Genomic DNA, 57,671 nt, shown 5'->3' with positions numbered 1-57,671 from the left:
CTGCAGGGGCTGCGGCAGTGGCATTCTCTGTTGATTTCTCGAAGCTGTCGCGGCAAGAGTTCGTGGACGAGGCGATTGCGCGGATGACGCATCCTTCGCCGGACTACATCGGCGCGGAGGGTCAGATTCACACAGTCGTGGAGTCGGCTCCGTTCGAGGAAACGAAGCGTTATTACTGGGCTCCCGACACGGCGCTGCTAGCACTGACGGATCAGATGGCTACGCTTGACAATCCGGAGCGTTATCCGTGGTGGGAACTTGCGAGTGGTTCTTTCTATGACAACATGGCGCTGCTTCCTGACCATTTCTGGAAGGCGCATCCGGAAATCGTTCTTGGCGAGGACGAGATAGCCGAGATTGATCCCGATCTGCTTCCGCGGTTCAAGGAGGCGACGGACATGACGCCGGATACTCCCGGGGCGACGCTGACGCACTGGTGGGTGATGTCTGAGGTGGAGAATGCTCAGGTGGGCACCGCGGCCGCGTCTTCGAAGCGGCCCGCACATTTCGCGATCTGGTGCGATGCGCCTGAGGACGGTGGATTGTGCGGTGTCGCGTACACGCTTGATACGGACTTCCCCGCGATATGGCCGCGCCGGTAGCAGGGGCGGTTGCCACAGCGCTCGTTAACCGTCGCCAAGTGCTGAAGTTTGTGGGTGCGGCGGGTGCGGGCGCTGTGCTCGCAGCAGCTGGCGCCGGCGCCGGGCTCGCGTCGATACTCGCTGCGGTGACAGGTGAAGAAGATGGACTCGTGCTCGGCCCTCCGTCGGGAGATGATGGGCCCGTTGGTCCAAACGGGTGGGCTTGGCCTTCGCACATGAGAGGAATCTCCCAAGGGTTTCATGACGGCTTCAGTATCGACCTCGTCTCAGCGACGGGCGGCGCACTGTATTCGCCATACGACGGCGTGGTGATGAAAGCCGGAAGCGACGGAGGCGGCATTCCCGGCGTGTGTATGGCGAACCCGGGCTGGTGGCGGGGCGACAACTCGACGGTCATCATTCGGCACGAGTACCAGGGGCTCACCATGTTCAGTTCTCACAACCACGTCGCGCCGGGTTCGCCGGCCTCAGTGGGGGTTGCTGAAGGGATGGCGGTTCGGGCGGGGCAGACAGTCGCGCTGTCCGGGATGAGCGGGTGTACCAACGGCCCCCATACGCACTTCACGCTCGCGTCGACGAACCGCAACTACAATCCGGATATCAACCCGTATCCGTACATCGGAAGTCCTTAGAACAGAGAATTCCGGGGGTAGCCGGCCAAAGCCGGCTACCCCCGGTTCTTTGTGTCCGGTGTGCGCGGTGTGTCGCTTCTGTCAGGTGACGCAACGTCCCTTACGGAAGGAAACAGCATGCCGGATATTCAGCCGGATTTCAGTGCGCCGGGTTCATCGGCGATCATCCAGATTGTCTCGTGGGCGCTCGGCCTCGGCCTGATCGTTACGTTCCTCGCTCTGATCGGGTGCGCGGTCGGACTCGCGTTTAAGGGGTTCGGTAATCAGGGCATTCAGCAGGCCGCATCCAAGGCAATCATGTGGCTGGCACTGGGCGTTGCCGCGTTGGGCAGCGCGTCGGGAATCTGGCAGTTCCTCGTCGGTTTCGACCTGGGGATCGCCTAGATGATTGCCTGGGCGGAGTCCCCGAAGGTCGATTTCGATTGCGGTTTCGCCGACATCCTTTGTGCGGCGACTGAATCGCAAGCGAACTGGATGGTGGACGTCATCAACTGGCTCGCCGAGGCCGTTCTGGAGGATGAAGGACTCCGTCCAGGCGATTCACTGTGGTCCGCTGTCACGAGTGAAGCCGGCCTCTGGCTGGGGATGAGCATCTTCGTCATGTTCATCACCTTTATCGTCGGCATAGCCGCGGGTGCAGTGATGCAGAGACCGGAACTGATCAAGCGAAGTCTGATCAGTACGGCGCTGTCGCTGCCAGCGTTCTACTTCGCATTCTTCATCGTCGGTGAAGGGCTCCGCGTGATCGATGAGTTCACCGGAGGTCTGTTGACTCGCCTGGTGGGAGAGGACGGGTTCGCTGCTCTCATCGAGGCGCTGTTCGAGGGAGACATGAAACTTGGGGTAGTCGGCGCGATGGTGTCACCGCCGATTGGGCGGATGATGGTGGTCATCGTTCTGATGGCGATAGGGATGGTCTTGATCGCGGTCGCGATGGCGTTTCGGGACTTTGCGCTGATGATCCTGATCACGTTCGCGCCACTCGCGTTTGTCCTGATGCCGGCGAAGGGCCTCGACGACGTGTGGTCGAAACGGTGGGTGAGCGCAGTAACGGCAATGGCTCTCGCGAAACCACTGATTTACGGTGTGCTGATTCTCACGATGGCCGGGTTTCGGGAAGTCGAAACGGTCTGGTCGTTCAAAGGGCTCACACTGGGGATCGGGTTCATCATGGCAGCCTTCATGCCCATCGCAGTGTATGGATTCTTCCAGTTCATGGATGGCGGCAGCGGGGGCGATCAGATCGGCCAGCGCGCAGGAAGCATGGCGACGCAGAAGGCTCAACAAACCACGAGTGTGCTCGGCCGCGCGGGGGCGAAGGCCGGCCACACGATCGGGCGCGGGGCGAGTAAGGCCCCCGGTGGACGGGCGGCAGGTAGCGGAGGCCAAAGAAACGGGAACGGTTCGACCCCTGCCGCGACTCAACCGAAGGCGGAGAGTCAGGCGCCGAAGCCGGCTCGTCCCGGGGCCGGGCCGGCCTCGTCCGGGAGGATGCCTGAAAGTGGAGCGAAGCCGCCGAGCTCTGCTCCTCGGCCGCTCGCTGCTCCACGTTCCCCGCAGGTGCCCAAGGAACCGAAACGATGAGCGAGAACCGGGTGAAGTTTGCCCGTTTGCCATCTCAAGGCGTGGTCGGAGGAATTGACGGACCTGGGTTCACGGCATTGTCGATCGCCGTCGGTGTCGGCGCAATCGCGGTGATGGGCGAGGGATTCCTGGGTCTCCTATCAGTGGTCCCGTTCTCCGGACCGCTTGCGGCGCTCGGGATGGTGCGCAGGCATGGGCAGTCGCTCGTGACGCATGTGCTTCGTGAAGCAGGAGGAATGATGCGCAAAGCAGTAGGCGCGAACAAGTACCGGGCGCGACCGGAGAAGAAGAAAGTCACGCCCGTGTCGGCATTGGATCTTCCGGGTCGGGAAGGCCGGCTGCATCTGTTCGAGACGGATTCGGGTGCAGTCGTGGTGTGGGATGCGCGCGCGGCGACCGCGACCGTGTGCTGCGTTGTGGCAACACTCGGCATGGGGATGCCTCAGAAAGATACCCCGTCGACGTTGTCGGAGAACGACCGAGACGGGCTCATCTTCGAATGGTCGAAAGTGCTGGGATCGTTCACTCAGAAGGAACACATCAAACGCATCACCCTCCTGGAGCAGGTGCGTCCGGGGACGGTCGCTGCCGAACAGCGATACTTTGCGGAACATCGGCAGGGTCGTGACGGTGGAGCCTCAGAGTCCTATGCGCAGTCGCTCGACCACGCAGCGGAAGCGGTGGTGCGTCATACGTCGATGATCGCGATCACGTTCAACCTGTCAGGAGAAGCTCGCGCTCTGGTCAAGGGCGAGCGCAGCGAGAAGGCAGGCATGCTGAAGCTCGCGGAGCTCGAGATGTCAACGACTGAAGAGGCGCTCCACAACGCGGGGTTCACGCGGACAATGTGGATGAATGCGCGCGAGTGGGGTGCCTGGGGACGGTCCTTGATCGACCCCGCATCGCAATCAGGGGTGGACGCACGTCTGGGGACGGAATGGGAAGGTGTGGACCCGCAGTCGGCGGCACCGATGGTGATGAACGACAACCGGACCAGTGTGGAGACCGATTCCGGGTGGCATCGCACGTACTGGATTCAGGAGTGGCCCCGGTATGAGACGTTCCCCGGGTTCATGTCTCGTCTGGTGTTCGCGAAGCAGCAGTCGGGGAAGCCGGTACGGCAAACGTTCATGCTCGTGGGCACTCCGGTGCAGATCGGCGAGGCGATGAAGAAGATCGAGGAGCAGAAGCGTACGTGGATCACGAACCAGGGCATCCGAGAAAAATCGGGGAAGCCGCAGACCGCGGCCGACGTCGCTGACTGGCATGCGCTCGAGCAGCAGGAGGCGGACCTTACTGCAGGCCAGGGCGAGGTGCGTTTCTCCGCATTCCTGACCGTTACGGCGACAGATCCCGAAGTGCTGGAGCAGGAATCTGCCTCGATTCGGAACGCGTGCTCGGCGACCGGTTTGGAGCCAAGGTCGATGCCGTGGCAGCAGGCGGAAGCGCTCATGAATGTCGCATTTCCGTGCGGCCTCGGGATGAAGTAGGAGGACGAAGGATGGCGAAGAAACTCCTTACGCTGGAGCAGTCGGGGCTTTCTCGGCAGGAACGCAAACGGCTCAAGAGGATCTACGCGGACGCGTTGCGAGACGACGACCAGGTAGTCAAGGAGGAAGTTGAGAAGCTTCCGATCCTTGCTCCGATGCAGTTCCAGCCCGGGTTCTGGACGTTTCCGATTCGGCGCCCGTGGCATCGTGCAACGGGGTACCAGTTGGCGGCGGCAAACACCTTCGCGGCTGCGGATGTGCACGATGCTGCCGGGCCGGTCATCGGGATAGACAAGAACAGTGGGCGCGCATTCACGCTTGACCCGTGGGAGCTGTATTTGCGTGGGCTTGTTTCGTCCCCGAACATGCTGATTCAGGGGTCGCTGCGGCAGGGTAAATCGTTCTTCATCAAGCGGTTGGTGACACTGCTTGTGGAGTTTGGAAGGCTCGCGATCAACACGTCGGACTCGAAGGGGGAACACGGCGTCGTCGCTGAGGAGATCGGTGGCGCAACGTTCAAGATGGGCGTTTTCGGGAGCCAGATCAGGTTGAATGCGCTGGATGCTCCGGAGCAGCGTGCTGATGAGAGCGACCATGACTACCGTGCCCGTTCGAAAGCGGGACGTACAGCGGTACTGCAGAAGATTGCGGGTCTTCTCACGCCAGGCGAGCGTCCGATCACTGCGCGTGAGTCGACGATTCTGGATTGGGCCGTCGACGAGGTCGTGTCGGAGACGAACGACCGACCGACGATCCGGGCGGTCTGGGAGAAGATCGGGTCCCCGGCACTGTTGGAGTACGGCAACGGATACTTCGAGCGCGGCGATGCACGCGACTTGATCGATGGTCTGCGCCGTCTGGTGCATGGAGACCTCGGGGGCATGTTCGACACTGACTCATCGGTGCGACTCGATCCTGACTCCCCGTATACGGTGATCGACACTTTCGCGATCGCGCAACGCGGTGACCAAGCCTTGGGCGTTACGCAGGCGGTCACGAATGCGTGGGTGCAGAACACGATCTCCAACAAGAGCGCCGGACGCCGGTACTTCCTCATTCGTGAGGAAGGGTGGGCGGACATGCGCACGAAAGCGGCGCTCGAAGAGCACCGCGCGCAGCTGAAACTCTCCGGTGAGTACGGAGTCGCGATGGTTCTTATCGTGCACGAGGGCGGCGACTTTGACGCGGTCGGTGCAGAGGGGTCGCAGGAGCGGGAGCTCGCGAAGTCCCTGCTTCGCGGATACGCGAACCGGGTGAGTTTCTACCAGAACGAAGAGACCTTGAAGGATGCGGTGGCGAGACAGATGTTCACCCGGGCTGAGGCGGACGCGATCGGTTCGCTTCGCCGTGGCGAGTTCCTGGTGAAGATGAAATCTGGCTCCTATGTCGTCGACGGGAACCCGTTGTCGACGCAGTGGGAACGAGACCTGTTCGACACGGACAGGCAGATGCGGGAGCGCAAGAAGGAGGCGGTAGCCGCATGAGCGGTGTAAGCGAGCTATATCGGGACTTTAAGCATGGACTTGGGACGGCCCCTGGACCAGAGGATCCGTTATTCGAAGACGCTTGGGGGCTCTACCTCGACGTGACGAACCTTGTGGCCGCCAGGCTCACCGAACCTCAGCTGGGTGGAGGTTTGGGCGCCGCTGATCGTGTCGGGGTGTTCCTGGCCTGGGCCGAACCGTCACGGCGACTCTGCGAGGGAATGCCGCTGCGTGTGCCCTCTCCTGCATATCGCAGCCTGAAAGCCACTGGCAGGTACTTAGAACGCACGCTGCACCTGGGGGAGTTGGGAGAGTTCCTGAGGCTCGCAGCTCCGTTCGTCAACGACTTCAGCGGGTATGCGACTGATCAGCTGGGCCGGCAGGCGCGCCCGGTACGAGATGAATTCTCGTTCACCGCACGCGCGGGCGCACTCATGGCCGAGTCCGTAAACCGTATGGTCCCCGGAATCGACGACTAGTAAGGAACGTTTCATGCACCCCAAGTGGTCCTGGAGTACTTTGCCGTGGCAAGCTGCTATTGCGTTGGTCATCGTGCTCTGCATGTCGATGCTGCTGCTTCCGCAGCTGGCTGTACTCGCGATGACGGCCCCGGGCCGGTTCGGCGGGGAGGATCGTCTCTCTCTCGGAGCCGTGCTCGGACTGTGGGGGAAACTTGACCCGACAACAGTGACTGGGGCTAATGTTCCAGGGATTGTCCATTGGGCGCTTCTGTGCGCGGTGTTCGGGGCGGCTACAGCACTCGCGACCGTGTGGGTAGTGACCTGGCGGCGCCATAAGAAGGATCCGCAACGCAAAGTGGGGCTTGCGTCGCTCAAGGATGTAGCTCGCGAGCTCGCCACGAAACAGCTCGTGGAGAAACGTGGACCAAATCTGCGCCCCATGATCGAAGCTACTCACTTGCGGCCGTCCGATTGTGGCTATCGAGTCGGGTCCTTCTGGGGCATCGACCTGTGGATCAGGATCGAGGATCCGACTATCGTGATTGGTCCGTCTCGGTCAGGGAAGGGGTTCTTCCTGATACTGAACTGGATTCTCTCGGCACCAGGCGCGCTCATCAATACGTCCTCGAAGCTCGACAATGCTCAATGGACGATGCGCGAGCGTGAGCGGATGGGCTCGAAGACCTGGATCCTCGCCCCGGGAGTTCCTGGCGGTGACGGGTTCGAGAACGTGCTTCGTTGGGACCCCATTCCGGGCTGTACCGACGAGGAGGTGCTGCTGCGTCGAGTGAAGGGGTATGTCCCGGGCGATGCGTTCTCGGGCTCCACCTCGAATGGTGGACACTGGGACACGATCGGTCAGCAGCTCGCCGGTGCTCTCTTCCACGGGGCGGCATGCGCCGGTGTGGGCGTGGACCGAGTATGGGACTGGGTGACCTCGCCGTCCCGGGCGACTGAGGCCGTGGCGGCAATCAGGGAGCACCCTGACGGCATGCCTGAGTACGCTCGTCTGTTGGAGACAGCGATCAACACGCCCCCGGAACAACGGGCCTCAACGTGGGGAACGCTCCCCACGTCCCTCGCGTTTCTGGAGTCCCGGGCCGGCCGAAAGTGGCTACTTCCACAGGATGGAAACCAGTTCGACCCCGTGGCATTCGTGCTCGAAAAGCAAACGGCGTACTTCGTCGGCGACAAGCAGGCATCGGGAGGATACACACGCATCATCGATGGCCTGTTCGCGGAACTCGACTATGTGAGCAAGGGCATCGCGGACGCTTCTCCGGGAGGCCGCGTAGATCCACCCGTCAGCTACATACTCGATGAGCTGGGGAACTTCGAGTACCCCGGCCTGTACGAACTCATCACCGCAGGTGGCGGCCGCGGCCGCATCGTGGTGGCTGTGTTCCAGTCCAAGGAACAGCTCTCCCAATGGGGCTCCGAGAACGCGAAAACCATGTGGGACGCGGCCGTTGCCAAGATCGTGCTCCCCGGCGGAAGTGACGAAGAAGAACTCGCCCGACTCTCCAGACTGATCGGCGAACTCTGGGTGAAACGTGAATCGCATTCGTGGGGAGGCGGTCCCGCCTCGATCCAGGTGAGTGAGGAGAAACGGCTGGTGCTGGAGCCCCAGGAAATTCGCGAGATGGAAGGCGGGTACGGGCTCCTGTTCTACCGAAACCTGAAGCCCCTTGTTCCCAAGCTGCAGCCGTTCACCAAGAACCCCGCATACGACCGCTGCAAAGCAGACGCGCAGGTGGTGGCAACACAGTTGCGGGAGCAGTCGCCGTTCGCGGACCAGTTGCAGCAGTGGACTCGTCATCGTGCGTGAGCTGAGCCCGTGGGCGAGGAAATCAGAGGGCCGCAATCGCGCCCGAGAGTTCTACGCCACCTATATCGCATCTCCAGCCTGGTATCGCCGCCGGGTGCGGTGGGCTGAAGAGGAGCTCGAGCGCATCAGGCCGGCCCGGATTATGTGTCTGGGGGGATGTGGACGGGACTGGCGAGTGTCCCGCGATGACATGCATCATTCTTCCTACGCGCGTCTCGGCGATGAGGACCACGAAGATCTATGGCCGCTGTGTAGGACGTGCCATGACCTGCTGCATCATCTGCTCGATTCTTCGCGGTCGTGGCGCCGACTCGACCGGTGGGTGGCCAATCAGCAGGCGATTCTGGTCGTGCAGGATCGGCACCGTAAAGGGCCGGAAGAGCATCGGTCGGCGGATCTTCGGCATTATCTGTAGCTTGCGCCTGTCGCGTGTGAGGTGCGCGTTCCCACTCATCTGGAGGTATCGCCTTCAGCTACGTCGGAAGTGGGGACCAGAATGGCTCGTAGGAGTACGAAACGATCGATTCCTGATACGCAGTTAGCGTTCGACCTATGGGGCGAATTCGAGACGACGAAGGCGGAACCACATGAGCGACCACGAAACCCTGACCCATCTCCAGAGCTCCTGGCCGGGCACGGAGGACTATTTGCGGCGGGTTGGTCAGGTGACGAACGATCTGATGGTGCTGCGCGAGCTTCGGGAACGGGAGAGCTACGAGGCGAGCCTGACCTGGTTGGACCGTCTCGGGTACGACCTGAGCGACGTGACGGCGGTCCCAACGGGGATGCAGGTGCTCCGGTTTCTGTACAGCCGGCGCATCGTGGTGAAAGCAGCCATGCAGCTGCCGGTGCTGCAGGAGCTTCAGCAGGAGCTCGACGCGGAGGAGACGGATCGGGACGTGCGGGAGGACCAGACGCTCGAACTTCCGTCGGCGGAGGACGCTCAACTCTGGGCGGTGCCCGAGCTGCAGCGCAAGCTGATCGCGTGGGCACTGGAAACGGCGCAGCGTCACGGGTTCGAGAAGCAGTTGACGGTGGCACAAGCGGTGATGCTGCTGAACGTCGTGTCGATGCTCGAAGCGGAGCCGGGCATGAGTCCCGAGTGGGCGGCGGAGTCGCTGCGGTCCGTACTCTCGAGCGGCTTGTTCGAGAAGGACGAGAACCCTCAGAGGTAGAGCGCGCCGAGCTGCAGAAGTTCCCCGGCTGGGGTGCATCTCCGGAGCTGTTCGACCCGAAGTCGAACAAGTACGCGGCCGACCGTGAAGCGCTGCAAGACCTCTGGACCGATCGCGAGTGGGCGGCCGCGCGCCGGACCGTCCTGAACGCGCACTACACCCATCCGGTGTACGTCGCCGCGATGTGGGCGATGCTCGACCGCCTCGGCATGCCGGCAGACGCACACCTGCTCGAGCCTGGCTGCGGCACCGGAAACTTCATTGGGCAGGCCCGGGCCGGCCAAACGGTGACCGGTGTCGAGCTCGACCCGACCACTGCCGGCATCGCCCAGATGCTGCATCCGGCCGCGACGATCAAGAATGAGTCGTTCGCGGAAACTATGCTCGATCACGACGGCTACGACGGGGCGATCGGTAACGTGCCGTTCTCACAGACCCGCCTGTACGATCCGGCCTACAACCCCGAAGGGTTGAGCCTTCACAACCATTTCATCGTGAAGGCGCTCCGGCAGACGAAACCCGGCGGCATCGTGGCGGTGATGACCTCGCGGTGGACTCTCGACGCGAAGGCGGAGCGGGCACGCCGCGAAATCGCGAAACACGGCGAGCTCCTGGGCGCGGTGCGCATGCCGAAGGGGGCGCATGGCGAGATCGCCGGCACTGACGCGCTGGTCGACGTGCTCGTGCTGCGCCGACGCACAGGGCCGGCTCCCGAGGAGCCGCCGACATGGCTCGGCACGGTACCCGTCGACGGCGCAGCCGGCACAGCGTCCTTGAACGCATACTTCGCTGACCACCCGGAAATGGTGCTCGGCGAGACCGGGACACGGCTCGGCCAATACGGCCCGGAGCTCACGGTGACGGCGGCGGACCCGTCTGCGGAAGTGGTGGGTCCGGAGCTTGCGGCCGCGCTGGACCGGATCGCCGATGAAGCGATCGCGGAAGGCCGGACGTGGAATGCTGCAGGGCAGATCGTCACCGACCGGCCGGTCGCGCGCGTCGTGCAGGACCCTGACTCGATTGTGGGCCACATCAGCGTCGACGAGTCAGGCTCGCTCGTGCAGGTGGGCATGGACGGGCCGGAACCGGTGCAAGTGCCGAAGAACGCGGTGCGGGAGCTGACGCACCTGGTGCGTTTGCGCGATGCTGCAGTGCAGCTGCTCGAAGCGGAGGCCGCGACGAGCGACGACACGACAGCGATCGGCGAACTGCGAACCGAACTCAACGACGTGTACGACCGGTACGTAGCCGCATTCGGGCCTCTCGGTCGCGTATCCGTGACCGTGAAAGAGCGTCCCGGGAAAGACGCGCTCATCACGCGCCGCTACCCGGCAGCGATCCGGGCGCTGCGCCAGGACCCGCACTATGCGACCGTTGTTGCGCTCGAACGCTACAACGAGGACACCGGTGAAGCGCGCAAAGCGACGATATTCCGGGAGCGCGTCGTCGGCGTTACATCCGTGGTCGATCGCGTGGAGAGTCCTGAGGATGCGATCCGGGTGTCGCTCGATCGTGTCGGCTTCGTCGATGTTCCACTCGTTGCGGAACTCCTGGACGTCGACGAAGCGTCGGTTCCGGCACGGCTCGGCGATCTCGTGTTCCTCAGCCCGGACGATGAACAGAGCTACATTCCGGCGGAAGAATTCTTGTCCGGCAACGTTCGGGCGAAGCGTCGCCAGGTGCGTGAGCTTGCGGCCGGCGACGCGACATTCCAGCGCCACTTGGACGCTCTCGAACAGGTGATTCCCGAGGAGGTCGGCCCGGCTGAGATTGACGTGAAGCTCGGCGCTTCATGGGTTCCCGTCGATGACGTGTCAGCTTTCCTCGAGCATGCTCTGAAGAAGGAAGTCAAAGCGATCGAACGTATCGACGGGGAGTACAAGTTCAGCATTGTGGGGAAGGCAGCACCGTCTTCGGAGGCACGCTGGTCGGTGCAGGGTGACCATGTGTCGTGGAGCGCACAGAAGGTCGTCTCTCGTGTGCTCAACGGCGACCGGCTGGAGATTCGCTATAAGCCCGATGCGGACGGCCCCTACCTGGTAGATCAGGCCGGCACGGAAGCACTACAGGAGCGCGCGACCGAGTTGCACGACGCTTTCCAGGACTGGTTGTGGAGCGACGCGGAACGGGTGGAGCGCCTGCAAGAGCGGTACAACGATCTCTACAACGGGATCGTGCTGCGGTCGTACGACAACGCGCAACTCACGTTCCCGGGGAAGGCTGCAACGTTCACGCCGCGGCCGCATCAACATGCAGCAGTCGCCCGCATGCTGGCGGAGCCGGCCGCGGGCCTGTTCCACGAAGTCGGCGCGGGCAAGACCGCTGAGATGGTGCTCGGGGTGATGGAACTGAAGCGGCTCGGGATGGCACAGAAGCCGGCGATCATCGTTCCCAACCAGATGTTGGAGCAGTTCACCCGCGAGTTCAAACAGATCTACCCGCGCGCGAAAGTGCTGTCTGCGGGCAGCGGCGACATCGCGACGTCGGGGAGCCGTGACGGACGAGCGCTGTTTGCGGCGCGGGCACGTACGGGCGACTGGGATGCCGTGATTCTGACCCATGCCGCGTTCGGGAAAATCGGCCTCGGCGAGTCTCGTGCGGCATATGCGACTCAGCGGCTCGAGGAGCTGCAGCTGGTGCATCAGCAGAAGCTCGCTTCATCGCTGTCTGAGCGGTCCGTGAAGAAGCTCGAGACGGAGCTCGCCCGGCAGGAAGAGAAGCTGCAGGAGATGCTCGACCTCAAGCACGACGAGGGCGTCTACTGGGAGGACACGGGCATCGACTACTTGTGCGTCGACGAAGCGCACCTGTTCAAGAACCTGGCAGTGCAGACGAAGGTCGCAGATCTCTCGAAGGACGGCGGTTCGCAGCGTGCGACCGACCTCGATATGAAGCTCTGGTACCACCGCGAGCATCGCGGCCAATCCCGAGTGGCGACGCTTGCGACTGCGACGCCGCTGCCGAACTCGATGATCGAGATGTATGTGATGATGCGCTATCTGCGACCGGACCTGCTCAAGGAAGCCGAAATTCTGACGGCTGATGATTGGGCGCGCCAGTTCACGGAGCAAGTGACGGCAGTGGAGGCCGTCGTGGAGGGCTCCGGTTTCCAGGTGAAGACCCGCACCGCGAAGTTCCGGAACGTGCCTGAACTCTTGCGGTTGTGGCATGTGCCGGGTGACGTGAAAACACAGGCCGACCTCGGGTTGCCGGTGCCGGAGCTCGTGGTGAACTCCGAGGGGGTCCGTGCGCCAGAGATGGTGGTCGTGCCGGCGACGGCTGCGCAGGAGGCCGGCATGGCCGACCTGATGGAGCGCGGTAAGGCAGTCCGAGACGGGAGCGTGCAGCCCGAGGACGACAATATGCTGAAGATCACGTCGAACGGGCGCGCGATCGCCCTCGACGCACGCCTGATGGGGCTGCCCGGGCCTGAAAGCCATGAGCTCACGAAGCTCGACGCTGTCGCTGCGAAAGTGTACGAGATTTGGGATGAAAACCGCGATCGCGAATACCTCGACGAATGGGGCGAAGTATCCGCTACCAAGGGCGCATTCCAGATCGTGTTTGCCGATCTGGGCACTCCGTCATCTGATGGTCGTTGGAACGCATACGACTATCTGCGAGAGGAACTCGTGCAGCGCGGCATGCCGGCCGCGCAGGTCCGATTCATCCACGAAGCGGGGAACGACCAAGCGAAGGCAGAGTTGTTCCAGCAGTGCCGTGACGGTCGAGTACAGGTGCTCGTGGGGTCTACGGAGAAGATGGGGGTCGGCACGAACGTGCAGGCGCGCGCGATCGCACTCCACCACGTCGACGCACCCTGGCGCCCTGCGGACGTGACGCAGCGCGAAGGACGAGAGATCCGGCAAGGAAACCAGAACGCCGAGGTGCATCTATTCCGGTACGCCACCGAGGGCTCGTTCGACTCGTACATGTGGGGCACCCTCGCACGCAAGGCGGCGTTCATCGAGCAGGTGCTGTCCGGGCGTCTCGATGTCCGGGAGGTCGACAACTCGACAGAAATGGCTCTGCAGTTCGCGGAAATGCAGGCCGTCACCGCAGGCGACATGCGCATCCTCGAGGTCGCGAACCTGCGAAACGAGACGCAGAAGCTTTCGCGGCAGTTACGCGGCCATCAGCGGAAGATCGGGTCGATCGAAGCGCGCAGAATGGCGCTCGAACAAGGGGCTGGCGTTACCGAGCACGACATGAGGGTGCTGGAGAAGCTGGCGCCGAAGGTAGTCGACAGTCGCGGCGACCTCTTCGTCGGGAGCGTGAAGTCGACGTCGTGGGCGGACTCGCCCACCTTCCGGGAACGGAAGGAATTCGGCGAAGCATTCCGGTCGACGCTGTCGCGCGCCCGAGAGAACATCGGCTACTTCGGCACGCACAACGCCAGCTACCCTGCACCACTGAAGATGACCGTCTCTGTGGCGGGGCTGGACTGGGATGCGAAGCTGCGCTGGAACGCGCTCGACAAGAACGATCCATGGCTCGAGTTCGTGCCCGGGCCCACGATCCAGGCGATGCAGTACAAGATGCTGTGGTCGCGAGCAATGAGCGGCGAACTCTCTGCGCTATCGCAAGGGTTTGAATCGCGAGCACGGTCGCTGCCGGACACGATCACGGAGCATTCGGGCCAGCTCGAATCCGCGAGGCGAGAGGTGGCAGAACTTCGCGAGTTGGAGCAGGAGCCGTGGCCGAGGCAGTCGGAGCTCAGTGAGAAGCAAGCCCGGTTGGCTGAAGTTCTCGGCGAACTTGAGCGTGAAGCATCAGCTGCCGCGCCAGAGCAGCAGGCACAAGCCACTCATCGCGCCCAGCAGGCTCCTGCGACTCCGCCGCCAACGCCCAGCATGTGAGTAATGCGAGATGAACACCACGTGACTGCTATTCCGGAGGTAGGCTCGCGGAGCTTATGCTGAGAGCGGGCCGGAACGCTGAGAATGGAGCTTTGGGTGACGGTGTTTGATAAGGCTGACTGGCATGCGGGCGGCGAGTTTCCCGCGGAACTTCCAGCCTCAGCCGCTGCTACTCACATCGGCATGTTCCTGGCATGGTGCGCCCAATCGGGTCTTATGCGCGACAAGGTTTTGACCAGCCATCTGGCCGCGTTGCACTCGAGGACGCTCACACCCGGCACCTTCGTGCTCACGGCCGCGGACGGCGTGCTCAGCACTGACCTACTCAGCGGAGAGGGCGTGGCATTCGCCAGCGCCTACTATGGTCTGCCGGGGGATGAGCTGGAAGAGGCCTCATATGAAGACGACTACGTTGATGTGTTCCTGGACGATGGTGAGACGATCTACCATGTCCCAGACACGTGGAGCTCGTTCGCTAGGATTTCGCCGGTGATCGATCTCAGATATTCCCAGATGCGAGGTCGGCTGCCATTCCCATGAGCTCTACTCCCTCGGCGGACCGGCAAGAGTTCCGTGTACATAGCAGCTCTCTGACCGAGCTGACGCCCAGCTGACGAATACCTTATCGCCCTCTGCGAGGCGGAGGCCGTGCTGTGTTGCAGCGAGCCAGCGCACGCTGCCATCGTGTTCGATGTGGATCAGCGCGCGCTGCTGGGCGTCCTCACCGTGAACCATCCCAGCGTGATCCGTTGCGATGACAATGCCTGAGGCGGAGTGGCAGCTCGATCGATCCCGAGCCGCGCGGAAGGCAGGCCAGAGAAATGTCGCTGGCAAGCCCAGTAGTACTGGAATCAGGAGAGCCGCCCACATCGCTGAAGGTTCCCCCGTCATTCCCAATGTGATTGCGCCCGTCGCGGTGAGGAGGACGATTGCGATGAAGAAAATGACGCGTGCCCGCCGCCCTGGGCGCGGGAAACACGGCTCACTCTGCTGCCGCAGCACCCCCGCCGGCGGGGCGCCGTTTGTTGTCATGAAGACAGCTAGAGTGCCCGGGGGTTGAAGGCCGAGGGTGATCGAAGCATCCATGCTTTCATGGTCGTTGACGGGCGTGACCAACCGGTTAACGACTCCAGACCGGGTTCCTGGAACACTACGGAAGTAGACGACTACTGACATGAGAGCTTGCGCTCAAGTGGATTCGAGTCATGCATGGGGTCCTGGGTTTCTGGAGAGTGGCGTCGAAGCACCGTTGGTCGGTCCGGAGTCGAAAACCAGCGAGTGGATGCCTGATGAGGCTAGGTGGTATACCGAGTGCACGGTGGGGATCCCTGCTAACATTGCGTCAATTTCCCCGCGATGCAACTTTAGAGGTCTAAAGTTGCATGCATGAGTAGCTTTGTGGAGCGGTACTGGGAGCCGGCGTCGACGTTCGGTCTGTCTCGGCGCGACCAGGCCGGGGGAACGTACCGTGCGTTCGTCCCGGGCCTCCTGGGGAAGCAGGGTCCATCGGTCAGTGTCGCAGCCTTCTCCGCGATCGCTGACGCGCAAAGCGCGGTCTCCCGGGCTGACGGAATCGTCGGTGAATCCGGGCTGTACCTGAACCACCTCCTCTTGCGTTCTGAGAGCATTGCTTCGTCGCTCATCGAGGGGCACGTGATTTCGGCAAAGAAGCTTGCGGTGGCCGATGTGCTGGGGCGGGGCAAAGAGAACGCGGTCGCGGTGCTGCGGAACTTGCGTGCGATGGAGTACGCGATCGACGTTGTGGCTCAGAAGTGGAATCTGGAGCTCGAGGACTTGGTGGAGCTGCAGCGAACGATCGCCCCGGACCTTGCCCCCGGGTTTCGTGACCAGCAGAACTGGATCGGCGGCGGCTACTCGCCGCTGACGGCATCGTTCGTGCCTCCGCCCGAGGACCAGGTCATCCCGCTCTTGGAGGATCTGCTCGTGTACGTGAACGAGAGCGAGCACCCGCCGCTCCTGAAAGCGGCGATCGCGCACGCCCAGTTCGAAACGATCCACCCGTTCGTCGATGGGAACGGGCGCACTGGCCGCGCCCTCATCCACACGATTCTGAAACGAGATGGCATCACAGACCGGGCCGTACTGCCCATCAGCACGGTGTTCTCCACGGCGAAGGACCACTACATCGCCGGACTGACCGCGTTCCGGGAGAACCCCCCGCAACTGGATCTGTGGGTGCGTGAGTTCGGGGCGTCAGCGGTGCGAGCCGCCGCGAACGTCATCCAGTTGAAGGAACGAGCGGACGAGCTGGACGCGATCTTGGCGGAGCGTCATCACGCCTGGCGCTCCAAGCAGGGGATCTCAGCGGCTCCCCGCGCAGGATCCACGGTGGAGCGCGTCAGACGTGATCTGACGGCCCAGCCAGTTGTGACGATCGGAACGGTGACGACTCGATACGAGGTCACGCGGCCGGCCGCTGAGCGCGCCCTCCAGGAGCTCGCCGACGCCGGCGTTGTGAGCGTGAGCAAGAACCACCGCGGCGTCCCCGCAGCGTACGTGTCGGACGAGCACCTGAATCTCGTGACACTGACCGAACGCAGCAACAAGGCGGGGGGCTGGGACACCGCAAACGAGGCGACCGCGTCTCGGCTGGCCGTCCCGGAGACACCCCTGCGGTGGACATCGGACGTACGCTCCACTCCGCACAGTGCCAAGAACCCCTGGGATGGTTCGTGGCCGCACGCGCAGGGTGGCCAGGGCCCGATGGGCCCTGGCCACCACGGTCCCAGCTACGGGATGTAATCGTCTAGCTGAGACGCGGCCCCTGCTGCGGGGCGATCTGTTCGTACTGGGGCACCGTGTGCACGGTGGTGTACTCCACGGCCGGTTGGGTGCGGAGCGCGGCCGCGGCGATCTGTCGACCGCGTTCGCGGTTGCGTGCGTTCTCGTGACTCCGGCCGAGCGCCTCATCGGAATCGACACCATAGAGATCTCGGTAGCAGGCAACCACAACTCCCCGTTTACGCCACTCAGCTTCGTCGCCAGGGTGTACTGGACCGAGCTCTTCGACCCACGGTGCGCCTGCCGCGACGGCTTGATCGAGAACGAACTCGGCACGTAGCTGGATTGCTGTTTCGCGGTCCCGCAGCGCCCGCATCGTGTCAGAGTCGGTGAAGTTCGGGGAACGTTCGATGAGTCCGGCTAGCAATGGCTCATCGGCCGAGGATGTAGACGCAGTGCTCTCCAGGTGCGCGGCCAGGCGGTAGTGGAGAACGGCGAGCACATCTCGGGCGCTGCCAGTTTCGCGGTCGCCCAATAGATCTGAGACGGTCTCCGGGATGTCTTTTCCGGCCAATTCGACACGGCGTAGATTCGCCAGCACTGGTCCCAGGTAGGGCGATTCCGGTGCATCTGCTTCGACCAGTCCGAGCTGTTGCAGAGTCGGGAGATATTCACGCTCGAGTTGGTCAGCGGTGATGGTGTGATATTCGGCGACGAGTTGGCGGAGCGAGCCGATCCGCCCTGCTTCATCGTGGAGGGTGTCGTGCGCGGCGATGTCGCCGCCTCGGTTCAGTACGACGTGGTCGAGCGTTTCTTGCCAGGTGCGCGACATTCCTGTCGCCGCGCTGTCGCCGAGCTGGTCTCCTTCGTCGATCACGACATAGGCGCGGTTCGAGAGTTTGCCGCGCGTCATGGCGACATAGAATGTCTCGCGCGACGCGGACGAATCTATGATTGCGTGAGCGGTGTCGACTGTACGGCCCTGTGACCGGTGTGCGGTTGTCGCGTACGCCAACTGCACATGGTCACGACAGAAAGACGCTGGCAGCGTCACCTGTTCGTCGCCGGATGAAGCGACAATGTCGCCTGTCGCCGCGTCGACGTGGGTGACGATCCATTCGTCGTTGTTTTTGACCCAGCGGTCGTGGTCAGTTCGCAGCGCGCGAGCGTTCTGCCTAGTCACGATCCGGTCGCCTGGGGACGCCACGCCGGAGGCGATTGTCGCTTCTCGTGTCGCATCGACGTGTCCTTGCTCGATGCGCCAGTCGCGAGCAATGTCGTTGAGACGTTCGACGACATCATTCGTGGGAGCGATGAGGAGCGACGTGAGCGTGTCGCCATCGGCGCCCCGTGTCGCTTCGTCCTGTTTCCATGCATCGACGGCTTGCATGACGATGCTCTCATCGAGCCCCCACGTGATGCGGCCGTGCTCGAGGTAGGGATCGAGGCCGGCGGTCTTTCCGAGGCGGAGGAGCTTGGACGCGTCCCCTTCCCAGTCAGCCTTGAACCGGTGCAGGTTGACGAGCTCTGCGACGTCTGCCCGGTCGTTCGCGAGGAGTCCGAAAGCACCGCCGGCGTCGACGGCGGCAAGCTGCGCCCAGTCACCCACGAGGAGTAACTTCGCTCCGGCCTGCTGGGCTTGGTCGTGGAGTCGATCGAGGGCGATGGTGCCGGCGATGGACGCTTCGTCGACGATCATCAAGTCGCCGGCCTTGAGTCGGTAATCGAAGCCGTCCTTCACATCAGTGCCTTGCGACGTTTCGTGGAGCCACTTGGCGGTGTTCTCGGTTTGGATGCCGAGTGAATCCGCGAGCACTTCGGCAGCGCGGGCAGTCGGGGCGAGGCCACGGACACTGCCGCTACCGTGCTGCCGCTCCCAGATCTCGCGAAGCTTCTCGAGGCTGGTGGTCTTGCCTGCGCCGGCGGGGCCCACGAGTACGTCGACAGCGCGGCCGCTGAGCACGAGATTCTCGACGGCCGCGGCCTGGTCCGAGGAGAGGATGCGCTGTTCTGCGCCAGTCGGAGCAAGGAGGAGCTCGTCAACGAGAGCGGGGTCGACGCGGGCCCCGGTAGTGGCGCGGCCGGCCTCGAGCAACCGTTCTTCCGCATCCCAGACTTCACGTGTCGTATAGAGGTCGCGCACCTGCGGATGGAACTGGCTTCCACCGTCGACGGTGCGAAACCGCCGCGGCGTATGCAACGGGTTCTTGGGGGTCAGCGGGACCGCCTGGGCGAGGACCTGGTCGACCACGTGCTGCACTGCGAGGTCACGGTCTTCAGGGGATCGGAACCTCCATCCTGCGATCGCGCGTAGCGCTGCGGTTTCGGCGTTCCGTTTCCCCCAGGTCGACCGCGACTCGGAAAGCGTATGGAGTACGAATGCGGCGGCTTGCTGTGCTGCTTCATGGTCAACGTCATCGTGGCGGAATGACCATAAGGGGAGGTCGTTCTTACGAGCCGCGCCGGCGTCGTGGAGACGGTCGGCGAACAGGAACGAGTCGCCGATATGCTGCCGTGCGCGATCGCGCCAAGACTGTGTGAGCTCGCGCAGCGTGCGGTGCTTTTTCGCTTGCCGAGTGCAAAGGGTTGCGCGCTGTCTGATCTTGATGATCTCGCGGGCGGAGGGCTGCTTGCCGGCCGCTTTCACATATTCCTGGATCTGCCGATCCTTCTCTCGCTGGATCGCCCGAGACCTGGTGGAGTACTCACGGTTCAGCGCCGCAGGAACACCAGCGATCTGCCACTTCACGGACCCCGCACTCACTCCTTGGTCGAGCGCAAATTGCTGCCGGGATGCAGGGGAATCGGCACGCTGGAGCTTGGCAAGCCAGTCACGGTACCGCTGCGGAGCTTCGAGCACCTGGTCGACGGTCCATTCGAGGCCGAACCGGGCGCTGAGCTCGTCCATGAGTACGCCGTCGTAGAACTCGCTCGCGGTGGACGCTCCGGGGAAGAGGCTGCCGCGGGAGTCGATCGTGCGCCAGCGGCCGTCTTCGCCTTGGACACGGTTCGAGACGAGCATGTGGGTGTGCAGCTGGGGGTCGCCGTCGCGGGAGTCCCAATGGTCGAATAGAGCGGCAGTGATACCGCGGACGTGAGTCTGCGCGACTCCGTCGACGCCGGTACGCGTGCGGATGATGTCATGCTCGAGTTTGTTGATCGTGGCTTGGATCGCGGCATGGTGGGCTTGCCGTATCTCGTCCTTGAGTTCGGGATCGGCGAGCGCCCACCAGGCGCTCACGCTTTTCGGGGGGCTGAAGACGAACTCGAACCCAGATACACTCTGCTTCTCCGGGGTATCGAGGACTTCTTGCCGGATCCGGTCGCCGAGCTGCTGGAACTCTGCAGAGGAGAGTTTCTGGTTTGCCGGATCGGCCGCTGCTTCCGCAATACGGGTGACGACTCGTTCCTCGATCGTGCGCGGGGTAGCGAACTTTCTTCCGATCGAAGCGCCGGTGATGGGGTGGACGCCTTCACCGAAGAGCGCACTGAGCTGCTCTTCCTCAACAGAGTCGTTCGAGGCCAGACCGAGGCCGGTGAGGCCGGCGCCGGCCCACATGCCGGGCGGGGTGCCGTTCGCCATGTAATAGGCGGCCTTGCCTTCCGCCCGGTCGAGCGTGTGCTCGGTCGCGACAGTACCCATGAGATAACCCCACGCATTCCGGGTTGCGCCGATCAACGTCACCGTCAGCATTTCTGCTCCCATTCTTCACGGCCCAATTGAGGATCCACCGTTCTCGTGGCCTGCTTTGCCGTTGTTCGCGGAGCATGTCCGCTTCGGTCCTTGCCTCGCACCGCGCATTCAGAGGGAAACACCCCTCTATTGCGACAGGAGAGAAGGCCGAAATGTTTGGACTGGACTTCATAGATTGGATCGACATCGTCACCGCGATTATCGAATACGGACCGAAGGCGCGGGACCTGGTCACCTGGTGCCGGCTCGCGGTTCATGAACGTCGTGCACGGAAGAAGGGCGACGATGACAGCTAACATTTGCGGCTCCGAACCGCACGGCTACGGCACGAATCGCCACAGTAGACCCGTCGCCGTGTCGCGCCCTCAGGGAGCACGTTGTCGCACCATGCACAGTGCGTCGACGAGAGATCCGACGCTGCGCGATGCGCGCGTTTCCGGCAGGCTGAAGAGCAGAAGCGATGCTCGACAGTGAATGCCCGGAACTTTGAATTGCAGTCTTCCGCGGCACACGTCAGCAGCAGGAGTTGCTCGAGACGATCATTCAGTGCGGCCCGCGCCTGCTCAACGAGTCGCCGGCACTGAGCGCTGCAGTACCGTCGCTGCCTCGTCGGAGTGAAGAACGTCTTGCTGCAACCCGGACGTTCGCAAGTAACGTGCCAGCCGATCTCTTGCTCTGCAGGCTTCGCGGGGTGAGCGATACCGCGACCACGGCGTAGAACCGCCTCGAACTGCTTCTGACTCCTTGACTTCATCGAAGATCGGCTTCACGGATGATCTGGTAGTTGCGAACGAACGGGTCAGGCAAGCCCCTCAGATCGAACCAATGCCGGTTGCGTGCGCGCTTGTTCAGGTCCGTCCACTGATCGGCAAGTCGCTGGTGCTCGTCTCGTGTCAGGTCGGTCCTGCGAAGTCCATCAGTGATTTCCTCGACCACTCCGTAGGCGGCGAAACGGCCGTATGACCGCATGTACCCGAGCTGCCGCTCGATGCGCAGGGCGAGCCGCCAAGCTGTGATCTGCTTCGGTTTCAGCACCATTTCTCCTTCGGTCGTGGTGGGCAATCGGCGCCCATTCACATCACAGAAGGGCGGGGCTGCGCAGTCGGTGTCACGGAACGCGGGACGCGGAAAACCTCGAATGCCAGTCGTGTAGGGAGAAAGTCCGAAGAATGAGGGCTTTCGACCGGTGGGTGATTTATGCACGATCGAAGATCGTCGACAGCCGTAGGCTGTGATCGTGAAGTACTGGCTCGAAGTGTCGTTTGACGAGAAAGATGTCGCGAAAGCTGCAGGGGCTCGTTGGGACCCTGTAGCCCGACGCTGGTATGCCACTGAGGCAACGATTGGAGCTCTCCTCCCGTGGCACCTCCCACCCCTCCCCAGCGCGGCAGCCAGCGAGGACCGGTCGTTCGGCGGTGGCCTATATGTTGATTTGGTGCCGCAGAGCTGCTGGTTTACGAATGTGCGTTCGTGCGTCTCGAAACGAGACTGGAACCGAATTCGTCGCATGATGAGTGACCGTGCCGGACACCAGTGCGAGATCTGTGGAAGTCGACGTGACAAGGAGGCCAAGAGATGGCTCGAAGCCCACGAGCGCTGGGACTATGACGAAGAACAAGCTATTCAGACGCTGCGTCGCCTCATCCTGTTGTGTACGGATTGCCACACTGCGACGCATTTTGGGCATGCCAGTCTTCGTGGGAAGGAAGACATTGCGACCTTTGTTTTGGCGCGCGTGAACAATTGGTCAGCGCAGGAACTCATGGATCATATCGATCAGGCCTTTATCGATTGGCGGCGTCGCAGCCAGCTCAGTTGGAGGCTCGATATCTCCCTTCTCGATGACCTTGGAATTGTTTATGAAGCGGTTCCTGATCCTGAACGGAGAGGCGAACTGAGCGGTATGCGACTTCAGCAAGGTGCTTTATCTCTGCCTGAGGCAGTAGTACTACCTGTAGCGGACAATCACCTTCCGCAGGAGCGCAAGCGCGGTAGACGATTCAACTGGTTTAGGCGACAGAGCCGCTAAGCCGCGTCGCGACGCGACAGCACTGACACCGACTACAGCGCACCGGGGCACTGCGGAGACGACCAATCAGGGGCGACATCGTGTCCTGTGTTAACGCGACATGACCCGGGATGGGAGACATACAGAAGACACGTCATGAGCGTCGGGGGACATTCGGTATCGAGGTGATGCCGCGACAGCGGGTGCGACATCGTGTCTGCAGTCAGAGCGACATTCGTGTCTTCACGGATCGCGACTGGTTCGTAGCGAGCGTTGGGACAGGCGATGCGCCAGTGTCGTGGCCCGAAGTCGTGTCGCGACATCGCGGCAGCGGAACGTGCTCACGTGTCGCCGCCTCTACTGGATATCGGACAGACTTTCCGCTCGTTGTGCGCGTGGTCCTGGTTCGTGAGGCGTGACTGATTCTCCGAACCCAATAACCGGTGCGAAGCGGTTGACCTGCCCGTTCTGCCTCTTCGGCAACGAGGTGGCTGCCGGAGCAACTGACCCACTGTGCCTGAACTGCGGGCTCTCGCTGAGCCGCCTGCTCGGCGGCGGCGGCCCCGCGCCCGCGCCCGCCCGGCAATCCCCGGCGGATGAAGCGCCGGCTCCTGTTCGAACGAAGCGTGGATCGAAACGACGTCGACGGAAGAAAAACGTCGAACCGTGGCTAGTCGCGCCGGCACCGATCGAACAGCCCCTCCACACGACGGTCGCCGGCACTGCGCTGGCGGGCCCTCAGGAGTTCCAAGTCGCGCCGACAGTGGTGTCGCCGCCGGTGTCGCATGTCGCGCCGCCTCCTCCAGAGACTGAACTGGAACCGGAACCGGACGAGTCGCTTGAGGCGACCATCGTCTATGTCGCGGCGTCGGCGACACAGTCGCCGTGGACATTGGAGCTCGCAACCGGGGAACACATCGTTCTGCCCGGCGGCGACGTCGTGGTCGGACGACATCCCGAAGCGACAAACGGAGCGACACCCGTGAAACTGCCGGACCCGGCGCGAACCCTGTCGCGTACGCATGCGCGTCTGCGACATGATCGCAGACGCGACATATGGACCATAGAGGATCTGGGGTCGAGCAACGGTGTCGCGACATACGACAGCGACACCAAGACGCTCTCCTATGCGACACCGGGACAGCCGGTGGACGCGACAGAGTACCTCCTCATCGGCAAGCTCGAGGCGCGACTGTACCGGCCGGACATGTCGCGACAGGGCCAGGTCGCGACGGGTGCGGCATGACGCAGGCAGTACGAGTCCGGATGTCGCGGTCGTCGCCGGTGCTCGTGTCGCTGGAGGCTGTCCGTCGCTCGCGATGTCCACCTCCCTGATCCCATATCCGTCCCCAAGTAACGACGACAAGTGCCAACGACGGTCGCCTACGTGCGACACAGAAAAGGAACAAGAATGAGTATCCCGACGACATTCACGATTCAGCACAAGTGCGGTCACGAGGAAGACCGCGACCTATCCAATGTCCCCGCGGGGCAACGAGCCGGAAAAGCAGATTGGTGGAGCTCGAAGCCGTGCTTCGAATGCTTCAAACGAACGTCGGACCGAAAAGTCTCGAAGGAGCGACAGGCCGAACGCGACGCACTCAAGCAGGAGGCGGCGGAAGATCAGCAGCGATCGAATCTCCCGATTCTCCAGGGCAGCGAGAAGCAGGTGTCGTGGGGGACCGAGGAACGCTTCAAACTCCTCCGGGACGCGTATACCGATCTCGTGCAGGAAGGCGACATGAGTGAAGAGCAATTCGAGGAGCAAGTGCTTGACGCGGCCCGCAAGATCGGCCCCGCAAAATGGTGGATCGACAACCGAGAGTCGACCTCACGCATGATGATCGAGCTGCTAGCTGACCCGGGACTACGTCCGGACGAATACGCGACCGAGAACACGTACTGACCGGGCCCATAAAAGTGCGCCCTCTACCAACCGGTAGAGGGCGCACTTTTATGATGCCGACTTACATAGCTAATCGTGGGCCCTGAGGATGGCTCGGCGTCTGCGGTTGAGAGCTTCGCATCGCCTCATGCGTGTTGTGCTCCCGAGCCCGCTCGTTCGCCCACTCGGAGACGATTGTAGTGAGCTCGGTGACGCGTTCAGCTTCGATACGTCCCTCGGTAACGAGCTGCCATTCTGGCCTACTATCGCGGTCGTCGGCGAGAGCGTAGATGTCGTAGGTCCAGGCGGAAGGGACGCGTTCATCGTCGCTCCAGTCTGTACCGTCGTACTCCTCGGTGAGGGCGAGGCGGTGATTCGCTGCACGGTTCTCGAAGACGTAGTGCCCGAGTCCGAAGGACTCAGGGTCACCATCATTAGTGAAGTCGAGCGACGAGGCATGCTTCTGGGCGATGACGCGCAGGTCGGCGTCGAGCTGCATCATGGCAGTCTCCCGGACTTGGCGTTGCGTGCTCGTTTCAATACCGAGGACTACGTCCTGGTGCTCGTCGACACGGAGGATGTAGCCGGCTTCGGTCTTGGTGAAGTGCACGGTGAAGACGCTGTGACCTTCGTCGTCTTCGAAGTCGACGCGGCCGTAGTCGTCGGAGACTGCAGGACGGGGATCTTCACGTCCGGTGTTGCCATCGCGTACCCATACCTTGGGCTCGAGTCGCCAGCCGGCGTCGTAGGGGGTGATGTTCTCAGGCATTCGTGGGCCTTTCTGTAGCGAGAATTGCGAATGAGTCAGAGGCTGAGCTGTTCACGTATGAGTTCGATGCATCGGGTCCGTGCATGCTGGTAGGTGTCGGCGCCCGTCGCTGCGTTGTCGAATTCGCGAACCGAGTGGGGGAGCACGTCAGAAATGTCGTGGGCCATCGGCGTCTGGAGCATGTGGAAGAGGCGGTACGCGCGCGGCCCGCTTTCTCGGTTCTCGGCTTGCCGCCAGCCGCCGTTCTGTACGAGCGCAACTCTGGCCCCGGTGGCGAGGTTGAGCCATTCGGCGTCTTGGCGGTCTGTTCGCAGGAGCTCGAACCGCGCGAGCGCGGGCTCCCAGACGGTTGAGAGGTGAGTGGTGCGGAGCTCGACCCAGTCTGTGCGGGGCATGTGTTCCTCGATTCTTCGTAGTGATGGTGGCCGGTGGTCAGTGGGAATGCAGTAGTCCGACAGCGACGACGGTGGCTGCGGAGAGGAAGAAGGAGCCGACGAGAGTAAGGCCGACAAGGTCGCGACGAGTCATGGTGAGTGGGGCTTTCTGTGATCGTGATGATGAGGTCACTGGCATTGGGACCAGAGCCCGGCTTCGGAGCTGCGAGCTTTTGCTTCGGCTCTGATGTGGTCTGTGCGGCCGACGTAGTCTCGGTCGTAGCGGTACTCGCGGCCGGCGCCCTGAGATAGCAGGACCACGGCGACATCGTGGCCGTCGACAGCGACGTGGCGCAGGAGCCTGCCGTAACGGTCGGAGCCGCTCTGTGTAGGGTCGTTTGAGAGAGTTACAGCCTGGCCGCCGATCATCTCCTCGAGCAGAGTGCGTGCTTCAACGGCATAGCATTCGTCGACAGAGCCGTTGCGTCCAAGTTCAGGGGTATTGATGCCGATGATCCGCACTCGAACTTCTGCACCTGCAGCGGTGGCAACAAAGGTGTCCCCATCGATTACGCGAGACACGACTACAGCTCCTGTCTGATCTGCGAGCTGCGTCACGCTCGGATCCTCGAAGACGTCTTGAGTGGCGATGATGGCGGCCGCGCCGACGATGAGCGCGAGCCCTGCAAGAGCGAAACGAAACTGTGCCATTACTCACTGTCCCGAAACGTCGTGGAGCGTGCTGAGCTTGTCGGGTCGGAAGCCACCCCAGTGGTCAGTGGGCGTGGTGACGACGGGCGCGGTGAGGTAGCCAAGAGCCTTGACTAGCTCGAGCGCTTCCTCGTTTGTCGAGACATCGACAACGTCGTATGCAATTCCCTTGGAGTCGAGCGCCCGGTACGTGGCGGTGCATTGCACGCATCCGGGCTTCGTGTAGACAGTGATCTGAGACATGATGCTGAGTTCCTCTCCTGCTTCTAGAAGCGCAAGACTGCGCTGGTCTGGAAATCCCTCCATCACGTTTTTCTTCGTGTGAAGGTGCTTGCACCGAACAGCGAGAACAGCCGGCAGGCCACCCACAGCGGCGGACGCGCGTGGCCGTCAGGACACGCGAGCACGCCGCGACAAAGGGAGCCGCGCAGCGGCGCACTGACTGGGTTGCCGGAGGTTGGTCGCGCGTATGATGCCGAAGGCTTCACACGAAGAAAAGCTTGAAAAGCAAAAAGGTCGGCCGCGAAGCGGTCGACCTTGGGAGGTATCCTGATTGAAAATTGGATTTCGGATAATCGATAGTTGGGCCAAATCCATCAAAAAAGAGTAGGGGAACGGGTGGTGAACTCTCCTGAGTCCATACGGGTTTCCAGCAGACAGCGTAGGTTCGGAACTATTCTTTTATCTGTTTTGCTGATGCTCCCACTTCAAGCGTGTTATCGTCCTGCCGAACCTGAGGTCTATGTTTCCATCGGCAGCACAGGCATCTCAGTTGAGCGAGCCACTCTACCAGCAGGGGGGTCATCGACCGTTAAATCAATGCCTCAGCCTAAGGCTGGTATCGGCATTTGGGTAACCGTTGATCCTGCACGAACCGTACGACTAAGTGACGAACTATCAATGGAAAAGATGGATATCGTCTGGGTGCGTGGGCATGAAGTTGTGGAGGTTTCTTTGGGTGACGATTGGGACTCAAACTCGGATTCGCTAGGGTCTGGGCAATCTGTGACTGCCTTCTTGATGACTACACCGGGGAGTCTTGGAGAAGTTAATACTGGTGAAAGAGTCACCATAGGCATGTGAAGGAGCGTCCTCCTATGTTCAGGAACATGAGAGGACACTCCGGTCACATTGGATACTTATGTTGCGTCAAGGAAAGTGGGCGCGGCCCTGACGTAGAACGTCTAACTAACTTGCGGCTCGTAACTGCTTAGGGGAGACGTGGGGGCGACGGCTTGCCCGATCGAACGGGAACGTACCAGGGTTCATCGAGCTGATGCTTGAAGGGATGTACGGCATACCGGCGACAGCAGCTTCAAGTTCTTCCTCGGTGACCTTGATGTAGTTCTGGGTGGTATTGAGAGAAGCGTGGCCCATGAGCTCCTGAACGATGTGGATTGGCACTCCGAGTCTGATCTGGAGACAGCAGTAGAAGTGCCTGAGGCTATGGCCAGTGACTCGTGGATCTTCGACTCCGATTCGTCGGAGCACGGCTGTCATTCTGGCTGAAGCGCTCTTTGGAAGGAGGTGGCCATCGCCGTCAGGAAACAGGTGGTTTTTGTACGGCGACGGGAACCACCAGCCATCGGACGGCAGCCTTTCGGCAATCTCAACGACTGCTTGATTGCAGTAGATGTATTGGACGAGCCCTCCCTTACGCACGACCTTTAGCACGGCAGAGCGTGAGTCGTAATGAGTGCCGTGTATTCGGACAATCTCGGCAACACGAAGCCCCGTGTTGGCGGCTACCGCTATGAGGTCGAGTGTGGTTTGCCAGAGCGTGTCGAGCTCGAGCATTGCGTCAATATGAGCTTGGCCGATCGGACGCGCCCGTCGGCGGGGCACACGGACTTTCGGTAGCCGTCTCGCAATGTCAACCGGTATTACTCCTTCTTCGGCTGCCCATTTGCTCCATATTTGGAGATAGCTTCGCTCCACCTGTTTAGTTCCGGGTGAGAGCTGCTCCCCGGTGTAAGCGTGGGGCCGCGTAAGAAACCTTGTTAGGTCGTCGAATTCAAGTTCCTCAGGTATCCGATTCGAGTGCTTGCTAAGCGCGCGTAGTGTCGCCTCCCGTCCTTCTATAGTGCGTGTGCTCAGTCCGGAAGCCTCTTGATAGGTTCTAAATCGCTCAAGTACAAGGTCCCAAGTTGACAACGAAACTCCTCCATAACAACGAAGAGAAGGGGGGAATCCAAGCACTTGAGTGCTTGGATTCCCCCCTTCTCTTGACATTCTCTGGTAGTTGTTGGACGGAAGCTTTTTATGAGAGTGCTTGTGCTTAGTTATGCCATTGTGAGCGCTTCAATGGCCAATGGCATTCTTGCTCAAGGACCGGTTTCGGGCGGAGAAATCGACATAGGAGACGTTGCTGAGGTGCGACCTTATAATCCGCAGGTCGTAGGTTCGATCCCTACTGGGGGCACGAAAGTTGGCGAAGCATCGCTTCGCCAATTCGTGCCGTCGCGCTACAGCGCGACCTCGGCCGTTCCCAGACTTGATCTATCCGCACCGGGTGCCGCCCCAACAGCATTCGACTCAGTGGCCCCGGCCGCCATCGCGGCCGCCGGGGACGCGGTAGCCGCCCGCCACCTCCTGGCTCCGAGGTGTTCGGTCCAGGCCGATTCGGTCTACATATTGACGAACGATGCGGAAGTGCGATCGGCTTAGAATTGGGCAATGCCATCAGTTTTCTCCGTCAGCCGCCCGTCAGGCAGATCGCTGACTGGTCTCGTCCATGGTCCGGCAGACGGGACACCGATTCTTTTCATCGCAGGGGCCGGAACCGGCAAGTCCATGATTTTCGGTGAGGATTCGCTTCAGACCCGAGGGATCCGACTGATCACGATGGATCGTCCAGGCATGGGCGGCTCAGACCCGGATCCCACCCGCACCCCCGCGTCCACAGCAGATGACTATCGCGCGTTCGCCGCCGCGGTGCTCGGCGTCGCCGACCCCAGCCTTCCTGTGGTTGCGAACTCGCAGGGCGCATTGTTCGGTCTGGCCGCAGCAGCCCAGGGGTGGGTACAGAAACTCGTGCTGGCCTCACCAGCAGACGAAGTGGCCAACCCGTCAGTGCGAGCGCTGCTTCCCGAGAGTGCGCGCGCTTTGCCCGATCTCGCGCAGAACAACCCAGAAGAAGCCCGGGACCTCCTGCACTCCCTCACGCCGCATGCCATGCGCGACATGGTCCTTGAGGGGTCCGACGCGCAAGACCGTGCCGTCTTTACCGCGCCTGCCTTCGACGCCCGTTATCAATCGTCACTCGCGGAGGGTTTCGCGAGAGACGGTAGCGGATACGTCGCTGACACGATCATGGCAATGACACGCTGGCCCATCGATCTGGCCACGATCACATCCCCTGTCGCCATACTCTTCGGAACCGGCGACCAGGTTCATTCCCCCGATCACGGTGCGCTCCTCGCCGCTCGCCTCTCAAACGTCCAACGAACCGTTATCAGCAACGCCGCTGGCGCACTCCTCTGGACCCATTCCGACCGGGTGTTCGACACAGCACTCCCGCAGCCAGACGCGTCTTGACGACACGCCCAATTCGCGAATCGACCATCGCGACTGTCTCCTGCCGGAGCCGCGGAGCCGCGGAATACTGTGAGCAGGCCCGCCCGGAGTAGCCCGGCCGCATGAAGGCCGAGGTACGTGTCGCGCTCAATGCTGCAGCAGACCCTTTCGAATCGACCACGGCGGTGCCTCGTGCACCTCGAACCTCGGGATGCGGGCGGCGCGGCTCTCGCGCGACGGGGGCGCCGCGCTCATCGCCCGAGGCGAGCAGCGAGTCGGGCTTCGACGCGAACAGGGAGCGAACCCGGTCAGAGCGATGACTCCGCCGTTCGCGGTCCGCGAATCGGGCGCGCAGCGCCCGGCTCGGGCGTAGACTCGCAGGGTCGATCGGCCGACCGCGGGAAGCGCGGGCGGCGATCCCTGACGATGAAAAGGAGACCCGTGGCCCGAGAGCATCAGCGCCCCGTGACGCAGCCGAGCAGCAGCTTCGACTGGATCATCGGGGACGACGGCCCCGCGGCGGCGCAGAAGCTCGCCCGCGAGACCTCGTGGGCGCTGCTCGACCGCGTGCGCGGCGTCGCCGACCCCGAGGTCGTCGAACGCGTCGTCGGCCTCGCATCGGGCGCGGGCATCGACGACATCGCCGAGCTCTGGGCCCGCGAGGGTATGCACTCGCTCGCGGGGGCGCTGTGGCGCCTCTACCTGCTGCGCCGGGTCGTCGCCGCAGACCCGGACGGCGCGGCGGACCTGTTCCGCAGAGGCGTCGGAGCGGCCGCCACGATCGACCCCATCGTCGCGGGCGCAGCCGAGCCCGTCACGCCGAACTCGATCGCCGAGCTCTGCGACACGATTCTGCGCGGGGTGTTCTCGGGCGACCTCGGGGGCGCGCTCGAGCGCGCCGCGAGCTATTGCCGGGTCATGTCGCTCGGCGCCGCCGATCTCGCCGACGCGCGGGATGCGCACGACGACGATCACGCCGCCCTGCTGACGAAACGCGCGCTGCGGTATTCGACCCTCGCGACCGAACTCAACGTAGGCGCCCGCCGCTGGCGCGACGGCACGCTGGCCTGACCGGTTTCGGCCGGCCGCGAACACGCCGCACCCGGCCGGCGAACCGGCTTTCGCGTGCAGAGCGCTGCGCTAAACTGGGCGCTGCCGGGCCGCAGTAACCCCGGGCTCCAATTTTTGCCGCTTCGAGCGGCCTTCCGCCGAGAGGCGTTCTGCGGCTCGGTCTTTTCGTTCTCGCGCGGCGCGGGGAGGCGCGGGCCAGGCGCGGGGCAGTCGCGCGAATGCCCGATCTGGTGCGTAATCCGGCATCCATTCTGCACCTTTTCCCGCATTCGGCGGGGCGGGGCCGGGCCGGGCACGGGCGAGCGAGGCGAGCGGAGCGAGCGGCCTCAGACCTTGAGCGGGTACGTCTCGACGCCGAGCACGCCCGCGCCCGGGTGGTGGCGCGAGAAGTGCAGCACCGAGAACCCGCCGGGTGGCAGTTCGGCGGCGCGGCGCAGGTAATCGCCCGGCAGGCTGCTCGTCGCGAGCGCCAGTTCGCGCACGGCGTCGGGCAGCACCGGGCGGTGCGTGCACACGATGGTGCTCTTGCCCTTGAGCACGACCTTGCCGAGGATGCGGCGCAGCTCGAAGGTCTCGCCCGCGTCCCAGGCATCCTGGCTCAGTCCCTCACGCGCTTTGACCTTCTTGCCGAGGTGCTTCGCGATCGGTGCGACCGTGCGCAGGCAGCGCTCGGCGGTCGACGAGAGCACGCGCGCGGGCTGGAACGCCGCGAGCGTCGCGACGAGCAGCTCGGCCTGATCTTCGCCCGCGTCAGAGAGCGGCCGCAGGCGATCCTCGGGGTACCGCTCGCTGCGGGGCTCGGCCTTCGCGTGCCGCAGCAGGATGACCGAGAACGTCTCGGCCGCATCGCGTTCGACGAGTTGTCGGAACACGTCGAGGATGTCGCGGTCGGCCGCGTAGCTCAGCCGCTTGCGTGCGCGGGAGAGGGGCACCCACTCGATCGCCTCGACCTCCCGGTTCGGCAGGAAGGTGGAGGCGTGCACGGTCGCCTCGTCGACCTCGGCGGCCCAGTACTGCACCGTCTTCTCGCCTCCGCCGGGCAGCTGGTAGTGCACCGTGCCGAGGTTCGCGCCGAGGGCGATGTCGAGCCCGGTCTCCTCGAGGGTCTCGCGCGCGGCAGCCTGCGGCATGCTCTCGCCGGGGTCGAGCTTGCCCTTCGGGAAGCTCACGTCGCGCTGCTTGGTGCGATGGATCAGCAGCACCATGACGGTGCTGCCGCCGTCGCCGGTCGGCACCCGCCGCCAGCACACCGTGCCCGCGGCGAGCACGTTGCGGCTCACCGCGACCGCCTCGCCCGCGCTTCGGTACGGTCGGTCATCACGAGATCCTGCAGGTCGGGCAGCGGATCGCCGTCGGCATCGAGCGTGCGACGGTCCCAGCTGCCGTCGGGCAGCATGCGCCAGGCCGAGACCTCGTCGCTGAACCCGAACTCGAAGAACCGGTCGATGCGCGAGAGATGCTCGCGGTCGACGATGCGCGCCAGCACTTCGATGCGGCGGTCGAGGTTGCGGTGCATGAGGTCGGCGCTGCCGATGTAGACCTCGCGGTCGCCGTCGTTCTCGAAGGCGTAGATGCGCGAGTGCTCGAGGTAGCGGCCGAGCACCGAGCGCACCTCGATGTTCTCGGAGAGGCCGGGCACTCCGGCGCGGATCGAGCAGATGCCCCGGATCCACACCTGCACCGGCACGCCGGCGCGGCTCGCCAGGTAGAGCGCGTCGATGATCTCCTCGTCGACCATCGAGTTGGCCTTCAGCTTGATGCCGCTCGGGCGGCCGGCGCGGGCGTGCTCGGCCTCGCGCGCGATGCGTTCGAGCAGGCCCTTGCGCAGCCCCTCCGGGGCGACGAGCAGCCGATCGTAGTTCGTCTCGATCGCGTAGCCCGAGAGCACGTTGAAGAGCTTGGTCACGTCGCGGCCGACCTCGGGCGAGGAGGTGAACAGGCCGAAGTCCTCGTAGATGCGGCTCGTCTTCGGGTTGTAGTTGCCGGTGCCGATGTGGCAGTAGTGCGCGAGGCGCCCCTGCTCCTCCCGGATGACGTGCACGAGCTTGCAGTGGGTCTTGAGCCCGACGAGCCCGTAGACGACGTGCACTCCCGCCTGCTCGAGCTTGCGCGCCCACGTGATGTTGGCCTCCTCGTCGAAGCGGGCCTTCACCTCGACGAGCGCGAGCACCTGCTTGCCGGCCTCGGCCGCCTTGATGAGCGAGGCGACGATGGGGCTGTCGCCCGAGGTGCGGTAGAGGGTCTGCTTGATGGCGAGCACGTCGGGGTCGGTCGCGGCCTGCTCGACGAACGCCTGCACGCTGGTCGCGAACGACTCGTACGGGTGGTGCACGAGCACCTCGCGGCGGGCGATGGCGCCGAGCGTGTCGGGCTTGTCGCTCGGCGACCCGGTGCGGAACTGCGGAGCCGTCACCGGGATGTGCGGCTGGAAGCGCAGATCGGAGCGGCGCAGGCCCGAGAGGGCGAAGAGGCCGCTGAGGTCGAGCGGCGCCGGCAGCGTGTAGACCTGCTGCTCGTCGATGTCGAACTCGCGCACGAGCAGTTCGAGCGTCGCCGCATCCATGTCGTCCGAGATCTCGAGGCGGATGGGCGGGCCGAAGCGGCGTCGCAGCAGCTCCTTCTCGAGCGCCTGGATGAGGTTCTCGGTCTCGTCCTCCTCGATCTCCATATCCTCGTTGCGGGTGACGCGGAAGACGTGGTGATCGATGACCTCCATGCCGGGGAAGAGGCCGTCGAGCTGGTTCGCGATGAGCGCCTCGAGCGGGATGAACCGCACATCGTCGAGCGATTCGCGGCGGTCGACCCGCACGTAGCGCGGAATCATCTGCGGCACCTTGAGGCGGGCGAACTCGATCTTGTCGGTGCGGGGGTTGCGCACGCGGATGGAGAGGTTGAGCGCGCGCCCCGAGATGTAGGGGAAGGGGTGGGCGGGGTCGACCGCGAGCGGCATGAGCACCGGGTAGATGTGGCGCTCGTAGTAGTCGGTGAGGTGCGCCCGGTCGGCGTCGTCGAGCTGGGCCCAGTCGACGATGATGCGCACCCCCTCCTCGGCGAGCGCGGGCTTGACCTGCTCGGCGAAGCAGCGCGCGTGGCGCAGCTGCAGCTCGTACGCCTTCGCATTGATATCGGCGAGCACGTCGACCGGGGCGCGGCCGACGTTCGTGGGCACGGCGAGACCGGTCACGATGCGGCGCTTCAGGCCCGCGACGCGCACCATGAAGAACTCGTCGAGGTTCGAGGCGAAGATGGCGAGGAAGTTCGCGCGTTCGAGCAGCGGGATCGTCGGATCCTCGGCCAGCTCGAGGACCCGCTGGTTGAACGCGAGCCAGCTCAGCTCCCGATCGATGTAGCGGTCGATCGGCAGATCGTTCTCCGCCGTGGTCTCGGCAGTGATGGGCTCGCGCGTCTCTTCGCTCATAGCACCTATTCTGGCAGCACGTGCACCGCGCGCGGAACACTGCGACGGCCGGGAGATCGCCCGGCGCGCGAGATGGGGGCGGATGCCCTACTGCGCCGGCGTCTGCAGCGCCCACTGCCGGCTGCGTGAAGCGATGGTGAACGCGGCGCGTTCGTACATGCCGACCGCGCGTTCGTTCTCGCCGTCGACGTACAGCTCGACGCTCGAGGGCCGGTGCTGCGCCATGCGCGCGAGCGTGACGTCGAGCAGTGCGCGACCGAGGCCGGTGCCGGAGTACGCGGGGTCGACCCCGATGGCGTACAGCTCGACGGCAGGAGCGGCGTCGGCGGTCTCGCCGGGCACGGTCTTCACCCAGGTGTAGCCCGCGAGTCGCGCCGGGGCCGCCGGGACCGCAGGGTCGGCGGGGGCCGCGAGCAGCAGCAGGTCGGCCGGGTCGAACCAGGGCTCGTCGCGCATGAGCGCGAAGTCGGCCTCGGTGATGCGCCCCTGCTCGGGGTGGGTCGCGAATGCCGCGGCGTTGACGCGCACCCATTCGCGGTCGTCGGCCGCGGGGTCGCCGCCCGCGCCGTAGCTGCGCAGCGCGAACCCGTCGGGCAGCGGCACCGCGGAGGGCCCCCGGTCGGCATCGGGGAGGCGCGACGGGTCGAGCGACATGAGATACAGGGATCGCGCGGGCGCGAACCCCGCCCGCGCCAGCAGCGCGTCGGCGGCCGGGTTCTCCCCGTGCGACCAGGCCAGCAGCGGAGCCGTATCCGCAGGGGAGTCCGCGACCGCACCGGCGGCGCGTGCGAGCAGCGCTTCGAGCGCCGCCGTGCCGATGCCGCGCCCGCGGCTGTGCGGCTCGACGACGAGGTCGAGTTCGCCCTCGCCGACGACACCGAACGCGACGGGCGCCGCGGTCGCATCCGCGGCGGGGGAGAAGAGCAGCAGCTCCCGCCCGCCCTGGGCGATCGCGATCAGGGCCTGATCCGACACCGGCGGCCGCCCGTCCGCGAGTTCGGCGGCAGCGGCGATGCGTCGCACCTGGGCGATGGCATCGCTTCCGGCACCGGTGTCGATCCGCAAGTCCTCGGTCATGCTCATTCCTCCGCTTCACCGCCCGGAGCGACCTCATCGACGGAATCGGCGTCGGTGCGCTCGCGGGCGAAGCCGTAGCCGACGCCCCGCACCGTGCTGATGAGGCCCTCGTGCTCGCCCAGTTTCGCCCGGAGCCGCCGCACATGCACGTCCACGGTGCGCGTGCCGCCGAAATAGTCCGTGCCCCACACGCCGCTGAGCAGCTGCTCCCGCGTGAACACGCGTCCCGGGTGCCCGACGAGGAAGTGCAGCAGCTCGAACTCCTTGTAGGTGAGATCGAGCGGGCGGCCGTGCACGCGGGCGATGAAGTTCGCCTCGTCGATGATGACGCCCTCGGCGGCGACCGTATCGACGGCGCCCCCGCCGGCCGAGAGCGCGGGGGAGCCGAGCAGCCGCAACCGCAGGTCGACCTCGGCCGGGCTCGCCGTCGGCAGCAGCAGTTCGGAGACGCCCCAGTCGGGGGTGAGCGCGGCGAGCGCCGACTCGGGCAGCACGATGACGCGCGGCAGGCGATCGCCCGCGAGCGAGAGGCAGGCCTCGCGCGCGCCGCGCGCATTGCGGGTGCCGTCGACGAGCACCGCATCGAAGCGCTCGGTTAGCGTCGGTGGAACGCGCAGCAGCAGCGGCGACGTCTGCAGCTCGTGCGCGAGAAGCCCCAGCGCGGGCAGCGCCTCGGCCGGGTCCTGGTCCGTGAGGCAGAGCAATCGCATGGTGCGCACCTCCTGCCGTGTCCGGTCCGGGAGCAATTCTACTGGCATGCGCGCATGCTCCCGACACTCGCCGTTCTCCGAGCGCCATCCGATGTTCATGAACCTTCACCCGGCGGTATGCGTGTCGGTTCTGCGGGCTCGCGCGCCGCGGCGTAGCGTGTGGGTTACCGGACGAAGGAGATAACGTGACCGAGTTGCTCAATCCTGAAACCCCCGCGGTGCCGAACATCGCAGCCCAGCGGCTGCGCACGTACGTGCTCGACACCTCCGTTCTGCTGAGCGACCCGGCGGCGTTGTTCCGCTTCGCCGAGCACTCCGTCATCATCCCGATCGTGGTCGTGATGGAGCTCGAGAAGAAGCGCCACGACGTCGAGATCGGCTTCTTCGCCCGGCGGGCGCTGCGCATCCTCGACAAGATCAGGGATCAGCACCACCGCCTCGACCATCCCGTGCCGCTCGGCGACGCCGGCGGCACGCTGCGCGTCGAGCTCAACCACTCGAACCTCGAGGTCATCCCGAACGGGATGCGCCTCGGCGACAACGACACCCGCATCCTCGCGGTCGCGCAGAACCTCGCGAACGAGGGGCACGACGTCACGGTCGTCTCGAAGGACATGCCGATGCGTCTCAAGGCCGCGGCCCTCGGCCTCGGCGCCGAGGAGTACCGCGCCGAGCTCGCGCAGGACGACGCCTACACCGGCACCGCCGCGGTCGACATCGACGAGCAGCAGATGCAGGATCTCTGGAACGACGACCGCCTCGACGACGTCGGCGCCATCGACGGCCTCCCGCTCGGCACCGGGCTCGTGCTCACCTCGCCGCGCGGTTCGGCGCTCGGTCGGGTCGACGGGCCGCGATCCCTGCACCTCGTGCGCGGCGACCGCGAGATCTTCGGCGTCACCGGCCGCAGCGCCGAGCAGCGCCTCGCCATCGACCTCCTGCTCGACTCCGAGGTCGGCATCGTGTCGCTCGGCGGCCGTGCCGGCACCGGCAAGTCGGCGCTCGCGCTCGCCGCAGGCCTCGAGGCGGTGCTCGAGCGGCGGCAGCACCGCAAGATCATGGTGTTCCGCCCGCTGTACGCCGTGGGCGGGCAGGAGCTCGGCTACCTGCCCGGCGACCGCGAGGAGAAGATGGGGCCGTGGGCGCAGGCGGTGTTCGACACGCTCGGCTCGATCGTCTCGGAGAACGTGCTCGACGAGGTCATGGCGCGCGGGCTCATCGAAGTGCTGCCGCTCACGCACATCCGCGGGCGCTCGCTGCACGACGCGTTCGTTATCGTCGACGAGGCGCAGTCGCTCGAGCGCGGCGTGCTGCTGACCATGCTGTCGCGCATCGGGCAGAACTCGCGCGTGGTGCTGACGCACGATGTCGCCCAGCGCGACAACCTGCGCGTCGGCCGCTACGACGGCATCGCGGTCGTCATCGAGAAGCTCAAGGGGCATCGCCTCTTCGGGCACGTGACGCTGACCCGCTCCGAGCGCAGCGAGATCGCGGCCCTCGTCACGGATCTGCTCGAGGAGTAGGCGCCGCGCACGGAGAGACACCATCGTCTTCGAGATCACGGGTGCTGCGCAGCGCCGCTTCGACTCGACGGATGCGTTCGGGAACGGGCATACCTCTCGAGCATGCCGCCGATCGTTGCGGCCGTGCGCGGAAGGGGCGATCCCTGGATGATTTCGCCCGGAATCGGCCCGGCATCGCCCTGCGGAGGAGGGGACTCGCGCGGTCACCGCGGGGACACCCGGAGGTCACGCGGCGGACACCGGGGCGGGGTCTGGCGGCCACCTCGGACTGCTGGAGTAGACGAGGCCCTGCGCGCTGAGCGGGGCGAGAACCGAACAGTCGAACTCCACTCGAAGGAAGAACATTGACTCACCCTCCCCTGGAACGCCGGCTCCGACGAAGCGCCCTCGCGCTCGTCGTGGCCGCGATGCTCGGCGGCACGCTCGTGCCGACCGCCGCGCTCGCCGCCCCCGATGCGGCCGATGCGCCCGCGGGCCCCGAAGTTCCGTCGGCACCGCTCGTCACCGCTGGGTCGACCTGGAACTACCTCGACGACAACACCGACCCCGCGAACGGCGCCGAGAATCTGCGCGCCTGGACGGCGCCGGAGTTCGACGACAGCGCCTGGAAGACCGCGCCCGGCGGCTTCGGGGTCAAGAAGAACCAGCTCGCACCGGTCGGCCCGTTCACCCCGACCACGAAGCTCGAGCACTACATCGACGGCGCCGCGGCTCCGACGATCCCGACCTACTTCTTCCGTACCGACTTCAGTCTCGACGCGGGCGTCGCCGAGCAGGTCGCCTCGCTCTCGAGCACCGTCTCGTACGACGACGCACTCGTCGTGTGGATCAACGGCGAGCAGGTCGCGAGCTACGAGGACGCGCGGATCACCGGCACGACCAATCTCGAGTACGCGGGTTCGAGCAACGGCGATCCGCTCACCAGCACCTTCTCGGCGCCCGGCGAGCTGCTGCGCGATGGCGAGAACACGATCGCGGTCGCGCTCTACCAGGACCGCGAGACCTCATCCGACGCGTACTTCGAGATGTCGTCGCTCACCCTCACCGCTGCCGCTGCCCCGGGCGAGGTCGTCGAGGCGGCACCGACCCGCGTCATCCTGACCCCGACCGAGACGCCCGAGACCTCGCAGTCGTTCTCGTGGCTCGCGGGCGATGCGTCGCACAACGCCGGCCAGGTCGAGATCGTGCCCGCCGCGGGCGGCGAGGCCGTCGTCACCGATGCGGTCTCGGTCGGCACCGTGAACGGCAACCCGAACCAGCACTTCTCGGCCACCGTCACGGGCCTCGCCCCCGCGACCGCGTACCAGTACCGCGTCGGCCTGCCGGGAAGCTGGAGCGAATGGTTCGAGTTCACCACCGCAGACCCGGGCGCCACCGACTTCCAGTTCGTGTACTACGGAGACGCGCAGATCGGTCTCGACACCACCTGGCCGAGCGTCGTGCAGCAGGCCGAGGCGCGGGCGACCGCTTCGATCGGCTCGGTGCATGCGGGCGACCTCATCAACACGGGCGGCAACGACACCGAGTGGAACAACTGGTTCGCGGGCATGGAGCGATCGGCGACGAGCACCAACGTCATGGCGGCCCCCGGCAACCACGAGTACACCGGCGACAAGCTGCTCGCGTCGTGGAAGGCGCACTTCGAATACCCGCTGAACCAGCCCGGCCTCGAGACCATCGGCGAGCTCGCCGCGCGCGCTCAGGGCGACAGCCCGGAGGCTCAGCAGTACGCCGCGTACTTCGCGCACTGGGCCGAGTTCGCGGCCGAGACGGTCTACTACGCCGACTACCAGGATGTGCGCTTCATCACGCTGAACGCGACCCGGGACACGACCTTCCTCACGCCCGCCGGCCTGCCCGGCTGCATGGGCGCCGAGTGCCCGAGCTCGCAGGTGAAGGAGCTGTGGACCGAGTACCAGGCGGCCTGGCTCGACTTCGTGCTGCAGAACAGCCCCTCGAAATGGAACGTCGTCACCTTCCACCAGCCGGTCTACTCGGGCTCGTCGGGCCGCGATGAGCCGCTGCTGCGCGACTTCTGGGTGCCGGTGTTCGAGAAGAACGATATCGACCTCGTGCTCATGGGGCACGACCACGTCTACGCGCGCGGCGCGAACAACGCCGACCAGACGGGCACCTCGGGCCTCACCACCGGGCCGGTCTACGCGGTCTCGAACTCGGGCGCGAAGCACTACGACCTCGCGAGCGAGGCGAACAACGTGTGGACGAACAACGGCGCGACGCAGGTGCTGCGCGGCGAGAACGTCACCACGTACCAGGTGATCGACGTGAGCGGCGACCAGCTGGTGTACCGCTCGTACCTCGCCGAGAAGCCCTCGGGCGCAGTCAGCTACGCGCTCGTGCCCGGTACCGAGACGGGCGGCGAGGGGACGCGCCCCGAATACCGGGAGCGCGCTGTGCCCGAGGTCGGCGAGCTGTTCGACGAGTTCACCGTCACGAAGTACGCGACGGGCGAGAAGTGGGTCACCGAGGCCGGCATGGAGGTGCCCGAGGCGCCCGCGATCGCGCTCGACGCGGCGACGGTCGAGCAGGGCGGGTCGCTGACGCTCTCGGGCACCGGGTTCGCTCCCGAGACCGAGATCGCGCTCGAGCTCCGCTCGGAGCCCGTGCCGCTCGGCACCGCGAAGGCTGCAGCAGACGGTGCCTTCGCGCAGCAGATCGAGATCCCGGCCGACACCGCCGTGGGCGAGCACCAGGTCGTCGCGATGCTGCCGAACGGCGCCGAGATCGCGGTGCCGCTGACCGTGACCGCCGCTGCGGGCACGGGCGAGGCCGGCGCGGGCGGTGCCGGCGTCGAAGGCTCCGGCAGCTCGGGCTCGGCCGCCTCGGGTGCGGCCGCGGGCGCTGCCGATGGCGGCGGCTCGGCGAACGGGGCGAACGATGTCGCCGGTGCTGCCGGTGCTGCCGGTGCTGCCGGTGACGCCGCTGGTGCCGGCTCCGGTGCGAAGGCTCCGGGGCTCGCCGCGACGGGTGCTGCAGGGATCGCGCCGTACGCTATCGGCGGCGCGGTGCTGCTCGGCGTCGGAGCGCTGCTCATGCTGATGCGCCGGGGTCGGAAGGCCATTGCGGGCGAGTAGGCGCTCGGGCATCGATATCTGACGTCGGCTTCGGCCGGCGCAGGTACGCGGGGGTCGGGATCGAATGGCGATCCCGACCCCCACGTCGTCGTAGAGGTGCTCCCTGCCCGGAGGCCGGGGTTGGCCCGGGACTCGGCCGGGCTCGGGAACTCGGCGGGATCAGACGGCTGAACGCGACCCGTCGTCCGTCGGCCCGGACGTCTGCGCCGGCTCGACCTCCGGAGGCTTCGCCGTCGCCCGGGGGCGCGGCCACCCCGCGGCGATGACGCGCTCGCGCACCAGCGGCCAGAACGCGTCGGCCCAGACCTCGTAACCGCGGTCGTTGGGGTGGAAGGCGTCGCCCGCGAACTCGGTGAGCACGCCCCGCACGCCGCGGCGACGGGTGGCCTCGTAAACGGGCGCGATCCCGAGGCCTCGGGCCTCGGCGACCGCATGCAGGATGCGGTTCGCCTCGCGCACCCGCCGGTCGGTCCACGGCAGATGGAAGCAGGGCACCTCGCCCACGATCGTGTGCGACGGCAGTGCGTCGAGGATGGTGCTGAGATTGCGGTGGTACGCCACCGGATCCCAATCGGCGATGTCGTTCGCGCCGATGGCGACCGTGACGAGGTCGGGGTGCTTCGTGAGCGGATTGACGGAGCGGGGGAGCTGATCCCTGGCGCACAGGGAGCTCGTCGCGCCCGAAACTGCGAGATTCGTGACGTGCACGCTCTCGCCGATCTCGGACTCGATGCGGTCGGTCAACTGGCCGAGGTAGCTGCGCCCCGGAGTGCTGGCGCCGATGCCCTGAGCGGTTGAGTCGCCGAGCGCGAGGTGGAAGAACCGCCCCGGCACCCGTCGTCGCTCGCGCCACCAGGCCGCTGTGACCGGCTGCATATCCGAGAGCTCCCACATGGGCGCTTCGACGCGCTTCAGCCAGGCCTCGCGGCCGAGGCGCCGGGCGACGCCGGCCTGGGCCGCCGCCGAGAGCGCGCGGAGGCCGGTGCGGGGTGAACTGCCGGGCATCATGCGCACCAGCGTAGCGAACCGGGCACGGGGTAGAGCTTCGAAAGAGGTATGACGAGGGCCGGGGCCGCATCACGCGGTACCCCGGCCCTCGATTCGTACGAGCCCGCGATCAGCGCTCGCGCGCCTGCGAGCGGCGCCGTGCGAGCAGCAGCGCGGCCCCGGCGGCGATGCCGATCGCGGCGACCGCGGCGATGCCGGTCGTCGATGCGCCGCCCGTGTGGGCGAGGGCACCGGACTTCGCGCCGGGCGCGGGTGCCGGTGCAGCCGGTTTCGGCTGCTCGGTCGGTGTCGTGGTCGCAGGCGCCGGCTGCACCGAGACGGTCTGCGCCTCGTCGGTGATGTCCTCGTGCACCGCGACCGGCGCGCCCGACGTATCGGCACCGAGATAGAGGCGCTCGAACGCGACGAGCGCTGAGCCGGCGTACCCCTCGGGCACGACGAACTCCACCTCGACGGTGCCGTTCGCCTCGGACGGAGTGAACGTCGTGGAGCCGGTGATGCCGGTGGGGGCGCCGTCGGCACGGTTCATGAGTTCGCCCGTCACGGTGTACCGGGCGCCCGGGGTGAGGTTCTCGTAGGTGATGGTGTCGATGACGGTGCCGCCGGCAGCGGGGAGCACGTGGTCGCCGTCTGCGGCGTCGAGCAGCGTGGTGCCGATCGCGGGAACCGGCGCGACGGGCACGGCCGCCCAGCTCGCAGTAGCGCTCGCCGCCGCGGTCTCGGGGATGGCCGTCACGATCGCGATGGTCTGGGCGTGGCTCTCGGCCGTGGCGTCGCTGCCGGGAGCACGCGGCACCGAGATGATCTTGTAGGTCGGGGTCGCGCCGATCACCGAAGCCGAGACGGTGACGTCGCCGGCGGCCTCGGTGCCCCGGGTGTCGACGTAGACCTGCTGGCCGTCGGCCACGGCGCTCGCGTCGATAGCGTTTCCGTCGATATCCACGAGCGCGAGCGCCGGGTCGGTGACGACCTGAGCGGTCTCGCCGCTCGTCTCCACGGTGAAGGGGCCGACGAGGTCGCCGGCGGTGAACGCGGCGGTCGGAGCGGTGACGGAAACGCTGACCGGAGTCGGTGCGGCCGGGGCCGAGGTGTCGGCGGCATCGGCGCTGTTCACGAGCCATCGGTAGGCGGCACGGCTGTCGGCGCTCGCGAACGGCCAGTTGATATCCGGACCGTAGTCGGCATCGGGGGGATACTCGGTGTAGCGCCAGACCGCATAGGTGATGGCCTCGATGGCGTCGTTCTGGGAGATGCCGGCCACGCCCGCGGCCGCGCCGAATGCCTCGAGCGGCACTGCCGGATAGCTGTTGGCGAGGATCCAGAACACCTTGCCCTGCACTGCCGGGTCGGTGAACCCGTTCTCGCCGAGGAAGTCGCCGGCGCCGACAACGGTTCCCCATGCGCCGGTGCGTGCGTCGATATCGTGCTCGATGCAGTAGGCCCAAGCGTCGGGTTCGCCGCTCGTGTCGCCGTCGTAGTAGATGGGGAACAGTTTCGTGCCGCCGTAACCGAGCGCTCCGCCGACGTACACCTGCCCGTCGGGCGCGGGTGCGGGCGCGGCGTGCGCGGCCGAGGGGGCGATGAAGCCGGGCATGAGCAGCATGGCGAAGCCGACGAGTACGGCGACGACCGCCGATCGCGCTATGCGCATGCGGCGTTGAACATTCTGGTGCATAGTGATTCTTTCGGTTCGTGGTGCGCGCTGCGCGACGTCGTCGCAGCGGGTGGATCGTTCCCCTTACTGAGTGAAGAGTCTGCAACCCGGCAAAGGTGACGCGCGTGCGTCGAATCAGGGGTCGACGAAGTCGAAGACGGTGCCGTCCGACACTCCTCCGGCTCCCCAGGGATCGAACGACCCTCCCGATGGGTCGTCGATGATCGGCGACCTCAGAGCCACGGGGCCGGCATTCGCACCGTTGTACGCGGTGAAGAAGAACATCTGCGTACCTGTCTGGAAGAAGCGCATCCGGCGCACGGCGGTGCCCGTCTGATCGAGCGGGACGAGCGCAGTCGAGCCGGACATCGCGTGGATGACGAAGACCGTGCTGTTCGGCGGCCCGGTGAGCCGAATGACGTAGCCGGTCGTGGATGCCTCCGGCAGGAGAATCGCATCGCCCTCGGGGATGCCTTCGATGAGCGGTGCCGAGAGCACGAATTCTCCGGATTGCGCGGGGGAAGCCACACCCTCGCGCACGACCCAGACCTCGTAGGCGAACGCCCCCTCGTCCTGCATGTCGAGCGAGCTGGCTGCGAACCTCCACCTGCCGTCATCCGCGACGGGCACGACGTACTCCGAGCCAGCGAGGCGGAGGCGGACCTCATCGCCGGGCGCGGCCGTGCCCGTGATGTCCGGTGCGATGAAGTACGGGGCGGCCGGCATCGGATCGAGCCCCGGGCTCGGGGCGGTACTGCCGCCGGACGCCGGGCCGGTGCCCGGGCCCGCCGACGGGACGGAAGGTTCGGGCGGTGCCGGCTTCGGGCCCACCTCGATCGTCGACGGATCGGCGAGATCGATGGTCTGCACTGCCGGGTCGTCGATGCCACGGCCGAGCTGCGGCGTCGTACTCTCCGGGCTCTCGGACGGCGGGGGGACGAGCTCGCCCGAAGCCGGCTCCGTGTCCGTCGACTCGGACCCGGCCGGGTCATCTCCGGTCTGCGTGCCGTCATCCGTCGACGCGGGCCCCGAGGTCGTGGTCGTGCCCCGGCCGTCGGCCTGCGGAGCGCCGGTAGACGCCGTGCCGAGCGGAACCCCTCCGAGCACGAGCGCAGCGGTCAGCATGCTGCCGACGGCGAATGCGCCGATGCCCGCTGCGGCGGTCGTGCCGAGGGCGACGCCTCCGAACAGCAGCGCCGCAGTGCCCGTGCCGGCCGCGGTGCCGCTCGCGGGGATGATGCCGGCGAGTGCGGCGAAACCGACCACGCCGAGGGTCGTGCTGCGGGTGCGGCGGTCGAGGGCGCGCAGCTCCTGGTGCAGCCCGGCGCAGCGCGCGCAGGCTTCGAGGTGGTGCTCGAGGCTGCGTCGGTCGGTCGCCGCCAACGTGCCCTTCTCGGCGACGAACGCAGGGATCAGTCCGGTGGGGTGCGCGGAGTCCGCCAGTAGCCCCGGGGGCAGTTGCTTCGTCAACCACTGCACGCGCAGCCCCGATTTCGCCCGCTTGGCGAGCGCCGAGACGGCGTTGCGGCTGATCCCGAACTCGGCGGCGATCTCGGCGCGGGGCACCTGCTCCACCTCCGAGAGCCAGAGCACCCGCTGCCACCGCTCGGGCAGGTCGTTGAAGGCGGCGAGCATCTCGCCGGCCTCGGCCTCGTCGCTCAACTGCGAGAGCGGGTCGCTATCGTCGACCCCGTCGATGTCGGGGTCGGTATCGACGAGCTTGCCGGCGCGCCCCCACTTGATCGCGAGATTGCGCATCGTCGTGAGGAGGTAGGGGCGGAACGCGCTCTCCGGCCCCTTCTGCTCGATGGCCACCTGGCGGTACACCGCGAGGAACGACTCCGAAGCGAGATCTTCGGCGCTGCCCGGAGCGTATGAACGGGCTACATGGAGAGCGAGGGCGATGTGGCGCTGCCAGAGCAGTGTGTAGGCATCGCGATCGCCCGCGCGCAGACGGGTGAGCAGTTGCGCGTCCGTCGCCCCATCATCCGAGCGACGACCTCCCCCGGTCGCAAGCAGCATGTGTATCCCCGTCGGTCGAGTGTTTCGCGCCGGGTCGAAAATCTTCCCAGCATCCCCCTGTTACTTGACAAGAGTCGCGACCCGAAGAAAAGTGACGCGGCATCGCGCAGTATCCTCCGATTCGACGCCCCTCGTGGAACGACCTGAGTTCATTCAATCAAAAATCTGTGCGTCGCGTCACCTTTTCCGCTGCGACCGCTCTCATGAGGTGAGAGGGTATCCGGCCGAACTTCTGAAGCTCCGACCGGCGCCCCTCTTCCACCTGCACCGCGCGAATCCGTAAGCATCCCCCATGAATCGGGTTCGCGCGGTGCTGCATCGGGATGCACGGCGCGTGCCGCGGCGATGTGCGACGAGCCGCGATCCCTGGCGATGCACGCCCCCGCAAATGCAGCGGGGGCGAAGAGTCGACGACTCCCCGCCCCCGATGGGACTGATCGGCCCGTGCTACTTGGCGACGCCCGGGTGCGTCATCGACAGCAGATCGAGCGCCTGGTCGAGGTCGGCCTCGGTGAGCTCGCCGCGCTCCACGTACCCGAGATCGATCGTCGCCTCGCGCACGGTGATGCCCTTCGCGACCGAATGCTTCGCGATCTTGGCGGCCGCCTCGTAGCCGATGAGGCGGTTGAGCGGGGTGACCGTCGAGGGGCTCATGCCGGCGAGGGTCGCCATGCGCTCGACGTTGGCCACGAGGCCGTCGATCGTCTTGTCGGCGAAGACGCGCGAGACGTTCGCGAGCAGGCGGATCGATTCGAGCAGCGCAGTGCCCATGACGGGGATCATCACGTTGAGCTCGAAGTTGCCGCGCGCGCCGCCCCAGGCGATGGTCGCGTCGTTGCCGATGATGCGCGCGCAGACCATGAGGGTCGCCTCGGGCACGACCGGGTTCACTTTGCCGGGCATGATCGACGAGCCCGGCTGCAGATCGGGGATGTGGAGCTCTGCGAAGCCGGTGTTCGGGCCCGAACCCATCCAGCGGATGTCTTCGGCGATCTTCGTGAGCGAGACTGCGATGGTGCGCACCGCGCCCGAAGCCTCGACGAGGCCGTCGCGGTTCGCCTGCGCCTCGAAATGGTTGCGCGCCTCGGTGATCGGCAGCCCGCTCGACGCGGCGATCTCGGCGATGACCTTCTCGGGGAAGCCGAGCGGCGTGTTGATGCCGGTGCCGACTGCGGTGCCGCCCTGGGGTACCTCGGCGACGCGGGGGAGGGCCGCATCGATGCGCTCGATGCCGTAGCGGATCTGCGCGGCGTAGCCGCCGAACTCCTGGCCGAGGGTCACGGGGGTCGCATCCATCAGGTGGGTGCGACCCGACTTCACGGCGTCCTTCCAGAGCTCGGCCTTCGTCTCGAGCGCCTCGGCGAGGTGGGCGAGAGCCGGCTTGAGCTGCTCGATGAGCGCGCCGGTCACCGCGATATGCACGGAGGTCGGGAAGACATCGTTCGACGACTGCGAGGCGTTCACGTGGTCGTTCGGGTGCACGGGACCGCCGAGGTGCTTCGTGGCGAGCGTCGCGAGCACCTCGTTCATATTCATGTTCGACGAGGTGCCCGAACCGGTCTGGTAGGTGTCGACCGGGAACATGTCGTGGTGGTCGCCGCCGATGATCTCGTCTGCTGCCGCGACGATCGCGTCGGCGATGCCCGCGTCGATGATGCCGAGGCCCTTGTTGGCGATGGCGGCCGCACGCTTGATGCGGGCGAGCGCGACGATCTGGGCGGGCTCGAGGCCAGTGCCCGAGATCGGGAAGTTGTCGACGGCGCGCTGGGTCTGCGCGGCGTAGAGGGCGTTCTTCGGAACGCGGACCTCGCCCATGGTGTCGTGTTCGATGCGGTACTCGGTGTCTGTCACTGTCATCCTTTGTTCGTGGGTGATGCGTTCGTAAGCGATGCGTTCGCGAGCGGTGCGCGTCTCGGCGCGGGACCTCAGGCGAATTCGGCGGGCTGGATGTCGACCTGCCCGACGGCGGTCACCGGTGCGACGTGGCCGTCGGCGAGCTGATACTGGCATCCGACGATGGCGAGTGTGCCCGCCGCGACCGCTTCGCTGAGCACCCGCGAGGAGCGGATCAGCTGATTGATCGTGGTGGCGAGGTGACGGCGTCCGACCGCGTTCGCGTCGATCTGGGCGGCATCGACGTACGGAGTGGTGCGGTGCTGGCTGAACCATTCCTGCTGCACTGCCGGCTGGATCAGCGCGAGCTCGTCGTGGATCGCCTCCGTCACGTGCGCGGGGTCGGCGGTCGTCTGGTCGATCGCGGCCGCTACGGCGCCGCACGAGTCGTGCGCGAGCACTACGATCACGGCCGAACCGAGCACGGCGACCGCGTACTCGAGCGTCGCGACCATGTTCATGTTCGCGACCTGGCCGATGTTGCGGGCGACGAACAGATCGCCGAGGCCGCAGTCGAAGAGCATCTCGGCGGCGACGCGCGAGTCCGCGCAGCCGAGGAAGGCAGCGTTGGGCGCCTGGCCGGTCGCGAGCTCATGACGTCGATCCGTGTCCTGGTTCTGGTGGCGCAGTTCGTCGCGCATGAAGCGCTCGTTACCGGCCTTGAGATCGTTCCAGGCTTCCTGCGGAGTGACCCGTGGTGTCGTCATTGCTGCTCCTTCTGCGGGGTTATGCGCCGAGCGATTCGGCGACCTGCGTCGCCAGCACGCGGATGGTCGCGGGCGAATCGGTGCCGAACACGAGGATCGTGCTGCCGTTCCACTCGCCTTCCAAGCCGAACAGCATGTTCGCGTTGTCCGCGCTGCGGTCGGTGTGGTCGTATACGGTCCAGTCGATGCCGCTGATCTGCTCGGTGCCGGTGGCGCTCTGCTGCTCGAGCTGTTCGGCGACCCAGGCCTCGTCGACGGGAGCGCTGTCGGCCCGGAAGCCCTGCACGACGGCGGCGTAGGACTCGATGCCCGACTGCTCGTCGACGGTCGTGTAATTGATGCGCCACGACACGAGGCCGTCGCGCTCGCGCAGCACGGCCTGCTTCGCCTTCCACGCCTCGGGCACGTCGGGGGCGGCGAGGGCGCGCCCGGCACCCGGCTCGGCATCGGCCGCGAGTGCCGCGACGTCGATCGAGTGCTCGTCGAATCCGCCGACGCCGCGCGGCACCATCAGGAAGATGACGGCGACGAGGCCGAGTGTGACGAGCAGCGAGAGCACGAGGTTGTTGACGGTCTTGCGTTCGCGGTACAGGCGGCTGTTCTCGGCCTTGCGCGCGGCGGTCTCGCCCGGCGTCTCGGGGCGGCCGAGTTCGGCGACGACGTTCGGGTGCTTCTGCTTCGCCAAATCAGACCTCGTTCTCGGAGCCGGACGCGGTGCCGGTCTCTGCACCGGTACCGTCCTGCCGTGCCGCTTCGAGGCGCCGGCGGGCGCCGATCAGCCAATCCTCGCAGCGGGCAGCGAGGGCCTCGCCGCGCTCCCACAGCTGCAGCGATTCTTCGAGCGAGGTGCCGCCCTGCTCGAGACGGCTCACCACCTGGATCAGCTCGTCGCGCGCCTGTTCATAGCTGAGCGCGGCGACATCGGCCGGCGTCTGGACACTCATACGGCCCATTCTACGCGCAGACCGCTGAACGCCCGGGCGGTCGGTATACTCGCGGGGTGCTGCGTCTGCTGTTCTTCATCGGGTTGGGATTCGTGCTCGGCGGCGGGGTCGCCGCTCTGATCGGGCCTCCGGGGGCGGGTTCGTGGGGGTTCGCCGTGGGGCTCCCGGTTGCGATCAGCAGCGGTGTGCTCGTGCTGGTGGGCCGGTCGCTGAGCGGTGTGCAGATGCCTTCGGCGCAGATGATCGACGCCGCGATCGAAGCGGGCAGAGGTGCGGCGGCGCGGGTCGATGTGCTGCGACAGACCGGCACCCAGATCAACGATCAGCCGCTGTGCGAGCTCGAGCTCACGGTGCAGCCGCATTCGGGCAGCGCGTTCCGTACGACGATGAAGCGCATCGTCGCGGTCACCGAGATCCCCGCCTTCCAGCCCGGGTCGGTGCATGAGGCGGTGCTGCTCGTCGACGGCGGGCCCGATGTGGCTCTGGTTCCGGGCAGTGCGAGGCCCATCGCCGATGCTCTGCACGCGTCACCGGTCGTGCCTGATGCCTCCGATGCCGGGCCGCTGCTCGTCCCGGAGCCGGGGCTGCCGACTGCCGGCGGTGGGCGCCGCCGGCCGCTCATCGGCATCGGTCGCACGGGCAGGCCCCTGCGCATCGCCGCGTTCGTCATCGCGGCTCTGGTCGCCGCGGCCGTCGTAGTGCTGCCGTATCGGGGGGCGGTCGTCGAGTCGGTCGCCGCGCTGCGCACGACCGGGCAGCTGCACGCCGACCTGCGCGAGGGGGCACCGCTCGAGCGAGCGATCGGCGAGCTCGAGCGCTCGATCGGTCACGGCAGCATCGTGAATGCGACGGTGTCCGACGACCTCATCACCGTCGAGGCGGCCGTCGTGCCCGGCGAGCAGGAGACCGACGACTGGAGCTACCGGCGCGGCGTCGTGAAGCACTCCGGGCCCGCACTCATTCAACCCGACGATGCCGATGAACAGTTCCTGCTCTCCGACGTCGATTGGCGGTCGATCGAACGGGCGCTCGATCAGGCTCGAGTGCTCGCCGAGCTGCCCGACGCCGACCGCACCATCGTCTCGGTGCGACGTACGACGGACCACGACGTGCACAGCGAGTCGTTCGCCCGGCAGATCGGCCCGGTCGAGATCGCGCTCTCGGTCGAGAACGACTACCACTCGGCCTGGTTCCGCATGAACGCCGATGGCAGCGACCTCGAGATGACGAGCCGCGACTGAGCACGGCCGCGCGCGTGCCCTCCGGGGCCGCGTCGGAGCTTTTCCGAGGCATGATCCGGGCTCTCGGGGCTTCTTTCTTCCTCCACAGGGTGGCGTTTTGGGCGGTTTTGCCCGAATCGGGCGAGTTATCCACAATTCCTGATCAGAAGCACTTTTCGGGGTGCGAATGTCGGCGGAAACTGGGACAATAGAAGCATGTTCACCACCTCAGGCCACGCGCCCCAGGACCCGGCTTCCGCGCCCGCGGAATCCGGTACTTCCGGAGTTCGTGCTGGGGCTGGTGGGGGTGTTCGGGGTCGTGCGGGTGTCGTGCCTGCCGGGGTGTTCGGGCCGGGCAGTCCGAATCTGGGTGCTCTGGATCGGGCGGTGTCGTGGGTCGAGGATATCGAGCAGCGCTCCCGCGCACTCGAGGCGGAACGTCTGCGGGCGCATGCGTATGTGCGGGCCGTCGCGGCCGCCGAACACGCGGGCCTCGTGGTGGGGGAGCCGGGCTCGAGTGAAGCCGCTTCGGGCGCCGGGAAGTCGTGGGATGGTCCGGTGGAGCGGTCGCTCGCATACCGGAGCGCGGTCGCCGATGTCGCGGCGTCGGCGCGGTTGTCGGAGCAGTCGGTGCAGCAGCGCATCGAGAAAGCGGTCGAGCTCACCACCCAGTACGCGAACGTCGTTCATGCGCTCGAGGCGGGGGAGGTCGCGCCGCAGCATGCGGGCGTGATCGCCGACAGCGGCCGCATCATCGGTATCCCCGGCAGTGCAGATACTTCGGAGATCAGAGATCGTCGTGCGGTGTATGAGCGGCTCGTGCTGGAGAAAGCCCGTCAGGTATCCCCGAATCAGCTGCGCCCCTATGCGCGCAGGGTTGCGGAGAAGTATGCGTGGGAATCGATCGACGGCCGTCATGCACGCGAACAGCAGCACCGCCGGGTGTGGCTCGAGACCGCGGGGGACGGTATGGCGGTGTTGTGCGCGTATCTGCCGGTGGATCGGGCGCAGGCGATCTACTCGCGCCTGACTCGGATGGCGCAGTCCACCGCCCAGGCCGAGGCGGCAGAGGCACGCGCAGTGAAAGAACAGGCCGCGAAGACCGGTACTGAACTGCCGGTGGTGCGGTCGCGGGGTGTGGGGGAGATTCGGGCGGATCTGCTCGCCGATTTCCTCGGTATCGACTTCACCACTGAAGACGGCGCCCAGACGGTCGCGGATGCGGCAGTGGCCGCGGAGTCGGCGGCTGCGGGGAATGTGCAGGGCATCGTGCAGGTGATCGTCCACGAGGACGACCTCGACACCGACCTCGACACCGGCCTCGACACCGACATGGCACGCGACCCCGATCCTGAAGCATCCTCGGGCCCCGGTGCACGACCGCAGTCCGAGCTCGAGGGCTGCGGCCCCATCCCGGCCGACATGGCCCGCCGGGTCGCGGGGGCCGCGACCTCATGGGTGGAGGTCACTGTGAATCCCGGTACCGGCGACATCCGGAAGGTGGAGTCCCGGGTGCCGTCGGCGGATCAGAAGCGCAAGCTCCAGGTCCGGGACGCGCATTGCCGGTGGCCGGGCTGCCGCATGCCGGGGTTCCGGTGCGATATCGATCACACGGTCGCCGTCGCCGATGGCGGCGAGACCGCGATGACGAACCTCGGGTACTTGTGCCGTAATCATCATCTCGTGAAGCATCACGGCGGCTGGGAAGTGGTGCAGCTACCGGATGCGACGTTCGAGTGGACGTCCCCGACCGTCCGGAAGACCCGGACGGTGCCGGAGGGCCGGGTCAGGTTCGTCGAGACCGGCGAACCCCCACCGTTCTAACGCGAGGCCCGGGCGCCCAGACGCCCGCCGGCGAGCGCGATCGAGAGGGCGGTGCCCTCCGGGGCTTCTGCGGGGTCACGCACTACCTCGCCGGGGGTGCCCGCTGCATCGATGAGCTGCGCGATCGCATACCCGCGTTCGAGCGTCGCCCGCGGCGAGAGCGCGCCGAGACGGGAACGCGCCTCCGCGAGCCCGCGCGCACGGTCCTCGATCGCACGGTCGGCGAGTTCCGTGCCGCGTGCGATCCACCGCACGAGCTCCTCGGCGCGGTCGTCCACGATACGCTCGGGGAGGGCGAGTACCGGCCTGCCGCGCAGCGCCGTGAGCGAAGCGGTCTCATGGGCGAGCATCTGGCCGAGTCGGCTGCTCATCCGCGCCCGCGCCTGATCAATGCGCGCCAGCTCCTCGCCCACGTCGGGCACCACGCGTTTCGCCGCATCGGTGGGCGTCGAAGCACGCAGATCGGCGACCTCGTCGAGCAGCGGCCGATCGGCCTCGTGACCGATCGCGCTGACGATCGGCGTGCCCGCCGCCGCCGCCGCACGGATGACCCGCTCGTCGCTGAACGGCAGAAGATTCTGGAAGTCGCCGCCGCCGCGGGCGACGATGATGACGTCGACCCGGGGATCCCTGTCGAGCGCCTCGATGCCCGCCGCTACCTCTGCGGCCGCCCGGTCGCCCTGCACCGCGGCGTGATGCACCTCGAACTGCACTCCGGGCCAGCGCAGCGTGGCATTGCGGATGACGTCTTTCTCGGCGTCCGAATCGCGACCGGTGACGAGCCCGATGCGGCCCGGCAGGAACGGCAGCGGCCGCTTGCGTTCGACATCGAAGAGCCCTTCGCTCTGCAGCTGGCGTCGCAGCCGCTCGAGTCTCTCGAGCAGTTCGCCGAGACCCACGTGCGAAAGCTCGAGCACCTGAACCGTGAGCGAGCCGCCCTTGACCCAGAAGTTCGGTTTCACGAGCGCGACCGCGCGGTCGCCCTGCGAGAACTCGCCCGTGAGCCGCTGGGCTACCGAGCGCCACACGGTGAAGCTCACCGTCGCATCCTGCTGCAGATCGCGCAGCTTGCCGTACACGTGGCCGCCGCGTACCTGCCACTGCGTGATCTCGCCCTCGATCCATACGGTGCCGAGGCGCTCGACCCAGGCTGCGATCTTCTCGCTCATGAGCGCGACCGGCCAGGGCGCGTCGCGCGTCGCGGGGGCGTTCGATGCTGCGTCAGCCATGGGCACCAGCCTACCCGCGGGTCTGCGGCGACCGGCTCGCGCCGAACCGTAGAGTGGATGCCGTGGCCGTGCGCTGCATGCCACCCGACCGCGACTCAGACCGCGGCCCTGACCAGATCTCGACGTTGCAGGAGAGCAAGCGATGAGCGAACCCACGATCCGCGCCCTCGCGCTCGACATCGACGGCACGCTCATCGGCTCGGACAAGCGCGTCCCCGCATTCACGCGGAGCGAGATCGCCCGAGTCGCCGAGGAGTACGGCGCGCACGTATTCCTCGTCACGGCCCGGCCGCCGAGCTCGGCGCGGCTCATCGCGCAGGAGCTCGGCGCATCGGTCTCGTACGCGACCTTCAGCGGTGCGCTCGTCGAGGCTCGTGGTGCCGGTACGAGCACCGGCACGGACGGCGCCTACGGCGATAGCCTGGCGACACTGCGCGCGGTGGCGATCCCGGCGCCGACCGTCGCGCGCGCCGGCGAATGCGCGGCCGACCTCCCCGTGCACGTCGGCGTCTACGGGCGCGACACCTGGGCCGTGAGCGACATGGGGCACTGGGGCCTGCGCGAAGCCCGTGGCACCGGTGTGTGGCCGACCGACGTCGGCCGACCCGCGGTCGAGCGTGCGATCGGAGAGAACGAGACGTTCAAGATCATGTTCCGCGGCGAGGCGGAGCCGCTGAACGAGCTCGAGCGCCGGTTGGTGCCGCTCGCGGACGAGATGTTCGTGCACCGATCGGGCAACGTACTGGAGTGCACTTCGGTGCACGCGCGCAAGTTCTCCGCCGTCGAGGCGCTCTGCGCGCACTTCGGCATCGGTACCGATCAGGTGCTCGCGTTCGGAGACACGACCGCCGATCGCGAGATGCTCGAATCGGTGGGCGCTGGCGTGCTGATGGGCAACGCGCAGCCCGGTACGGCGACGGGGGTCGAAGTGACGCTCTCGAACGATGAGGACGGCGTCGGCATGATGCTGCGCCGCGACTTCCCGACCGCGCGCCCCTTCGACCCGTGGAGCCTCGGTTTCGGCGAGCGGTCATCGCAGCCCCAGCGGGTAGACTCCGGAGCATGAGTGAGACTGTGCCGCCCGTCGATCAGCGCACGATCGGCGCCCCCGTGGTGAGCCTCGCGATGCCCCGCATGCGCCGCGTGACCGGGCGTTTGAAGAACCTGCCCGTCGACGGCGAGAAGAAGGTGCTGCTCGCGGCACCCCGCGGCTACTGCGCCGGAGTCGATCGCGCCGTCGTCGCCGTCGAGCGGGCGATCGAGCTCCACGGCGCTCCCGTGTACGTCCGCAAGCAGATCGTGCACAACGTGCACGTCGTGCAGACGCTCGAGAAGATGGGGGCGATCTTCGTGGAGGAGATCGCGGAGGTGCCCGAGGGCGCGCACGTCGTCTTCTCGGCGCACGGCGTCTCGCCGGTGGTCGTGCAGGAGGCGGCCGACCGGCACCTGCACGCCATCGATGCGACCTGCCCGCTCGTGACCAAGGTGCACCGGGAGGCGGTGCGCTTCGCGAAGCAGGATCGCGAGATCCTGCTCATCGGCCACACCGGGCACGAAGAGGTCGAGGGCACCTACGGCGAGGCGCCCGAGCACATCACGATCGTGAATTCGCCCGACGACGTCGAGACGCTCGAGGTCCGAGACCCCGACCGTCTCGTGTGGCTGTCGCAGACGACGCTCTCGGTCGACGAGACCATGGAGACCGTGCGACGTCTGCGCGAACGCTTCCCGAACCTGCAAGACCCGCCGAGCGACGACATCTGCTACGCAACGCAGAACCGGCAGGTGGCCGTCAAGCAGATCGCACCGCAGGCCGACCTCGTACTCGTCGTCGGTTCAGCGAACTCGTCGAACTCCGTACGTCTCAAGGAGGTCGCGCTCGAATACGGCGCGCGCGAGGCGAAGCGCATCGACTTCGCCACCGAAGTGCAGCAGGACTGGCTCGACGGTGTGCGCACGATCGGCGTCACGAGCGGAGCCTCGGTGCCCGAGTCGCTCGTGCAGGAGCTGCTCGACGATCTTGCCGATGCGGGCTACCTCGATATCGAGGCCACCATCACCGCGGAGGAGGACCTGGTGTTCTCGCTGCCGAAGGAGCTGCGCCAGGACGCCGCGGGGAACACCGATGAGCGTGCGATCGGCGGCCGTGTGCGGCGCTGACGCGGCATCACCGCGCCAGCGCCCGAACGGCTACGGGGTCGACCCGGCCTGCGCGAACATGTAGTCGAGCACCTTCGACGGTGCATCGGGGGCCGACATGGCCTGCATGAGGTCGGGAGCCTGGCCCATCGCGATGAACAGGATCACGGTGAACGCGATGAACGCGACGACGAAAGCGACGAGCGGCACCCAGAACGCGACCCGCGCATGCCGCAATCGCTGGATCGAATACACGACGTTCAACGCGTAGATCGCGAAGATGACGATCGCCCCGATCGTGCCGAGCGTGCCGAGCGAGGCCGGCGCGGAGAACCCTTCGACTTCGAGCGCCGCGGCCATGAGATCGAACGAGGCCCGCAACCCGTTGGCCGAGGCTGCCAGGTTGAGCGCCCCGAATGCGCCCACGACGAGCAGGATGATCGTGATGACGCGGTCGGCGAGGTTCGGGCGCCGTGCCCCGAACGCGACGGCGGAGCCGGCCGGGGCGGGCGCCTCCGAGCGGTAGGGAGCGGGCTCTGCTGGGCGCGACCCGCCCGGAGCCGCAGGAGCCTCGGGGAGCGGGGGAGCACCCTGCGCACCCGACGGCGACGGTGCGGCCGCCGCCGCACCGGTGCGCGCCGGCGCCCCGAGGTTGTGCGGCACACCGGGGATCTGTCCTGATCCCTGGCGAGGAGCCGACCCCGCCGGCTGCGCCGCATCGGCGCCCGGAGAGTCGGGAGCGTCTGCCCCCTCGGGCTTCCATTCCCACCCCTCGGGCGCGTACTCGCCGAACTCGGGCTTCGTCGGGCGCTCGTCTGCCATTACGCGCTGACCGAGTTGCCCGCCGAGCCGAGCTGCTGCGCCGCGAGTGCGACGCGCGAGGCCATGGCAGTCTCGGCGACCTTGCCCCAGGCGCGGGGGTCGTACTGCTTCTTGTTGCCGACCTCGCCGTCGACCTTCAGAATGCCGTTGTAGCCCGTGAACATCGAATCGGCGATCGAGCGGGTGAAGGCGTACTGGGTGTCGGTGTCGATGTTCATCTTGATGACGCCGTTGCGCACCGCCTCGGCGATCTCTTCGGACGACGAGCCCGAGCCGCCGTGGAATACGAGGTCGAGCGGCTTCTCGCCGGTGCCGTACTTCGCCTGCAGGCCGGCCTGGATCTCGGCCAGGAGCTCGGGGCGCAGCTTGACGCCGCCGGGCTTGTAGATGCCGTGCACGTTGCCGAAGGTGAGCGCCGCGAGATAGCGGCCCTGCTCGCCGAGCCCGAGGGCCTCGACGGTGTCGACCGCGTCTTCGAGCGTCGTGTAGAGCTGATCGTTGATCTCGTGGCTCACGCCGTCTTCTTCGCCGCCGACGACGCCGATCTCGACTTCGAGGATGACCTCCATCGCCTTGAGGCGCGGCAGCAGCTCCTTCGCGATCTCGAGGTTCTCGGCGAGGGGCACTGCCGAGCCGTCCCACATGTGCGACTGGAAGTAGGGGAGCCCGCCCTGGGCGACCCGCTCCTCGCTGGCCGCGACGAGGGGCAGCAGGAAGTCGTCGAGCGCGTTCTTCGGGCAGTGGTCGGTGTGCAGAGCGACCGTGATGTCGTACGACTTCGCGACCTCTTCGGCGAACTTCGCGAACGCGATCGCGCCGCCCGCGCGGTTCTTCACGGTGTGGCCCGCGAAGTAATCGGCGCCGCCCGTCGTGACCTGGATGATGCCGTCGGAACCCGCCTCGGCGAAGCCTTGCAGCGTTGCGTTGAGGGTCTGCGTGCTCGATACGTTCACCGCCGGGAAGGCGAAACCGCCCTGCTTCGCGGCGTCGATCATCGCTGCATACTGTTCCGGAGTTGCGACGGGCATTGATGCTCCTTGTCCTCTGTGACGGGGGCGGAAGTCGAAAGTCGACCGCTCGAACCCCCAGTCTACGCGGTAGGGTGAAGGTCATGACTGAACCTGTATCGCTGGGCGAGTGGCAGCCCGACCGTAACTTGGCAATGGAGCTCGTACGTGCGACAGAGGCGGCGGCGATGCGCGCGACGCCGTGGATCGGACGCGGCGACAAGAATGCGGCGGACGGCGCTGCGGTCGATGCGATGCGCCGCTTCCTCTCGACCGTGAACATGCAGGGCACTGTCGTGATCGGCGAGGGCGAGAAGGACGACGCCCCGTGGCTCTACAACGGCGAGGTCGTCGGCAACGGCGAAGGGGCGGCGTGCGACGTCGCCGTCGACCCGATCGACGGCACCCGGCTGACGGCAGAGGGCCGCCCGGGCGCGCTGTCGGTCATCGCGGTCGCCGATCGCGGCTCGATGTACGACCCGTCGGCCGTGTTC

Annotated in this window: 46 protein-coding genes (2 of these 46 cut by a window edge); 25 read left to right on the top strand and 21 right to left on the bottom strand. The window is 66.0% G+C overall.

Going from position 1 to position 57,671, the window contains the following annotated elements:
* The 12 genes from ACUYTF_RS01770 to ACUYTF_RS01715 all read left to right on the top strand — a co-directional run.
* Positions 1-602, top strand: the 3' portion of a protein-coding gene (locus tag ACUYTF_RS01770; protein ID WP_434141148.1) for a hypothetical protein. Its footprint begins 286 nt before the window's first position; 602 of the gene's 888 nt are visible here — the last part of the coding sequence; the start codon falls outside the window, past its left edge; its stop codon occupies positions 600-602.
* A gap of 215 nt (positions 603-817) precedes the next feature.
* Complete coding sequence (locus ACUYTF_RS01765; protein ID WP_449279242.1) at positions 818-1,234, top strand: M23 family metallopeptidase; 417 nt, start codon at positions 818-820, stop codon at positions 1,232-1,234.
* Positions 1,235-1,351: 117 nt separating this feature from the next.
* On the top strand, positions 1,352-1,618 hold the full coding sequence (locus tag ACUYTF_RS01760) for a hypothetical protein (protein WP_434141150.1): 267 nt from the start codon (positions 1,352-1,354) through the stop codon (positions 1,616-1,618).
* Entirely contained in the window at positions 1,619-2,818 is a 1,200-nt protein-coding gene (locus ACUYTF_RS01755; RefSeq protein WP_449279241.1) for a hypothetical protein, read from the top strand.
* Positions 2,815-4,308: an SCO6880 family protein gene (locus ACUYTF_RS01750; protein WP_434141152.1), complete on the top strand. Its 1,494-nt coding sequence runs from the start codon at positions 2,815-2,817 to the stop codon at positions 4,306-4,308. The genes ACUYTF_RS01755 and ACUYTF_RS01750 overlap by 4 nt, the downstream gene beginning before the upstream one ends.
* An 11-nt stretch (positions 4,309-4,319) precedes the next feature.
* Complete coding sequence (locus tag ACUYTF_RS01745) at positions 4,320-5,792, top strand: hypothetical protein (RefSeq protein WP_434141153.1); 1,473 nt, start codon at positions 4,320-4,322, stop codon at positions 5,790-5,792.
* Positions 5,789-6,271 carry a hypothetical protein gene (locus tag ACUYTF_RS01740; RefSeq protein ID WP_434141154.1) on the top strand — a complete coding sequence of 161 codons (483 nt, stop codon included), beginning with the start codon at positions 5,789-5,791 and terminating at the stop codon, positions 6,269-6,271. Before ACUYTF_RS01745 ends, ACUYTF_RS01740 begins: the two co-directional genes overlap by 4 nt.
* A gap of 13 nt (positions 6,272-6,284) precedes the next feature.
* The gene (locus ACUYTF_RS01735; protein ID WP_449279240.1) at positions 6,285-8,081 is read left to right on the top strand and encodes a type IV secretory system conjugative DNA transfer family protein; all 1,797 of its coding nucleotides are present in this window, start codon (positions 6,285-6,287) and stop codon (positions 8,079-8,081) included.
* A gap of 587 nt (positions 8,082-8,668) precedes the next feature.
* Positions 8,669-9,256, top strand: a complete 588-nt coding sequence (locus tag ACUYTF_RS01730) for a hypothetical protein (protein WP_449279239.1) — start codon at positions 8,669-8,671, stop codon at positions 9,254-9,256.
* Positions 9,184-14,115, top strand: coding sequence for a helicase (locus ACUYTF_RS01725; protein ID WP_449279238.1), 4,932 nt, complete (start codon positions 9,184-9,186; stop codon positions 14,113-14,115). The genes ACUYTF_RS01730 and ACUYTF_RS01725 overlap by 73 nt, the downstream gene beginning before the upstream one ends.
* Positions 14,116-14,199: 84 nt before the next feature.
* A complete protein-coding gene (locus tag ACUYTF_RS01720; RefSeq protein WP_449279237.1) occupies positions 14,200-14,655 on the top strand; it encodes a DUF7832 domain-containing protein in 456 nt (151 codons plus the stop codon).
* 846 nt (positions 14,656-15,501) lie between these two features.
* On the top strand, positions 15,502-16,878 hold the full coding sequence (locus ACUYTF_RS01715) for a Fic family protein (RefSeq protein ID WP_449279236.1): 1,377 nt from the start codon (positions 15,502-15,504) through the stop codon (positions 16,876-16,878).
* Positions 16,879-16,882: 4 nt separating this feature from the next.
* Here ACUYTF_RS01715 and mobF read toward each other — a convergent pair whose 3' ends face one another.
* Positions 16,883-20,551 (bottom strand): MobF family relaxase, encoded by a 3,669-nt coding sequence (gene mobF / locus ACUYTF_RS01710; protein WP_449279235.1) that lies wholly within the window; start codon positions 20,549-20,551, stop codon positions 16,883-16,885.
* A 152-nt stretch (positions 20,552-20,703) separates the two neighbouring features.
* Between mobF and ACUYTF_RS01705 the strand changes: the two genes are divergently transcribed.
* The gene (locus ACUYTF_RS01705; RefSeq protein ID WP_449279234.1) at positions 20,704-20,847 is read left to right on the top strand and encodes a hypothetical protein; all 144 of its coding nucleotides are present in this window, start codon (positions 20,704-20,706) and stop codon (positions 20,845-20,847) included.
* A gap of 454 nt (positions 20,848-21,301) precedes the next feature.
* On the opposite strand, the gene ACUYTF_RS01700 is transcribed toward ACUYTF_RS01705, so the two are convergent.
* Positions 21,302-21,589, bottom strand: a complete 288-nt coding sequence (locus ACUYTF_RS01700) for a hypothetical protein (protein WP_449279233.1) — start codon at positions 21,587-21,589, stop codon at positions 21,302-21,304.
* 199 nt (positions 21,590-21,788) lie between these two features.
* Between ACUYTF_RS01700 and ACUYTF_RS01695 the strand changes: the two genes are divergently transcribed.
* The 3 genes from ACUYTF_RS01695 to ACUYTF_RS01685 all read left to right on the top strand — a co-directional run bounded on the left by ACUYTF_RS01695 (position 21,789) and on the right by ACUYTF_RS01685 (position 24,465).
* Positions 21,789-22,580: a DUF5710 domain-containing protein gene (locus ACUYTF_RS01695; protein WP_449279232.1), complete on the top strand. Its 792-nt coding sequence runs from the start codon at positions 21,789-21,791 to the stop codon at positions 22,578-22,580.
* Positions 22,581-22,974: 394 nt separating this feature from the next.
* Positions 22,975-23,805 (top strand): FHA domain-containing protein, encoded by an 831-nt coding sequence (locus ACUYTF_RS01690; RefSeq protein WP_449279231.1) that lies wholly within the window; start codon positions 22,975-22,977, stop codon positions 23,803-23,805.
* 165 nt (positions 23,806-23,970) lie between these two features.
* Positions 23,971-24,465: a hypothetical protein gene (locus ACUYTF_RS01685; protein WP_449279230.1), complete on the top strand. Its 495-nt coding sequence runs from the start codon at positions 23,971-23,973 to the stop codon at positions 24,463-24,465.
* Between the two features lie 61 nt (positions 24,466-24,526).
* Here the strand turns inward: ACUYTF_RS01685 and ACUYTF_RS01680 are convergent, their stop codons facing one another.
* The 5 genes from ACUYTF_RS01680 to ACUYTF_RS01660 form a co-directional block, all read right to left on the bottom strand.
* A complete protein-coding gene (locus tag ACUYTF_RS01680) occupies positions 24,527-25,213 on the bottom strand; it encodes a hypothetical protein (RefSeq protein WP_449279229.1) in 687 nt (228 codons plus the stop codon).
* 35 nt (positions 25,214-25,248) lie between these two features.
* Positions 25,249-25,608, bottom strand: coding sequence for a hypothetical protein (locus ACUYTF_RS01675; protein WP_449279228.1), 360 nt, complete (start codon positions 25,606-25,608; stop codon positions 25,249-25,251).
* Between the two features lie 168 nt (positions 25,609-25,776).
* Positions 25,777-26,298, bottom strand: a complete 522-nt coding sequence (locus ACUYTF_RS01670) for a thermonuclease family protein (protein WP_449279227.1) — start codon at positions 26,296-26,298, stop codon at positions 25,777-25,779.
* 3 nt (positions 26,299-26,301) lie between these two features.
* Entirely contained in the window at positions 26,302-26,541 is a 240-nt protein-coding gene (gene nrdH, locus ACUYTF_RS01665; RefSeq protein WP_449279226.1) for a glutaredoxin-like protein NrdH, read from the bottom strand.
* Positions 26,542-27,486: 945 nt separating this feature from the next.
* A complete protein-coding gene (locus ACUYTF_RS01660; RefSeq protein WP_449279225.1) occupies positions 27,487-28,095 on the bottom strand; it encodes a tyrosine-type recombinase/integrase in 609 nt (202 codons plus the stop codon).
* A gap of 879 nt (positions 28,096-28,974) precedes the next feature.
* Between ACUYTF_RS01660 and ACUYTF_RS01655 the strand changes: the two genes are divergently transcribed.
* Both ACUYTF_RS01655 and ACUYTF_RS01650 read left to right on the top strand, forming a co-directional pair.
* Positions 28,975-29,835, top strand: a complete 861-nt coding sequence (locus tag ACUYTF_RS01655) for an alpha/beta fold hydrolase (RefSeq protein ID WP_434141187.1) — start codon at positions 28,975-28,977, stop codon at positions 29,833-29,835.
* Between the two features lie 420 nt (positions 29,836-30,255).
* The gene (locus ACUYTF_RS01650; protein ID WP_434141189.1) at positions 30,256-30,885 is read left to right on the top strand and encodes a hypothetical protein; all 630 of its coding nucleotides are present in this window, start codon (positions 30,256-30,258) and stop codon (positions 30,883-30,885) included.
* Between the two features lie 326 nt (positions 30,886-31,211).
* On the opposite strand, the gene ACUYTF_RS01645 is transcribed toward ACUYTF_RS01650, so the two are convergent.
* From ACUYTF_RS01645 to ACUYTF_RS01630, 4 genes are all read right to left on the bottom strand, one after another.
* A complete protein-coding gene (locus ACUYTF_RS01645) occupies positions 31,212-32,165 on the bottom strand; it encodes an NUDIX domain-containing protein (RefSeq protein ID WP_434141190.1) in 954 nt (317 codons plus the stop codon).
* The gene (locus ACUYTF_RS01640) at positions 32,162-34,303 is read right to left on the bottom strand and encodes an RNA degradosome polyphosphate kinase (RefSeq protein ID WP_434141192.1); all 2,142 of its coding nucleotides are present in this window, start codon (positions 34,301-34,303) and stop codon (positions 32,162-32,164) included. Before ACUYTF_RS01640 ends, ACUYTF_RS01645 begins: the two co-directional genes overlap by 4 nt.
* Positions 34,304-34,390: 87 nt before the next feature.
* Entirely contained in the window at positions 34,391-35,380 is a 990-nt protein-coding gene (gene mshD / locus ACUYTF_RS01635) for a mycothiol synthase (RefSeq protein WP_434141193.1), read from the bottom strand.
* Between the two features lie 2 nt (positions 35,381-35,382).
* On the bottom strand, positions 35,383-36,090 hold the full coding sequence (locus ACUYTF_RS01630) for a winged helix-turn-helix domain-containing protein (protein WP_434141672.1): 708 nt from the start codon (positions 36,088-36,090) through the stop codon (positions 35,383-35,385).
* A 185-nt stretch (positions 36,091-36,275) separates the two neighbouring features.
* On the opposite strand from ACUYTF_RS01630, the gene ACUYTF_RS01625 reads away from it, so the two are divergent.
* Both ACUYTF_RS01625 and ACUYTF_RS01620 read left to right on the top strand, forming a co-directional pair.
* Positions 36,276-37,613 carry a PhoH family protein gene (locus ACUYTF_RS01625; RefSeq protein ID WP_434141195.1) on the top strand — a complete coding sequence of 446 codons (1,338 nt, stop codon included), beginning with the start codon at positions 36,276-36,278 and terminating at the stop codon, positions 37,611-37,613.
* Positions 37,614-37,957: 344 nt separating this feature from the next.
* Positions 37,958-40,708 (top strand): fibronectin type III domain-containing protein, encoded by a 2,751-nt coding sequence (locus tag ACUYTF_RS01620; protein ID WP_434141197.1) that lies wholly within the window; start codon positions 37,958-37,960, stop codon positions 40,706-40,708.
* 159 nt (positions 40,709-40,867) lie between these two features.
* On the opposite strand, the gene ACUYTF_RS01615 is transcribed toward ACUYTF_RS01620, so the two are convergent.
* The 7 genes from ACUYTF_RS01615 to ACUYTF_RS01585 form a co-directional block, all read right to left on the bottom strand.
* Positions 40,868-41,716, bottom strand: coding sequence for an SGNH/GDSL hydrolase family protein (locus ACUYTF_RS01615; RefSeq protein WP_434141199.1), 849 nt, complete (start codon positions 41,714-41,716; stop codon positions 40,868-40,870).
* A gap of 109 nt (positions 41,717-41,825) precedes the next feature.
* Entirely contained in the window at positions 41,826-43,367 is a 1,542-nt protein-coding gene (locus ACUYTF_RS01610; RefSeq protein WP_434141201.1) for a VaFE repeat-containing surface-anchored protein, read from the bottom strand.
* Positions 43,368-43,505: 138 nt separating this feature from the next.
* Positions 43,506-45,392 carry a sigma-70 family RNA polymerase sigma factor gene (locus ACUYTF_RS01605; RefSeq protein WP_434141203.1) on the bottom strand — a complete coding sequence of 629 codons (1,887 nt, stop codon included), beginning with the start codon at positions 45,390-45,392 and terminating at the stop codon, positions 43,506-43,508.
* 447 nt (positions 45,393-45,839) lie between these two features.
* Positions 45,840-47,249 (bottom strand): aspartate ammonia-lyase, encoded by a 1,410-nt coding sequence (locus ACUYTF_RS01600; protein ID WP_434141205.1) that lies wholly within the window; start codon positions 47,247-47,249, stop codon positions 45,840-45,842.
* Between the two features lie 68 nt (positions 47,250-47,317).
* Positions 47,318-47,992 (bottom strand): carbonic anhydrase, encoded by a 675-nt coding sequence (locus tag ACUYTF_RS01595; protein ID WP_434141207.1) that lies wholly within the window; start codon positions 47,990-47,992, stop codon positions 47,318-47,320.
* 19 nt (positions 47,993-48,011) lie between these two features.
* Complete coding sequence (locus tag ACUYTF_RS01590) at positions 48,012-48,677, bottom strand: DUF4245 family protein (RefSeq protein WP_434141209.1); 666 nt, start codon at positions 48,675-48,677, stop codon at positions 48,012-48,014.
* A gap of 1 nt (position 48,678) precedes the next feature.
* Entirely contained in the window at positions 48,679-48,936 is a 258-nt protein-coding gene (locus ACUYTF_RS01585) for an exodeoxyribonuclease VII small subunit (RefSeq protein ID WP_434141211.1), read from the bottom strand.
* Positions 48,937-48,992: 56 nt separating this feature from the next.
* Between ACUYTF_RS01585 and ACUYTF_RS01580 the strand changes: the two genes are divergently transcribed.
* Complete coding sequence (locus ACUYTF_RS01580) at positions 48,993-50,177, top strand: hypothetical protein (RefSeq protein WP_434141212.1); 1,185 nt, start codon at positions 48,993-48,995, stop codon at positions 50,175-50,177.
* A 366-nt stretch (positions 50,178-50,543) separates the two neighbouring features.
* Positions 50,544-51,980, top strand: a complete 1,437-nt coding sequence (locus tag ACUYTF_RS01575) for an HNH endonuclease signature motif containing protein (RefSeq protein ID WP_449279224.1) — start codon at positions 50,544-50,546, stop codon at positions 51,978-51,980.
* On the opposite strand, the gene xseA is transcribed toward ACUYTF_RS01575, so the two are convergent.
* Positions 51,977-53,209, bottom strand: a complete 1,233-nt coding sequence (xseA, locus tag ACUYTF_RS01570) for an exodeoxyribonuclease VII large subunit (RefSeq protein WP_434141216.1) — start codon at positions 53,207-53,209, stop codon at positions 51,977-51,979. The genes ACUYTF_RS01575 and xseA overlap by 4 nt on opposite strands.
* A 142-nt stretch (positions 53,210-53,351) precedes the next feature.
* Here xseA and ACUYTF_RS01565 point away from each other — a divergent pair, with 142 nt between their 5' ends.
* The gene (locus ACUYTF_RS01565) at positions 53,352-54,275 is read left to right on the top strand and encodes an HAD-IIB family hydrolase (RefSeq protein WP_434141218.1); all 924 of its coding nucleotides are present in this window, start codon (positions 53,352-53,354) and stop codon (positions 54,273-54,275) included.
* A 59-nt stretch (positions 54,276-54,334) separates the two neighbouring features.
* A complete protein-coding gene (locus ACUYTF_RS01560; RefSeq protein WP_434141673.1) occupies positions 54,335-55,369 on the top strand; it encodes a 4-hydroxy-3-methylbut-2-enyl diphosphate reductase in 1,035 nt (344 codons plus the stop codon).
* A gap of 30 nt (positions 55,370-55,399) precedes the next feature.
* On the opposite strand, the gene ACUYTF_RS01555 is transcribed toward ACUYTF_RS01560, so the two are convergent.
* Positions 55,400-56,170 (bottom strand): DUF6264 family protein, encoded by a 771-nt coding sequence (locus tag ACUYTF_RS01555; protein ID WP_434141220.1) that lies wholly within the window; start codon positions 56,168-56,170, stop codon positions 55,400-55,402.
* The gene (gene fbaA / locus ACUYTF_RS01550; protein ID WP_434141222.1) at positions 56,170-57,198 is read right to left on the bottom strand and encodes a class II fructose-bisphosphate aldolase; all 1,029 of its coding nucleotides are present in this window, start codon (positions 57,196-57,198) and stop codon (positions 56,170-56,172) included. The genes ACUYTF_RS01555 and fbaA overlap by 1 nt, the downstream gene beginning before the upstream one ends.
* An 83-nt stretch (positions 57,199-57,281) precedes the next feature.
* Between fbaA and glpX the strand changes: the two genes are divergently transcribed.
* Positions 57,282-57,671, top strand: partial view of a class II fructose-bisphosphatase gene (glpX, locus tag ACUYTF_RS01545; protein WP_434141224.1) — the 5' end (the start) only. The gene runs 597 nt beyond the window's last position; 390 of the gene's 987 nt are visible here — the first part of the coding sequence; its start codon is at positions 57,282-57,284; its stop codon lies beyond the right edge, outside the window.

The organism is Leucobacter sp. GX0328, assembly GCF_053567315.1.
The sequence above is the reverse complement of the archived record's forward strand: the minus strand, read 5'-3'. Positions and strand labels throughout refer to the sequence as shown.

Coding starts and splice junctions, on each gene's coding strand:
- ACUYTF_RS01750 (WP_434141152.1), top strand. CDS start 2,815: ATGAGCGAGAACCGGGTGAAGTTTGCCCGTTTGCCATCTCAAGGCGTG.
- ACUYTF_RS01655 (WP_434141187.1), top strand. CDS start 28,975: ATGCCATCAGTTTTCTCCGTCAGCCGCCCGTCAGGCAGATCGCTGACT.
- ACUYTF_RS01595 (WP_434141207.1), bottom strand. CDS start 47,992: ATGACGACACCACGGGTCACTCCGCAGGAAGCCTGGAACGATCTCAAG.
- ACUYTF_RS01755 (WP_449279241.1), top strand. CDS start 1,619: ATGATTGCCTGGGCGGAGTCCCCGAAGGTCGATTTCGATTGCGGTTTC.
- ACUYTF_RS01720 (WP_449279237.1), top strand. CDS start 14,200: ATGGAGCTTTGGGTGACGGTGTTTGATAAGGCTGACTGGCATGCGGGC.
- ACUYTF_RS01715 (WP_449279236.1), top strand. CDS start 15,502: ATGAGTAGCTTTGTGGAGCGGTACTGGGAGCCGGCGTCGACGTTCGGT.
- ACUYTF_RS01660 (WP_449279225.1), bottom strand. CDS start 28,095: ATGCTCGAGCTCGACACGCTCTGGCAAACCACACTCGACCTCATAGCG.
- ACUYTF_RS01740 (WP_434141154.1), top strand. CDS start 5,789: ATGAGCGGTGTAAGCGAGCTATATCGGGACTTTAAGCATGGACTTGGG.
- xseA (WP_434141216.1), bottom strand. CDS start 53,209: ATGGCTGACGCAGCATCGAACGCCCCCGCGACGCGCGACGCGCCCTGG.
- ACUYTF_RS01745 (WP_434141153.1), top strand. CDS start 4,320: ATGGCGAAGAAACTCCTTACGCTGGAGCAGTCGGGGCTTTCTCGGCAG.
- ACUYTF_RS01685 (WP_449279230.1), top strand. CDS start 23,971: ATGAGTATCCCGACGACATTCACGATTCAGCACAAGTGCGGTCACGAG.
- ACUYTF_RS01630 (WP_434141672.1), bottom strand. CDS start 36,090: ATGCGATTGCTCTGCCTCACGGACCAGGACCCGGCCGAGGCGCTGCCC.
- mshD (WP_434141193.1), bottom strand. CDS start 35,380: ATGACCGAGGACTTGCGGATCGACACCGGTGCCGGAAGCGATGCCATC.
- ACUYTF_RS01700 (WP_449279233.1), bottom strand. CDS start 21,589: ATGGTGCTGAAACCGAAGCAGATCACAGCTTGGCGGCTCGCCCTGCGC.
- mobF (WP_449279235.1), bottom strand. CDS start 20,551: ATGCTGACGGTGACGTTGATCGGCGCAACCCGGAATGCGTGGGGTTAT.
- ACUYTF_RS01565 (WP_434141218.1), top strand. CDS start 53,352: ATGAGCGAACCCACGATCCGCGCCCTCGCGCTCGACATCGACGGCACG.
- ACUYTF_RS01640 (WP_434141192.1), bottom strand. CDS start 34,303: ATGAGCGAAGAGACGCGCGAGCCCATCACTGCCGAGACCACGGCGGAG.
- ACUYTF_RS01600 (WP_434141205.1), bottom strand. CDS start 47,249: ATGACAGTGACAGACACCGAGTACCGCATCGAACACGACACCATGGGC.
- fbaA (WP_434141222.1), bottom strand. CDS start 57,198: ATGCCCGTCGCAACTCCGGAACAGTATGCAGCGATGATCGACGCCGCG.
- ACUYTF_RS01675 (WP_449279228.1), bottom strand. CDS start 25,608: ATGCCCCGCACAGACTGGGTCGAGCTCCGCACCACTCACCTCTCAACC.
- ACUYTF_RS01615 (WP_434141199.1), bottom strand. CDS start 41,716: ATGATGCCCGGCAGTTCACCCCGCACCGGCCTCCGCGCGCTCTCGGCG.
- ACUYTF_RS01705 (WP_449279234.1), top strand. CDS start 20,704: ATGTTTGGACTGGACTTCATAGATTGGATCGACATCGTCACCGCGATT.
- ACUYTF_RS01605 (WP_434141203.1), bottom strand. CDS start 45,392: ATGCTGCTTGCGACCGGGGGAGGTCGTCGCTCGGATGATGGGGCGACG.
- ACUYTF_RS01760 (WP_434141150.1), top strand. CDS start 1,352: ATGCCGGATATTCAGCCGGATTTCAGTGCGCCGGGTTCATCGGCGATC.
- nrdH (WP_449279226.1), bottom strand. CDS start 26,541: ATGTCTCAGATCACTGTCTACACGAAGCCCGGATGCGTGCAATGCACC.
- ACUYTF_RS01585 (WP_434141211.1), bottom strand. CDS start 48,936: ATGAGTGTCCAGACGCCGGCCGATGTCGCCGCGCTCAGCTATGAACAG.
- ACUYTF_RS01680 (WP_449279229.1), bottom strand. CDS start 25,213: ATGCCTGAGAACATCACCCCCTACGACGCCGGCTGGCGACTCGAGCCC.
- ACUYTF_RS01560 (WP_434141673.1), top strand. CDS start 54,335: ATGCCCCGCATGCGCCGCGTGACCGGGCGTTTGAAGAACCTGCCCGTC.
- ACUYTF_RS01730 (WP_449279239.1), top strand. CDS start 8,669: ATGAGCGACCACGAAACCCTGACCCATCTCCAGAGCTCCTGGCCGGGC.
- ACUYTF_RS01670 (WP_449279227.1), bottom strand. CDS start 26,298: ATGGCACAGTTTCGTTTCGCTCTTGCAGGGCTCGCGCTCATCGTCGGC.
- ACUYTF_RS01765 (WP_449279242.1), top strand. CDS start 818: ATGAGAGGAATCTCCCAAGGGTTTCATGACGGCTTCAGTATCGACCTC.
- ACUYTF_RS01735 (WP_449279240.1), top strand. CDS start 6,285: ATGCACCCCAAGTGGTCCTGGAGTACTTTGCCGTGGCAAGCTGCTATT.
- ACUYTF_RS01610 (WP_434141201.1), bottom strand. CDS start 43,367: ATGCGCATAGCGCGATCGGCGGTCGTCGCCGTACTCGTCGGCTTCGCC.
- ACUYTF_RS01555 (WP_434141220.1), bottom strand. CDS start 56,170: ATGGCAGACGAGCGCCCGACGAAGCCCGAGTTCGGCGAGTACGCGCCC.